The sequence below is a fragment of the Okeania sp. SIO2C9 genome (assembly GCF_010672455.1).
Taxonomy (GTDB): domain Bacteria; phylum Cyanobacteriota; class Cyanobacteriia; order Cyanobacteriales; family Microcoleaceae; genus Okeania.
Window position 1 is genome coordinate 1 of record NZ_JAAHGO010000060.1, and the last position, 54394, is coordinate 54394.

General features: G+C 36.9%; 42 protein-coding genes. 13 read left to right on the forward strand and 29 right to left on the reverse strand.

Annotated features, from left to right (window positions below; translation table 11 throughout):
* Positions 1–772: 772 nt before the first annotated feature.
* From F6K23_RS30185 to F6K23_RS30205, 5 genes are all read right to left on the reverse strand, one after another.
* The gene (locus tag F6K23_RS30185) at positions 773–2212 is read right to left on the reverse strand and encodes an MATE family efflux transporter (RefSeq protein ID WP_293162758.1); all 1440 of its coding nucleotides are present in this window, start codon (positions 2210–2212) and stop codon (positions 773–775) included.
* Between the two features lie 20 nt (positions 2213–2232).
* On the reverse strand, positions 2233–2925 hold the full coding sequence (locus tag F6K23_RS30190) for a hypothetical protein (protein ID WP_293162761.1): 693 nt from the start codon (positions 2923–2925) through the stop codon (positions 2233–2235).
* A gap of 81 nt (positions 2926–3006) precedes the next feature.
* Entirely contained in the window at positions 3007–3456 is a 450-nt protein-coding gene (locus tag F6K23_RS30195; RefSeq protein ID WP_293162764.1) for a cupin domain-containing protein, read from the reverse strand.
* A gap of 926 nt (positions 3457–4382) precedes the next feature.
* Positions 4383–4628, reverse strand: a complete 246-nt coding sequence (psaC, locus tag F6K23_RS30200; RefSeq protein WP_006616272.1) for a photosystem I iron-sulfur center protein PsaC — start codon at positions 4626–4628, stop codon at positions 4383–4385.
* Positions 4629–5071: 443 nt separating this feature from the next.
* Positions 5072–5977, reverse strand: a complete 906-nt coding sequence (locus F6K23_RS30205; RefSeq protein WP_293162767.1) for a CoB--CoM heterodisulfide reductase iron-sulfur subunit B family protein — start codon at positions 5975–5977, stop codon at positions 5072–5074.
* A 232-nt stretch (positions 5978–6209) separates the two neighbouring features.
* Between F6K23_RS30205 and acpP the strand changes: the two genes are divergently transcribed.
* Together acpP and fabF are read left to right on the forward strand one after the other, a co-directional pair.
* Positions 6210–6461 (forward strand): acyl carrier protein, encoded by a 252-nt coding sequence (gene acpP, locus F6K23_RS30210; protein WP_293162770.1) that lies wholly within the window; start codon positions 6210–6212, stop codon positions 6459–6461.
* Between the two features lie 61 nt (positions 6462–6522).
* The gene (gene fabF, locus F6K23_RS30215; RefSeq protein ID WP_293162773.1) at positions 6523–7773 is read left to right on the forward strand and encodes a beta-ketoacyl-ACP synthase II; all 1251 of its coding nucleotides are present in this window, start codon (positions 6523–6525) and stop codon (positions 7771–7773) included.
* A gap of 212 nt (positions 7774–7985) precedes the next feature.
* On the opposite strand, the gene F6K23_RS30220 is transcribed toward fabF, so the two are convergent.
* Complete coding sequence (locus tag F6K23_RS30220; protein WP_293162776.1) at positions 7986–10160, reverse strand: lipoxygenase family protein; 2175 nt, start codon at positions 10158–10160, stop codon at positions 7986–7988.
* Positions 10161–10949: 789 nt separating this feature from the next.
* Here F6K23_RS30220 and tkt point away from each other — a divergent pair.
* From tkt to F6K23_RS30235, 3 genes are all read left to right on the forward strand, one after another.
* Positions 10950–12968, forward strand: a complete 2019-nt coding sequence (gene tkt, locus F6K23_RS30225) for a transketolase (protein WP_293162860.1) — start codon at positions 10950–10952, stop codon at positions 12966–12968.
* Positions 12969–13165: 197 nt separating this feature from the next.
* Positions 13166–13459 (forward strand): hypothetical protein, encoded by a 294-nt coding sequence (locus F6K23_RS30230; protein ID WP_293162779.1) that lies wholly within the window; start codon positions 13166–13168, stop codon positions 13457–13459.
* Positions 13460–13464: 5 nt separating this feature from the next.
* Positions 13465–13881, forward strand: a complete 417-nt coding sequence (locus F6K23_RS30235) for a type II toxin-antitoxin system VapC family toxin (protein ID WP_293162782.1) — start codon at positions 13465–13467, stop codon at positions 13879–13881.
* A gap of 327 nt (positions 13882–14208) precedes the next feature.
* Here F6K23_RS30235 and F6K23_RS30240 read toward each other — a convergent pair whose 3' ends face one another.
* From F6K23_RS30240 to F6K23_RS30245, 3 genes are all read right to left on the reverse strand, one after another.
* Positions 14209–14841 carry a hypothetical protein gene (locus F6K23_RS30240; RefSeq protein ID WP_293162785.1) on the reverse strand — a complete coding sequence of 211 codons (633 nt, stop codon included), beginning with the start codon at positions 14839–14841 and terminating at the stop codon, positions 14209–14211.
* Between the two features lie 72 nt (positions 14842–14913).
* Positions 14914–15249: an NB-ARC domain-containing protein gene (locus F6K23_RS42270; RefSeq protein ID WP_367267863.1), complete on the reverse strand. Its 336-nt coding sequence runs from the start codon at positions 15247–15249 to the stop codon at positions 14914–14916.
* Between the two features lie 239 nt (positions 15250–15488).
* The gene (locus F6K23_RS30245) at positions 15489–16646 is read right to left on the reverse strand and encodes an EF-hand domain-containing protein (RefSeq protein WP_293162788.1); all 1158 of its coding nucleotides are present in this window, start codon (positions 16644–16646) and stop codon (positions 15489–15491) included.
* A 1668-nt stretch (positions 16647–18314) separates the two neighbouring features.
* Between F6K23_RS30245 and F6K23_RS30250 the strand changes: the two genes are divergently transcribed.
* Positions 18315–19502, forward strand: coding sequence for a glycosyltransferase family 4 protein (locus F6K23_RS30250; RefSeq protein ID WP_293162791.1), 1188 nt, complete (start codon positions 18315–18317; stop codon positions 19500–19502).
* An 876-nt stretch (positions 19503–20378) separates the two neighbouring features.
* Here F6K23_RS30250 and F6K23_RS30255 read toward each other — a convergent pair.
* The 12 genes from F6K23_RS30255 to F6K23_RS30310 all read right to left on the reverse strand — a co-directional run bounded on the left by F6K23_RS30255 (position 20379) and on the right by F6K23_RS30310 (position 37703).
* Positions 20379–21566, reverse strand: coding sequence for an IscS subfamily cysteine desulfurase (locus tag F6K23_RS30255; protein WP_293162794.1), 1188 nt, complete (start codon positions 21564–21566; stop codon positions 20379–20381).
* 407 nt (positions 21567–21973) lie between these two features.
* Positions 21974–22603 carry a type I restriction enzyme HsdR N-terminal domain-containing protein gene (locus F6K23_RS30260; RefSeq protein ID WP_293162797.1) on the reverse strand — a complete coding sequence of 210 codons (630 nt, stop codon included), beginning with the start codon at positions 22601–22603 and terminating at the stop codon, positions 21974–21976.
* A gap of 361 nt (positions 22604–22964) precedes the next feature.
* Complete coding sequence (locus F6K23_RS30265) at positions 22965–23330, reverse strand: CHAT domain-containing protein (RefSeq protein ID WP_293162800.1); 366 nt, start codon at positions 23328–23330, stop codon at positions 22965–22967.
* A 460-nt stretch (positions 23331–23790) separates the two neighbouring features.
* Positions 23791–24102, reverse strand: coding sequence for a hypothetical protein (locus F6K23_RS30270; RefSeq protein ID WP_293162802.1), 312 nt, complete (start codon positions 24100–24102; stop codon positions 23791–23793).
* Between the two features lie 671 nt (positions 24103–24773).
* On the reverse strand, positions 24774–25511 hold the full coding sequence (locus F6K23_RS30275; protein ID WP_293162803.1) for a TspO/MBR family protein: 738 nt from the start codon (positions 25509–25511) through the stop codon (positions 24774–24776).
* Between the two features lie 510 nt (positions 25512–26021).
* Complete coding sequence (locus F6K23_RS30280) at positions 26022–30296, reverse strand: GAF domain-containing protein (RefSeq protein WP_293162805.1); 4275 nt, start codon at positions 30294–30296, stop codon at positions 26022–26024.
* A 1404-nt stretch (positions 30297–31700) separates the two neighbouring features.
* Positions 31701–32393: a response regulator gene (locus tag F6K23_RS30285; RefSeq protein ID WP_375340803.1), complete on the reverse strand. Its 693-nt coding sequence runs from the start codon at positions 32391–32393 to the stop codon at positions 31701–31703.
* Positions 32394–32554: 161 nt separating this feature from the next.
* A complete protein-coding gene (locus F6K23_RS30290) occupies positions 32555–33976 on the reverse strand; it encodes a transposase (protein WP_293162811.1) in 1422 nt (473 codons plus the stop codon).
* A gap of 324 nt (positions 33977–34300) precedes the next feature.
* A complete protein-coding gene (map, locus tag F6K23_RS30295) occupies positions 34301–35146 on the reverse strand; it encodes a type I methionyl aminopeptidase (RefSeq protein WP_293162813.1) in 846 nt (281 codons plus the stop codon).
* Between the two features lie 659 nt (positions 35147–35805).
* Positions 35806–36120, reverse strand: a complete 315-nt coding sequence (locus F6K23_RS30300) for a PepSY domain-containing protein (protein ID WP_293162816.1) — start codon at positions 36118–36120, stop codon at positions 35806–35808.
* Positions 36121–36386: 266 nt separating this feature from the next.
* Positions 36387–36824, reverse strand: coding sequence for a VOC family protein (locus F6K23_RS30305; RefSeq protein ID WP_293162819.1), 438 nt, complete (start codon positions 36822–36824; stop codon positions 36387–36389).
* Positions 36825–37178: 354 nt separating this feature from the next.
* Positions 37179–37703, reverse strand: coding sequence for a TIGR02652 family protein (locus F6K23_RS30310; protein WP_293162822.1), 525 nt, complete (start codon positions 37701–37703; stop codon positions 37179–37181).
* Positions 37704–38019: 316 nt separating this feature from the next.
* Between F6K23_RS30310 and F6K23_RS30315 the strand changes: the two genes are divergently transcribed.
* The 3 genes from F6K23_RS30315 to F6K23_RS30325 all read left to right on the forward strand — a co-directional run bounded on the left by F6K23_RS30315 (position 38020) and on the right by F6K23_RS30325 (position 40558).
* Positions 38020–38547 carry a gamma carbonic anhydrase family protein gene (locus F6K23_RS30315; RefSeq protein ID WP_293162863.1) on the forward strand — a complete coding sequence of 176 codons (528 nt, stop codon included), beginning with the start codon at positions 38020–38022 and terminating at the stop codon, positions 38545–38547.
* 207 nt (positions 38548–38754) lie between these two features.
* A complete protein-coding gene (locus F6K23_RS30320) occupies positions 38755–38880 on the forward strand; it encodes a photosystem II protein Y (protein WP_124147437.1) in 126 nt (41 codons plus the stop codon).
* A 100-nt stretch (positions 38881–38980) separates the two neighbouring features.
* Complete coding sequence (locus F6K23_RS30325; RefSeq protein ID WP_293162827.1) at positions 38981–40558, forward strand: sodium:proton antiporter; 1578 nt, start codon at positions 38981–38983, stop codon at positions 40556–40558.
* A gap of 860 nt (positions 40559–41418) precedes the next feature.
* On the opposite strand, the gene F6K23_RS30330 is transcribed toward F6K23_RS30325, so the two are convergent.
* The 3 genes from F6K23_RS30330 to F6K23_RS30340 all read right to left on the reverse strand — a co-directional run bounded on the left by F6K23_RS30330 (position 41419) and on the right by F6K23_RS30340 (position 42732).
* Positions 41419–41865 (reverse strand): ferredoxin, encoded by a 447-nt coding sequence (locus F6K23_RS30330; protein WP_293162830.1) that lies wholly within the window; start codon positions 41863–41865, stop codon positions 41419–41421.
* A gap of 223 nt (positions 41866–42088) precedes the next feature.
* The gene (locus tag F6K23_RS30335) at positions 42089–42475 is read right to left on the reverse strand and encodes a DUF1257 domain-containing protein (protein WP_293162833.1); all 387 of its coding nucleotides are present in this window, start codon (positions 42473–42475) and stop codon (positions 42089–42091) included.
* A gap of 44 nt (positions 42476–42519) precedes the next feature.
* Positions 42520–42732 (reverse strand): DUF2997 domain-containing protein, encoded by a 213-nt coding sequence (locus F6K23_RS30340; RefSeq protein ID WP_293058200.1) that lies wholly within the window; start codon positions 42730–42732, stop codon positions 42520–42522.
* A gap of 871 nt (positions 42733–43603) precedes the next feature.
* On the opposite strand from F6K23_RS30340, the gene F6K23_RS30345 reads away from it, so the two are divergent.
* On the forward strand, positions 43604–44617 hold the full coding sequence (locus F6K23_RS30345; protein ID WP_293162836.1) for a saccharopine dehydrogenase-like oxidoreductase: 1014 nt from the start codon (positions 43604–43606) through the stop codon (positions 44615–44617).
* Between the two features lie 897 nt (positions 44618–45514).
* A complete protein-coding gene (locus tag F6K23_RS30350; RefSeq protein WP_124147447.1) occupies positions 45515–46063 on the forward strand; it encodes a flavodoxin in 549 nt (182 codons plus the stop codon).
* Positions 46064–47257: 1194 nt separating this feature from the next.
* On the opposite strand, the gene F6K23_RS30355 is transcribed toward F6K23_RS30350, so the two are convergent.
* From F6K23_RS30355 to petE, 3 genes are all read right to left on the reverse strand, one after another.
* The gene (locus F6K23_RS30355) at positions 47258–48187 is read right to left on the reverse strand and encodes a tetratricopeptide repeat protein (protein WP_293162839.1); all 930 of its coding nucleotides are present in this window, start codon (positions 48185–48187) and stop codon (positions 47258–47260) included.
* An 851-nt stretch (positions 48188–49038) separates the two neighbouring features.
* On the reverse strand, positions 49039–49380 hold the full coding sequence (petJ, locus tag F6K23_RS30360) for a cytochrome c6 PetJ (RefSeq protein WP_293162842.1): 342 nt from the start codon (positions 49378–49380) through the stop codon (positions 49039–49041).
* Positions 49381–50098: 718 nt separating this feature from the next.
* Positions 50099–50500: a plastocyanin gene (petE, locus tag F6K23_RS30365; RefSeq protein ID WP_293162845.1), complete on the reverse strand. Its 402-nt coding sequence runs from the start codon at positions 50498–50500 to the stop codon at positions 50099–50101.
* A gap of 214 nt (positions 50501–50714) precedes the next feature.
* On the opposite strand from petE, the gene F6K23_RS30370 reads away from it, so the two are divergent.
* Positions 50715–51137, forward strand: a complete 423-nt coding sequence (locus tag F6K23_RS30370) for a BlaI/MecI/CopY family transcriptional regulator (RefSeq protein WP_293162848.1) — start codon at positions 50715–50717, stop codon at positions 51135–51137.
* The gene (locus F6K23_RS30375; protein WP_293162851.1) at positions 51137–51982 is read left to right on the forward strand and encodes a M56 family metallopeptidase; all 846 of its coding nucleotides are present in this window, start codon (positions 51137–51139) and stop codon (positions 51980–51982) included. Before F6K23_RS30370 ends, F6K23_RS30375 begins: the two co-directional genes overlap by 1 nt.
* A gap of 667 nt (positions 51983–52649) precedes the next feature.
* Here the strand turns inward: F6K23_RS30375 and F6K23_RS30380 are convergent.
* Positions 52650–53201, reverse strand: a complete 552-nt coding sequence (locus F6K23_RS30380; protein WP_293162854.1) for a gamma-glutamylcyclotransferase — start codon at positions 53199–53201, stop codon at positions 52650–52652.
* A 1034-nt stretch (positions 53202–54235) separates the two neighbouring features.
* Positions 54236–54373 (reverse strand): hypothetical protein, encoded by a 138-nt coding sequence (locus tag F6K23_RS30385; RefSeq protein ID WP_293162857.1) that lies wholly within the window; start codon positions 54371–54373, stop codon positions 54236–54238.
* Positions 54374–54394 lie beyond the last annotated feature (21 nt).

Sequence of the window (54394 nt, forward strand, 5' to 3'; positions counted from 1 at the left end):
ATACGGTACTTAAATCTTCCTTTCATGGCATGATTTTTCAACTAAGAAAATAATAACATATTTATTAAAAAAATCAACTAAAAAGTCCCCCTAGAAGGGGGAGGCTTTAAACCCAATTTTTCGGTAATTAGGGTTTAGGAGTAGGGGAGCAGGGGAGCAGGGGAGCAGGGGAGTAGGGGCGATTCGCGTTTGCGGAGCATGACCTTAGGAAATCGCCCGTACAGGAGAAACGAGGAATTAATTAGAAGATAGTCGGATATATTTGTCCCTTAATTTTTCTGCTATCCCCCCTGCTTTTTACAGCGCTTTTCAGGTTGATAAACCACATCTTTATAACCAACACTCTTTCATTAATTGATAATTGATAATGGATAATTGATAATTACCTCTGGTTAAAACCGCTACGGAATTGAATATAAGGAAATATTATTTCTTCTCTTGGTTGATTGGATATGGCGAGGGGACCTTTCCCTCCGGGACGCTACGCGTTAACGTAGTTGTGCGCTAGCAAACGCCATCCCTCAACCGCTTTTTTCCCCTTAAAAGGGGAGGCTTCAAGGCGCGAATTATTTAATAATTAATAATTAATAATTAATAATTCGGTAAGGGCGAATGGCCATTCGCCCCTACTGTGGTCTACTTTATTGTTTCTTTCTTACCTCCTGACTCCTGACTCCTGACTCCTGACTCCTCTGTCATTTATTTATAACTGTTCAACCGGAGATGATATAAATCCCCTTTCTGTTCCGGAATGCTGGGCAAACGCACACATTTACTCCTGACTGCTGATTGCTGATTGCTTATTTAAGAACACCTTAATTCCTAATATTATGGCTCTTGTAGCTATAAACAATAAGAAAGCTAACCACAAAAGAGCAGAAGAATTTAATTGCCAAGCGATAAATGCTACAAGCAAAAATCCAACTAAAGAACCAGCTCTACTTCTGAGAACAACCAAGCTTTTGTTTAAACCATTGAAATATCCATCTAAAACATGAGCGAGAGACATACAAACAAGTAGTGGAAGTAACCAAAAAACCTGATTAATAACAACAGCAATTACTTCAGCATTATTTGTGAAGACCCCAAAGAGTTGCTCTGGAAATAAGACAAACATTGAACCAATAGGTAGTACTAAACTGAACCCAATTAGAAAAGAAAATTTCAGAATAGGGAGTAATTTTTGATTAACTCCAGCACCATAATAACTTCCCACTAAAACTTGCGTTGTTGAAGCTAACCCCCCAAGTATATTAGTTGACATACTAACTATTTGAAACATTAAGCTATTGCTCAGTAAGATCAAAGTGCCAAAACTTGCGCTCAGGTTGATGAAAATTACATAGGTCAAGATAGATATGACTGTGGCAATAAAAAAGTTTCCCTTTAGCTGAAAACTACTTTTCAGTTCCTGTAGTTGAAATATCTTTTGATATATTTTTGGAATTAACCCCCGAAAGTTTTCCCAAGGCAAGAATATTATTCCTACAACCAAAGTCAGATACTGACTAGCTGCTGTTGCTATCCCAGCACCGAAACTCCCCCATCCCCAATTCACTATCAATAAGTAATCAAGAAATATATTTGTTCCACCTACAACCAATGACATTGCTAAAATTTTATTCCCTTGTTGTTGTGCGACAAACCAACCCATCAGTACCATGTTAATCAGAGTAGGAGGAGCATCCCAAATTCTGCCTTGAAAATATTTTTGACCCAGGGTTTTAACTTCTGGAGTGCCAGCAAGCAAGTGAAATCCTATATTCTTTAGCGGGTTTTGCAACAGCAGTATCAGCACTCCTAAAAGTAAAGCTATGAGACAGTTGCGTAGTAAAACCAGCAAAACTTGATGGCGATCGCCACGTCCTGATGCTTGAGCTGTTAGTCCAGTTGTTCCCACATATAGAAAAAGACAACTCCAGTAAAGATAGTTGAAAATTACACTAGCAAGAGAAACTCCTGCTAAGTGATGAATATTCGGCAAATGTCCTAAAAATGTTGTATCTACTAAACCTGCTAGAGGAACTATGATGTCTGAAAGAATATTGACAGTAGTGAACCGCAGGAAACGAGGGCGAAAATTTTCTGGTGAATTTTGCTGGTTGAAATTCTTGTTTCCCATACTTTGGGAGCCTAAATTTGCTCTCTCAAATTCTATTTCCTCAGTGGGTAACTGATTTTTTTCTTTGATTCTTTTGCTTGCCTTTTTCAAAATTGTTTCCCTCAGTTAAATTAAACTGTTATCAACAAATTTTGATAGGTTTGCATGAGATTGTTCAATACATAGGGATCTGAATTAGCATGGTCGAAGGTAATGCTTAACGGAACAGTCTGTCGTTGGTACAAATTGTGGCGTTGTCCAAAATAAAACATAGGCCGACCAGTTTTCATAACTCCACGGTGCATTTGAAATGACGTAAAGTTTAGGTAAGGTAGGTTTCCAATAAAATGAGAAATTTCCCATACTAATCGCGCAAAAGAACCAGGATCGGTGTTGCAGTTGTCAATAGAATCTCGATATACTCTACAAAACTTTGTCCAATCCATGAAGATGACATCGTTAATAATTACATCTTTAAATCTATCCTCCCCACCAATAGAAACTGGAAAATAAACTGGAAGATTTTTAAAGAGATACCACTCCTCGTCAATTTTGCGGGTATTAAAAGTCCATTCTAGAGATAAAGCCTTAACTAAATTCCATACAAGATAACTTTGAAAAGATGCTTCTTGGGCATTTTGAAAAGACCTTTCATAAACCTCACGAGGTTTTACCAAGTCTAACTGTATAGTTACTGAAAGGTTTGAGTTCAAGACAAAATCTTCGTTATGGAAAAAAGAGAAAGCCCACTGTTGATATTTGCTTAATTCATTGAGGTTGAGTTTAGTACCTTGATATCTTTCTAAAGCCTCTTGTAAGTCCATTTAACTACTTTTTTTTACCTGAATATTTCAAGTATTATCTTAATATTAGGTAATTTTTTACCACAAAGTAGAACTCTCTTTTCAATCTGCATATCTAAAGTCTACAGAACCATCACTTCTGATAATCCCAGGCGTTTGAGTAGATAGGAAAAGCGTAGGTTCATCTCCTACTTCAAAGCCATGACTTATACTTTTTGGGAAATCAAGCACATCACCTGGTTGGTAAAGTATAGGCTTTCCGTTAATTACTACAACACCAGTTCCAGTAATTATTTTGATAATTGCATCTGATTCATCATGGATATGAGCTCTATGACGAGAATTAGGCAGATACATTACAAGTTCTTCAACAATTGGCGCTTGTCCTGCTCGGGAAAATACCCCCAACCTTGCAACTGCAAAAGGTGGAGAGTCTTCAATCACCTTAATTGGCATAAATTGACCCACAAGTTCTCTCATTGCTGAAGCAATCTTGTTGTACTTGGTAGGATGATCTACAAAATTAATTACTTCATTTGAATTGGGTGTCATTTCAGTTATCAGTACTTTGTGCAATAGTGGAGGCTTGAAATACTAAAGTTTATTCTTTTCATCCCCTTAAAAGGCTATGTTTTATCAACATATTTCTTAAGATAAAACTTGACAAAAGAGATAAGTTATAAAGTTGCCAGAGAATCAATATTTCGGAATATTAAACCTATTTAAGAATAGGCTTTTCCATAATTTTACCGAAAAATTGTGAGTATGCGCCTCCCTTTTTAAGGGTATAAAAAAGCGGTCGAGAGATGGCGTTAGCGGAGCGACTCTGATCAGAGCGGGTCTCCTCGCCATATCTAATCGACCAAGAGAAGAGAATATTCGCCAAGGTCAAGCCTCCTTATTCCAGAGGTACTGATAACTGATAACTGATAACTGATAACTGATAACTGAAATTACCCTCCCAAACTCCTTTCATTAATTGATAATTGATAATGGATAATTGATAATTACCTCAGGTTTTAACAGCTACAGAATTGAATATAAGGAAATATCCTAGTGCAGGATGGCGGAAATAACTGACCAGTTACAAAATCCCAAAACAATTACAAATCAAAAATGATTGACTTTTGAATGTTGACTTTTAACTTCCGCGTAGCGGCACTAGCACTTTTTTCCCCTTAAAAGGGTTGGCTTCAAGGCGCGAATTATTTAATTATTAATTATTAATTATTCGGTAATAATTATAGAAACTAAATAAAAAATAGAGGGAAAATTATTAATTCCCTCTACAAAATTTTTATTTATTATACCTTATAACAATTGCAGGAAAGGTTAGGACAGATCAAAAGCTTAAAACTCAGAAAATGTAAGATTTTTCCTTCTTCCTTCTTTCTTCTTCCTTCTTTCTTCTGCTATATCTAAAATTTTCCCACCCTCTATTAAATCTAAAACCAAAAACCAATAGAGGGAAAAGAGTATTAGTAAGCCAGACCCATACTGCGAGTAGTTTCAGCACCCAGATAAACCCGGACACTCAAAAAGTCAGTAGGGCAAGCAGTCTCACAACGCTTACAACCAATGCAATCTTCAGTACGAGGAGATGAAGCAATTTGGCCTGCCTTACAACCATCCCAAGGTACCATTTCTAGAACGTCTAATGGACAAGCACGAACACACTGGGTGCAACCGATGCAAGTATCATAAATTTTTACTGAATGAGACATGAATTAAATTCTCCCAACAAATTGATTTTGCTGTACCTGCATAAAGGCAGATGAGACAGCAAGTTTTAGAAGTGAATGCTTCGACTTAGTTTACCGCACCACTTCTCATCCTTGATAAACATTGTTGAAAAACTTAAAATTTCTCAACGTTCGGGTAAATTAGTGATGAATGACCAAACTTTTTCAGAATAGAGAAGCACACCTCCGAATTTATTTGTGGGAAAAAGTAAATATTAGCAACTAGGGGACTTGCTTGAAAAATTTCAGGCCAGGAGCAAGTTGCTCAGACCAAAGCAAAAAAAAATTCTGATTATACGGGCGAACATAGTTTGCTTCGCATAACTATCGTGAACGCCCCTACTCCTGACTTCTGACTCCTTAAATTGCAATAAAATTCATTCTGTCTCCTGTCTCCTGTCTCCTGACTCCTTCTTAAAAATAATTCAAAGTCCTAACTTTTCTAATACTGGACGAGTTGAGACTACATGACGATCCAAACCCAATTCTGTTGGAGAAATGCCTAAAGCTAAAGCTATCAGTTGAGGTAAGTGCAACACTGGTAAACCTAATTTACGTCCAATCACTTTTTCTACCTCTGGTTGACGAGAATCTAAGTTTAAGTGACACAAAGGACAAGGCGTTACCATACAATCAGCACCTTTGTCAATAGCTTCGCTCACATGATTTCCGGCCATTTGAAAAGCTTGATTGGTGGCATAACTAGAAAGAGGCCAACCACAACATTGAGTCCGGCCTCGGTAATAAATTGGAGTCGCCCCAATAGCCCGAAATACATTTTCCATAGATTCTGGTTGATAGGGGTCATCTAACGGCAAATTAGTTTGACCTCTAAGTAGATAGCAACCATAGAACGCAGCACATTTGAGGCCAGATAGTTTACGGGTAACAAGATTTTGAATTTCTTCTAGACCATAATCTGCAACCAGGGCATGAAGTAAATGTTTGACCTCTGTGCTGCCTTGATAGGGAGAACAAGTCTGTTTTTGTAAGAGGCCATTAATTTGATCTACGTAGTCAGGATTGACTTGTTGAGATTCCTTGAGACGTTCATCGACATGACCAATTACCCCTTGACAAGTACTACAGTGCGTTAGTAAGGCTAAATTTAGCTCTTCGGCCAAAGCTATATTACGGGCATTAACAGTATCTTCTAGTAGTTGAGAATCCTCTTTAAAAGTGCCAGAGCCACAACAGGCAGCTTTTTTCAATTCTATTAGCTCTATTCCCAGAGCTTGAGTAAGAGCTTGGGTAGATTGATAAAGCTCCCGGCAAGCTCCTTGAGCAACACAGCCAGGGAAGTAAGCATATTTCAGTGTTTGAGATGGCATAACATTAACTAATTATATAAGGAAGGCAAGTATTATAGACATAACTTATTAGTATATATAATTTCTTTGTTACTTATTTATAATTATAAGATTGTATTCTAATACAAAATTTAACCGCAAAATCAAAAAAGGCATTTACAAAACTCATTTGCCTGTATGCCGTAATAGAGCGATCTCAGTTTTCAGATAAGATTATAGACGCAATATCTAAAACCAAAAAGGAGAAAATTTTATGGGCCAAGATGAAATTTTGGACAAAGTACAAACAGTTGTGGCCAGCCAGCTAGAAAAAGAAAAAGAAGAAGTCAAACCAGAATCTAACTTTGCCAATGATTTAGGAGCTGATTCTCTAGATACCGTAGAGTTAGTTATGGCATTGGAAGAAGAATTTGAAATCGAGATTCCAGATGAAGAAGCAGAAAAAATTTCTACTGTTCAAGCTGTTGTGGACTATATTAACGAACAACTAACAACCAAAGCATAACATCATTCCCAAAACCCAAAGTTTCTGCCTTCTGGGTGTGGAATTTCTGGAAACGAAAATTATGACAAATTTTGAGTTGAAACGGGTAGTTGTCACTGGAATGGGTGCTTTAACACCTATTGGCAACACCCTATCTGATTATTGGGATGCCTTGTTAAGTGGCAAAAATGGTATAGACCTAATAACCCGATTCGATGCTTCTAAACACAAATGTCGTATTGCTGGAGAGGTAAAAGGATTTGACCCTCACGACTATATTGGTCCTAAAGATGCGAAACGAATGGACCAGTTTTCCCAGTTTGCAGTTGCAGCGAGCAAACAGGCTGTAGCTGATGCCAAATTTGAAATCAATGACCTCAACGCAGAACAGGTGGGGGTAATAATTGGCACTGGGGTGGGTGGCCTAAAAGTATTAGAAGATCAACAAGAGATATATCTGACTCGTGGTCCTTCTAGATGTAGCCCCTTTATGATTCCAATGATGATTGGTAATATGGCCGCAGGTCTAACGGCAATTCATACTGGAGCTAAAGGACCTAACTCTTGTTGTGTGACTGCTTGTGCTTCTGGGTCAAATGCTGTAGGGGATGCTTTCCGTCTGATCCAAAGGGGATTTGCTCAAGCAATGATTTGTGGTGGGGCGGAATCTGCAATTACCCCTTTAGGATTGGCAGGATTTGCTTCTGCTAAGGCCTTATCTAGGCGTAATGATGACCCAGCTCATGCAAGTCGTCCTTTTGACCGCGACCGCGATGGCTTTGTCATGGGTGAAGGAGGAGGTATTCTGATTTTAGAAGAATTAGAATGTGCCCTCAGTCGAGGGGCGAGAATATATGCAGAAATTGTTGGCTATGGCATGACCTGTGATGCCTATCACATGACTTCCCCAGTACCTGGTGGAGAAGGGGCAACTAGAGCTATGGAGTTAGCGATCAAAGATGCTGGCTTAACTCCGGCAGATATTAGTTATATAAATGCCCACGGGACCAGTACATCAGCAAACGACCGAACAGAGACAAAAGCTATTAAAAAGGCACTAGGTGAAAATGCTTATAAGGTAGCAATTAGTTCAACTAAGTCAATGACTGGTCATTTATTAGGTGGGTCTGGAGGTATTGAAGCTATAGCAACAATAATGGCGATCGCCCATGACCAAATTCCACCGACCATTAACTTAGATAATCCCGATCCAGAATGTGACCTAGATTATGTCCCCCATATAAGTCGTGCTCACAAAGTAGAAGCAGCCTTATCAAACTCATTTGGATTTGGAGGCCATAATGTAACCCTAGTATTTAAGAAATATGTCTAGAGGTTAGGACTAGAAATTATTCAGGGGGCGCAAGCCCCCTTTTTAATACTTCAGGTAAATCTTTTCCTTTTGATTCAGCAGACCCTAAGTATTCAACCGAACATGATATTAGAAATTAATACTTTGAGGAATGCGACCTCAAAATATTAAGACGGATGTAGTAGATGAATAGTCTGATGGAAAGCGATCGCATTTTCCCACTTTGCTATCTGCTAAATATTGATGCTTTGAGGAATTTGGGAAGGTAGTAAAAACTCGTAAGGCATTAAACGGTCAGCATTGCGATTTCGCTCCTTAATTGTGGTCTCAGCCGCTTGTAAATTATCCTGGAATTTATTCAACGCCTCTTGCAATCTATCATTATCTGGAAATGCTGATGGGGAATATTTACCTAGCTGAGTGTAATAGACAGAGCCAAGTAAATAAAGCGTATCAATCTGCTTTTGAGCTTGACTGAGTGAAGGCAAACCCTTGATAAAACTCTCAGGATCTTGGGGATTTATTGGGGCTGGAAGATAGCGAGCCAAAGGAAATGCTGGCGTGTACATCATTTCTTGTTGAGAAAAGTTCACCGCTGCGTGTTGAGCGCTCGCCGTAAAAATCACTGTCGAGATTGTTTTGACTAAACAATTTATGGTGTTAAATTTGCCTTGTCCATCATCACCAAAGTTTTGCAACCGTCCCCCTTCCAAAGAGACTAATGTTGATCCCCAAGTTTGTAAATCGCTATCATTCTCAACTGCTGAGTCGTTGCTGTAGTAGATGCTGAAATAATCTCTTACCCAAATTTCAATAGCATTCCAAATTAGTAACCCGTCATCTCGGTAGGGATAGGTTGGTAACTTGTTAATATCAGTTACACGCCGATTGGCTAAAGTTTGGGGAAATGAAATTTCATTAAAGTTAAACAAATAACTCTGTGTAGCTTTAGCAGCCATAGCTTGATCAGCACCGACGCTGCTGGCTAATAGAGAGTCTACCTTACCACCGGGCGCAACTAATATTGCATGAGCGCCGTAATTGATCAGCACAGTCCCCTCGAAATGAGGTACCAAAAGTTTTCTTAAACAATGATCTTCGGGTAGGTGATTAGTGGGAACAATAAAAGGCTCCACAACTAAATGAGTGCGTCCCAAATGGCTGATGAGTTCATGATAGTTAGAATCAGTCATTTGGACAATGTTTTTAGCAGTCATCCAAGATTCCCCATCTAGGGGCGTAAACAAAATCCATTCAGTGCTAATGGCTGTTCGTTGATAACTAATGGCAACCGGAAATAAAGGTCTAGACCAACTGTCAGTAGGTGGAACGGCAAATAGTGCTACTGGAGTGGCAATATACTTTTGTTGTTCTAATTCTTGGCTAACAAAAGAACCGTTAACCAAGCTATTCAAAAGCGCATAGTCGGCCACGTAAAGCCGACCGTCTGCCATTGCTGCCTCCAGTGAATCAGCAATACCAAATTTTGCTGCAATTTGGGAATATTGTTCTGCGGTAACTGGTAAACGAGAATCACTGCATTGGAATTGCTCAATTACCAGGGGGTTTGGTCCAGCAACTTGTAAATAAGCAAATATCAGGTCTTGTTGGAAGTTATAGGCGATCGCCGGTTTGCGGATAATTGTGAATTGCTTGTCGTAATCATCAAGAGTAGGAGACTGTGGAGAAAATTCTACACTTGAATCTGAAGTTGAAGACTTATTAGCATCAGCTATTTCTGCTAGTTTGGCACTGTATTTGACTATTTTCTGAAGATTGTCTAATAAAGTTTTTTCACCAGTAGATGCTAACTCATCGATCTTTTCTTGGGGGATTTGAGATAATTTATTTTCAATTTCTTTAAAATCATTATCAACTATTTGCACAAGGTTTTCCTCGGCAGATTTTTGTTGAGAAAGTTCTTGCCATTGGCGGTCAATTTCCGGGTCTTTGTCAATTTTTTCTAAGTTTAAATTTAGTTGCTCAATTACATCTTTTAAACTTCCCTCTGGAATGTCGCCAAAATCATTACTAATTGGAAATAATTTAGTCCATTCAAAAGAGTTTGCTTTTGATAAGCCAGAATTTTTGGAAAGGGATTCATTTATGAATATCTTGATCAAGGATAATACTACCTTGATCAGCCATTGCAGAGTTGGAAATGTGCCTTTAGGTAGGTGTATTAAAGGAAAACCCACAATTTTATCTATAATTTTGTTTCTTGGTACATTTGTCATCGCTAGAGGATTGAGATAGTTGTAATTATATTCATATTTAGCTGGGTGGTCACGCTCTGTGATGTAAATGATGTACAACCCTACTAAAAAAGCCGCCACTTTGACTAGAGTCGTGGCAGTGTTTTTTTCGCTATTTTTAGATGAAGAATTTGCTAGCTGGACTTCAGACATCTTTTGCTCTTTCCATTAGAAAATATTGAATCTATTTTAGTATAATTTGTACCTTGATTTTAAGGATAAGGGAACTTCAACAACATCTTCTAATACCATTTTTAAAAAAGAATGTTACGAATAGTAATAGTACCAAAAAGACTTTTCAGAAGATGCTTCTTTGACAAAAAAGATGATTTATGACCTAAATAAAACATGGTATTAAAGCCATTTATTCTGACTCCTGACTCCTGACTCCTGACTCCTAAGAAGTACCCTAACTATTTGTAGCAAGCATTTATAAAATTGGTATAATGGGTGGGAATTTGACAAAACAGAGTCAGAAAATATGCTCAAATATAGATAGGTATGGGCTTTTACCTCCAAAAGGCATAAATCCTTAACAGCAAGAGGGTTTTCCGGAGGAATGCTCGGCAAACAAGCATTTTTTTCCATACCATAAAATGTCTAAGTAACACTAAAAACTTTTTAACACCTGATAAAATTTAACCTGAGTTCCTCGATTGGGTTATCAGTGACTCCCCATAAGTTGGACTATTTGTGATTTTGAAGCACTTAATCAACCCTTAACCTAACAATAAGAACTAAAGTCCACACTATAAGCTTAACTTCACATGGCCTTAAAATTTTTAACTTGATGACTTCTCTTGCCTAGAGTTCCCCACAGATGAGATGATTTGTAATGTATATGGCCTGAGAAAAATTCCAGACAAATATTACTGTAGAAAAATATCTGGTCGATCGACTCCGGCATTCACACATTCAATTAAGTATATAGAAACAATAACTATGGCTGTTGCAACTCAATCACTCGAAGAACTTTGTATTAACTCAATCCGCTTCTTAGCAATTGATGCAGTTCAAAAAGCTAATTCTGGCCACCCTGGACTACCCATGGGTGCTGCACCAATGGCCTTTGTCCTCTGGGATAAGTTCATGCGCTTTAACCCCAAAAATCCTAAATGGTTAAATCGCGATCGCTTCGTTCTCTCTGCGGGCCATGGCTGTATGTTACTGTACGCTCTCATGCACCTCACGGGTTTTGACAGTGTACCTATGGAGGAAATTAAACAATTCCGTCAGTGGGATTCTAAAACTCCTGGCCACCCAGAAAATCACATCACTGAAGGTATCGAGGTTACTACAGGTCCACTAGGACAAGGTATTGCTAATGCTGTAGGATTAGCTGCTGCTGAAGCTCATTTAGCTGCTACATTCAATAAGCCAGACTGTAACCTAATTGACCATTACACTTATGTGATTATGGGTGATGGTTGTAACATGGAAGGAATTTCTGGTGAAGCTGCTTCCTTAGCTGGACATTGGGGTTTAGGTAAGTTAATTGCTTTCTATGATGATAACCACATTTCCATTGATGGTCATACAGACATATCCTTTACTGAAGATGTAAGTAAGCGTTTTGAAGCTTACGGTTGGCACGTTCAGCACGTTGTGGATGGTAATACTGGTTTAGATGCGATCGCCGAAGCAATTGAAAAAGCAAAAGCGGTTACTGACAAACCTTCCATGATCAAAGTTACCACTCTTATTGGTTATGGTTCTCCTAATAAAGCTGATACTCACGATGTTCACGGTGCAGCACTGGGACCAGATGAGGTAGCAGCTACTCGCAAAAATCTTGGTTGGGAATATCCAGAATTTGAAGTTCCTGCGGATGCTCTGAGTCATTTCCGCCAAGCAGTTGACCGAGGAGCAAAATATCAGGAAGAATGGGATAAGCTTTTCTCCGACTATAAGTCTAAGTATCCTGAAGATGCAGCTACTTTGGAAAGAATGGTAAGTGGTAAATTACCTGATGGTTGGGCGGATGCACTACCTAAATATACTCCTGAAAGCAAGAAGGATGCTACTCGTAACCAGTCTGGTGCAACATTGAATGCTATAGCTGGAGTTTTACCAGAATTAATTGGTGGTTCTGCTGACTTAGCACCTTCTAACAAGACTTTAATGAAAGGTTTAGGAGATTTCCAAAAAGGTCAATACCAAAACCGGAATATGCGTTTTGGTGTGCGGGAACATGGAATGGGAGCTATTTGTAACGGTATTGCTCTCCATGGTTCTGGTTTAATTCCTTATGGTGCAACTTTCTTGGTATTCACCGACTATATGCGGAACTCTATCCGTCTATCTGCTTTAGCTGAAGCTGGTGTTATTTGGGTAATGACTCACGACTCTATTGCTTTAGGTGAAGACGGACCTACTCACCAACCTGTTGAGCATATTGCATCCTTGCGTTTAATTCCACAATTACTTGTGATGCGTCCTGCTGATGGTAACGAAACTTCTGGTGCATACAAAGTAGCAGTGGAAAAAGCTAAAGGAAGTCATCCTCAACCTACTTTGTTAGCATTATCTCGTCAAGGTTTGCCTAATTTAGCAGGTAGTTCTATTGATGGGGTTGCTAAAGGTGCTTATATTGTTAGTGACAGCGAAGGTACTCCAGATATTATCTTAATTGGTACTGGTGGGGAAACTTACCAATGTGTTGACGCTGGTGAAAAACTCCGTGCTGAAGGTAAGAAAGTGCGAGTGGTTTCTATGCCATGTTGGGAATTATTTGAAGAGCAGGATGCAGCTTACAAGGAGTCTGTGTTCCCTGCATCTGTGAAGAAGCGTTTGGCAGTTGAAGCAGGTGTTAGTTTTGGTTGGCATCGTTATGTAACTGATGAAGGTGCGACTTTGAGTGTTGATACTTTTGGTGCTTCTGCTCCTGGTGGTGTTGTGCTTGAGAAGTTTGGGTTTACTGTTGATAACATTGTTGCTAAAGCTAAGGAAGTTTTGGGTTAGTTTTGATGGTGAATAAGCGTTGAGCATTTAGCATTCAGCAGTCAGCTACAAAATAATAGCGTTAAAGTTTTATAGTTGTCTTAACTTGAGTGCGTAGTGCTATATCTGCCTATTAGCTGTATCAAAATATCAACTATAATTAAGGAGGTTCTCTAGAAATAGGGAACCTTTTTAATTTTTTTATATAATTGGAGGAAATGATGACTCAAGCTTCTGTGGAAAAAAATACAGCAATTAAAAGAATTTCAGAAATGATTGATAAAATAATGGAAAAGGAGAACATTTATCAAAAATTAGACCGAAATGAACTAATTGAGACTTTCTCGAAATTATTAGACAAAATTTCTCCTCAAGAGATAAACTCTCTGGATAATCTGGAATTAACAAAAAGAATAGAAGGAGTAATTATAGTAGACGCAATGTCTCATTTATTAGATGATTTTACGCCAGAACAAATAGAAATTTTTGAAGCAGGAGTAGCAGGTAAATAACAATAATGAGTTACTTATTAGATACAAATATAGTGACGGCTATTATCAAAAAAAGTCAAGGATTAATAAATAAATTAAAATTAGTTAATTTCCAAGGTAAGTCATTATTTATTAGTTGCATTACTTACTATGAAATTAAAAGAGGATTATTATATATTAATGCTACAAGACAGCTATCTGACTTTAATGATTTGTGTAGCAGAAGGTGGAGTATTTTATTCTTAGACAATTTAGAAATTATTGAGAAAGCATCAGAAATTTACATAGATTTGAGAAAGAAAGGCAGACTAATACAAGATGCTGATATACTCATTGCATCAACGGCAATTATTCACAATTTAACTCTAGTTTCTAATGATTCTGATATGTCTAGGGTGCAGGGAATAAATTTAGAGAATTGGTTAGATGTGGAAAAGAATTAAAGAGATTTTTGCCCAAGTTATTAATATAATTAGAAATAACTAAACGCCAGTAGGGTGTGTTAGCGATAGCGTAACACACCACAACCCTATATCTATAAAAAAGGTTGGACTGGAGGTATTCAACAATTAATAATGAATAATGAATAATGAATAATTACCTCTCCTTGAAAAGAAGAGGATTGACTAATAATGAAAATTTTTATTTATTATCCCCTTAAAAGGGGAGGCTTTAAACCACAATTTTTCGGTAAAAGTAGTGGCAACTCATCCCCAATGCAGATTAGCTTTGTGTAAAGTTATTTCAGAAAGCGGGAAATTGCTCTAAGTTTAATTTTGACAATTTCTCACATATTCCTGAAAAATTGGAGACAATTTAAAATGAACTTTTCCATTGTAAATTTTCTTGACTAAATACCTTTGTTGTAAAGATTGCCAGCTATTAATTAAATTCATTGATGACCAATCTAAAGTTGTAATTAAATCTTTTCTGGTTACAGGTTGGTCAAATTTACTCAATTCTAAAACAAGTTGTTTTTCTAATGGTGATGATTTGTTAAATAATTGTTTGAGAATACCTTGTATATCTTTAGTAATTAATAAATCATTTTCAGCTAAAAAAACAGCTACATGACCGTCAAAAATATTTTTGATTAAACCAGCAATGCTTTTTAAGTAAACTGGATTACCTTGATATAAATTGATTAACTTTAACCAACTCCCTTCATCTTTGAATCCTACACCTTTGAGAATCGCCACTTCATCTAAACCTGATAATTCTAAGTATTTAATAGGATATAAATCCTGGTCTAAACATTCCATTTCTGCACATTGCTCTTGACTAATTAAAATTAGACTGCTTTGATGTTCAATTTCTGTCATCATTTGCCAAAAGCTTTGATAATCTTGATATTCTTTTTGATATTGTCCGGCAAATTCACCACTGATAAATATATTTTGCACATCATCTAGAATAATTAAACATTTTTTCTCAGTCAGTAGAGCAAATAATTGTTTTAACTGCTCATCAATGGTTTATTTTACTTCTTCTTGGCAAACTTGTAATAAATCATTCAGAAGTAAAGGCAAAGATTTGGGATATTTCAAACTTTTCCAGATGATCAATTCAAATTTTTGTAAGTTAGAATCGACAAACTTTTTAACTAGAGTTGTTTTACCAATTCCACTTGTTCCTAAGACTGATATTAAACGAGTATTTTGATTGAATATCCAGTTCTCAATGTTTTTTAGTTCGGAATATCTACTATAAAAATTAATGATTTTAGGTGCCAGGTTTAAATCTTGAATAGCTGATTGAAATTGAGAATTTATATCAGTTTCTTGGAATTTTTTTTTTGGGAGTGACTTGATTTAATGTTTGGGGATTAGACAAATGATTATTAGCACAATTGATATGGTAAATATTGAAATTTTCAGATGATTCAATATAGATTCTTTCTAATGTAGAACGAAAATTATTTTTTTTATGTTTTCCCCTAATACTTCTGATAAAAGCTTCCATAAATCCGCATCGTAAAAGGGGTTGACTTATAAATATCGTTACATTTACAAGGCTACCCTTACTTTTACACCAGATGCTTCGTCAGAAATCAAACTTTTCGAGCAATAACATTTGCCCATAAGGAACGACGCCAGGTAATGTCAATATCCACAAAGCCAATTTCTCTCAGCCAATCTACGACTGTCATAATAGGGATATGCTGGTCATAGCGTCGATCATGATCCCAAAAATGATTCCATTCCTCATCTGTTGCCCCTACCTCATAAGCTGCTCTTTTCCATTCTTCATTATAGCGTTCATGGACCCGATCATTAATCCCACGAAAGATATCGGAGTAAGAGAATAACCCATCAGACTTTAACCACCGATGTACATTGTGGAACAATTGTTTTTTATTGGTATCATTTAGATGATGCAGACTGATGTATGAGAGAACGTAATCAAAGGTGGCTTCTTTGAAATCCAGCGTCATAAAGTTCTGCTCATAAAGGTGGATGTGCTCATTCTTCGCAAAGCGCTGTTGACAAAAATCGATCATCTTACTGGAACTATCTACAACATGAACATTCGCTTGTGAGTAGCGTTCTAGCACAGCAGCGGAAAGATTACCAGTGCCACCACCGAGTTCAAGGACATTCGGCGCAGTGGACTCATTTTGTAAGTTATCCAGCGTTACCCCAAGATTCTCTTCGTACCAGGGAACCCACAAACGGATGAGTTGATTATATTCTCGTGCGAGTGAGTCGAATTCTGCTTGTATGTAAAAGGAACGTACTACACCAACTGTTAATTTAATACGAGTCCACAAACCCGCACTTTTGACAAATTCATCGAACTCAATGAGACCATTACCATCGACATCAGCTTGTTGCATCAACGTTTCGATGCCACGATCGCTAACGTTAATATTCAAACCATCAAGCAATTCTCGTAGTTCATCAGTTGAGATAGTACCGTCGTTATCCAAATCAATTAGGCGAAAAATCTCTAATAAATCGTTTTTAGAAGTTATATCGACTTTATCTACAATCCATTGAGAAAATTCGTCAAACTCAATCGTATTGCTTACATCTTTATCAGTACTAATGAAGATGGACTTTATATCTTCAGTGTTTGGGTTCATTCCCAGAGAACGCAGAACATTCATTACCTCTTCAGGTGATAATGAGCCATTACTATCAGTATCAAATGAATCAAAGACTTGTTTCAATTCATTAAGAGATAATTGTGTAGTTTGTTTAGACATTACTTAAATATTTTTTCAAATTATACCGTTATTCTTTGATTAGGTCAATCCTATATTCAAAGTTCGGATTAGTGCAATTCAATAATACTTTAGTTTGGACTAATTTGCATTCAAAAGCAATAAAGAGGATGGATGGCAGGAGAAATTTATCCATTTGAAATAGTCTATAATTCAAGAGTTTTTCTAGTAATCAAGAACCCTTTTAATTGATCTGAATGATAAGCAGAATAAATATTATGACTCAAGCTTCTGTGGAAAAAAATACCGCCATTAAAATAATTTCAGAAACAATTGACCAAGTAATGGAAAGCAAAAATATTTACCAATAATTAGATCAAAATCAACTCATTCATACTTTCTCTAATAATTTAGAGAAAGTGTCACCTCAGACGGTAATATATCTAGATGATGAACTACTGACAAAAAAAGTTAGAGGAGTAATGTCAATAGAACTATTATCAACAATATTTGATTATTAGCCCAGAGCAAATAGAAATGTTTAATGCAGTAGTAGAAGGGAGATATTAGGGTAACTTATATACTAAATATTAGTATAGTTTCAGCAGTTGTCAACCAGAATTAAAAAATTATAGGAGGAGATTATGATATCATGTCCGTTTGCAGCAACGGGAATTATTCATAATTTAATTCTAGTTTATAATGATTCTGATATGTTAAGAACTGAAGGAATAAAATTAGAGAATTGCTTAGAGATATAATAGAGTAATATCGCTGTTTAATTAAAGTCAATTTACAGGAGGATATGATGATTCAAGTTACCGTGTTTAATGAGTTTTGTTAAGAAGTTACAATTTTATTGTTAGACAATTTATCAATTATCGAAACAGCATCAGAAATTAACATAGACTTGAGACGAAAAGGAAGAACAATATAAAATGCCGATCTATTGATCGCAGCAACGGCAATAATTTATAATTTAACTCTGGCCTCTAATAGACATCTCCAATAATAAAAAATAAAATCAATTATCGCACTCTTATTTATCAATTATTTCCCTCTACTCCCTACTCCCTACTCCCTACTCCCTCTTTTCCGGAGAGGTTTAATTATTTTGATATATTGAAAGTTGAGGGGATAAATGCAGAGAATCACTTACAGGCTAAATAGAGCGATCGCAGTTACTTAATATTTTTTTATAATTCCTCATACTTGTATAATTATACTTATTTTTATTGATTGCTTAAGATTTTGAGTTAGGGGAAATTAATGATATATTTAAAGATAATGGAATAATAGTTATTAGTATTAAGTGAAATTATCATGTATATACTAACTCCATAAAAGTATCAAGTTCGTATTTCAGTCATTGAATAATCTTGACAAAATTTATAAAATAGTCTAGTGCCGGATGGCAGAAATAACTGACCAGTTACAAAATCCTAAAACAATTACAAATCAATACTTTTGACTTTTGACTTTTAACTTCCGCGTAGCGGCACTAGGGAGAAAAATCTCACTAGGATAAATATCATTATTAAATATATATATTTTTTGGTATAGTAATTAACCGGAATTAACTCACATCGCCAAGAATAGTTGAATTAAAGCATCCGTGTAATTTCTTGAGAAAATGTTAAATATTAAAAATCATCTTTGAAGTAAAATTACTAAAGATTAAGAATTGTAAAAAATGGGAGTTATGCAGTAATGAAAATTCTTGTATTAAGCTGGGAGTTTCCACCAAGAATTATTGGAGGCATAGCACGTCATGTTGCAGAATTATACCCAGAAATGGTGAAATTAGGACATGAAGTGCATTTAATCACAGTCAAGTCTGGCGAAGCGCCAATGTATGAAATTGTAGAAGGAATAGAAGTACATAGAGTGCCAGTCGGACCCAGTCAAAACTTCTTTCATTGGATAGCAAATATGAATGAAGCTATGGGTCGTCATGGAGGCAAACTAATAAAAGAAGAGAAAAATTTTGATATAATTCATGCCCATGATTGGTTAGTCACCGATGCAGCGATCGCTCTTAAACATATCTTTAAACTACCATTAATAGCTACAATTCATGCCACAGAAAATGGTCGTCACAATGGTATTCATAATCATAGTCAACAGTACATAAATGAAAAGGAAAAAGAGCTAGTTTATAATGCTTGGCGAGTTATTGTTTGCTCTAGATATATGAAGGTAGAAGTTGCAATAACTTTAGGCAGTCCTTGGGATAAAATAGATATAATTTATAATGGTATTTGTGGGGCAAAAAAACCAAGCAGAGATGAGTTTGATGCAGTAAACTTTCGCAGGCATTTTGCAGAAGATCGAGAAAAAATTGTCTACTATTTAGGTAGGATGACCCCAGAAAAAGGTCTTTCTGTGTTAATTCATGCAGCGCCGAGAGTAATTGCAGAAATGGGAGACAGGGTAAAATTTATTATGATCGGTGGCGGAAAAACAGACCTTTGGAAAAGAGAAGTCTGGCATTTAGGAATTTCTGAAAGATTTCATTTTACTGGGTTTATGTCTGAGGAAAATTTAGATAAGTTTCAAGCGATCGCTGACTGTGCAGTATTTCCGAGTTTGTACGAACCTTTTGGTATTGTTGCCTTGGAAAGTTTTGCTGCGCGGGTACCTGTGGTGGTTTCGGATACGGGTGGTTTACCAGAAGTGGTAGAACATGGTAGAACAGGTATTGTTACGAAAGTTGGTAATTCTGCTTCTTTAGCACAAGGCATTTTGGAGGCGTTGAGAGACTCTGGTTATATGCAAAAATTGGTTAGTAATGCTTATCAGGAATTAGAGTATAAATTTTGTTGGGGTAGGATAGCGAAACAAACAGACATGGTTTATCAGAGAGTTGCAGCAGAAAGGTTACAAGTGGTTTGGTAATACATTAAAGAGGGAAGTTCCATAGACTTCCCTCTTTAATGTATCGTAATATTAATAGGACTTACGCACCTGCAACGTATTTTAGTCCGAAGCGACCGACAGGGTTTGCGGAGCATTCCGGGACGGAAAGCAATCTCATATAAAATCCGGTTGAATACTTATCTTATATTTGGGGGTGGGAAGTGTGGGGAGGGTGGGGAGTGTGGGGAGAAGGGGAGGTCGAGAGATTGAAGGCTCCGAAAGTGTGGATAGAATTATAAACATATACTGTATAACCGGATTCTATATCAAATCCTAGTTTTTCGTACCTCATGCGTAAGTCATATTTCTGAAGATTTCATATATAGCACTGCGCGCAGGCAACAGGCAATAGGGGGAATAATACCAGTTTGAAAAAAGAATGTTATAGAAAGTGCATCTCGAACGGATCTGCTTAAAAATAGCTTCTCCAGTTCGTTTTAGATGGTTATATCTATCGTTTTCCCTTTTTTTTTAATATTTCTTCCTTCTTCCTTCTTGCTTCTTCCTTCTTCCTTCTTTCGTACGGACGTTGCATGCAACGTCTCTACTATTTGCAACAAACGTTGATCAAATTGGTATAAAAAAGCTGATAATATAGAACCCATTTGATAGCTATATAATTATGGTAGTCAAGTCTTTTCGCGCATCAATTTTGACCGAAAATCAGTTATCAGTTCAGGACTTACGCAAATTCACCTTTGAACTCAACATTCTTTGTTAATCAGGACTTACGCAGGGACTGGCGAGGGCGTTAGCGGAGCTTGGCGTTAGCCAATGCCATTTGCCCCTACAGATGGTGCTTTAAAGGTCAATTTGCCTAAGTCCTATTAATTTTAAAACTGACAAAGAAAAAACTCAATTATTTTTGACTTTTGACTTTTGACTTTGAGTAGCTTGACGTAAAGATGTAATAGTAGCGATCGCGTGTTCGGCCACCAAGTCTATTTCTTCAGCAGTATTAAACCGCCCGATGCCAAAACGCACGGAAGCATAAGCTAATTTTTCTGAACGTCCCAAAGCTGCCAAAACATGGGAAGGCGCTATTTTTGCAGAAGTACAAGCAGAACCGGAAGACACTGCCACCACAGGTTGTAACCCCAATAACAATGCTTGCCCATCCACACCCTCAACACTAATATTCAAATTTCCTGGCAAACGCTGAGTCGGATGTCCGTTGAGAAAAATATTTTCCACTGTTTGCAGCTTTTCCCACAACTGTTGTCGCAAAGTAGTTAACTGTTTTGCCTCTGACTCCATTTCTGTTACTGCCAATTCCACAGCTTTAGCAAAACCGACTATTTGGGGAGTATACAAAGTGCCAGAACGCATACCTCTTTCGTGACCGCCCCCATGTATTTGAGGTGCTAATTTTACTCTGGGATGACGACGACGTACATAGAGAGCGCCAACACCTTTTGGTCCGTAAACTTTATGGGCAGTTAATGATAGTAAATCAATATTCATTGTCTGCACATCTAGAGGAATTTTGCCAATAGCTTGTGCAGCATCAGTATGGAAAATAATGGAATTTTCTTTACATATTTCTCCTATTTTTACCAAAGGTTGTAAGACACCAATTTCATTATTTGCTGCCATAACAGAGACTAATATTGTATCAGGACGTATGGCAGTTTTTAGGGAAGTTAAATCAATAATTCCATCTGTATTTACTGGTAAATAAGTAACTTCAAATCCCAAGTTTTGTAAATATACACAGGGGTCGAGAACGGCGTTATGTTCGGTAGCAATAGTAATAATATGTTTACCTTTATTGAAGTAAGCTTCAGCAACTCCTTTTATTGCTAAATTATTTGCTTCTGTCGCTCCACTGGTAAAGACAATTTCTTCAGGGGTGGCGTTAATAGCTGAAGCTAAAATTTCTCTAGCTTTTTTAACTGCTGCCTCTGCTTCCCAACCATATTGATGAGTGACACTGGCAGGGTTGCCAAAATATTCGGTGAAATAGGGCAACATTGTTTTTAATACTCGTTCATCAAGAGGAGTAGTCGCGTTGCAGTCGAGATATATAGGACGTTTTAACATAATAATTAGGGTTTGTGTATGGAAAGTCTTTTAGTAGGGGTAGGAGACAGGAGACAGGAGACAGGAGACAGGAGAAATGGGAATGAACGAGGAGATAGGAGTAAGAATTGTCCCAAGATTGTTCTGTGTAGGGGGAAATAATTTATACAGCGCTTCCCGTTGCCCGTGAGGTACACCCCGAAGATGGCTAGATTGCCTCACTACAATATTTTCATCATTTACCCTGTATCTCATTTGCCCAAAATATGCTTTCAACAATTAATAATGAATAATGAATAATTACCTCTCCTTGAAAGAAGAGGATTGACTAATAAAGAAAAATTTTCATTATTATCCCCTTAAAAGGGTAGGCTTTAAACCACAATTTTTCGGTAATTATTGATTTGATTTTTTATTATTGTAAATGTTTAATTGATAACTTGACCTAATTTTTTTAAGATACTGAGTACATGATAAAGTTCATTATTTTGGGGATTAGAAATTGTGAATTTTTTAGATAAAGCATATTGAGGTGAATTTTGTTTAACTAATTTGATAAATTGAAAATCATCTCCGTTAGTTACTAATCCAAAAATTGGTTGTTCTGGATGAGGATTAGCCATCATATAAGTAAGGCCTTGAGGGATACCATTAATTATAGATAATCCAGCATTTTTTGACTCAATTACTAATAACCATAGATGATGTTTAAAAACTATTATATCAATCCGACCTTTGATTATTTCATTCTGTGTTTCCACAGAAATATCAATAGAATTTTCATCTACAATATCAAAAGGAAGCTGATAAAAATTTGCCCAAGCAAGTAGGGGAGCAATTACTGTCATTTTTACCAAATTTTCTGAAATTTCCCGATGTTTAATAGCATTCAAATAATTTGCTTTTGCTCGGTCTAACACTTGTTTTTCTATATCGGTTATCTCTGGTAAACCATCAAACCATTCTCTAAAGAATTGAATATCATCTGTTTGGTTGAGACTAAATTTATGCTCAACATCAATCATATTTAGTTTATTTGCTTGAATAATTGCAGTCATATTTTTCCTTAGTCAGTCCAGTAGTGGCGTGACACGCCTAAAATGGTGCAATAGTAGGGGCGGGTTTAGCGTTAAATTAATGGTGTTACAGATTATCTTATGAACCCGCCCCCAACCCAAGGATATAATGCACAGTAGCGTAACTGAGCAACACCCTATATTTATTGTCACTGGGTAAATCCTGTTCGTATTATATCATGTTCCGTTAAATACTTATCAAATCTTTCTTGATATCCCCACACTTCCCACACTTCTCATAATAGCGCGATCGCTACTTTTTAGCCTACCATATTATCTTCTTTCCTTCAGAATAGCTCCTGTTTCCCCCTGACTCCTGACAACTGATAACTGATAACTGAATTCATCCTTCTCCTTGACAAACAAAACCTGCCCAATAAAAAGGATGATTAAAAGGCTTTTTGTCCTCTCTCAATTTTTGAGCTTTAGCTACTAAATTCTGAACTTCCTGACAGTTATCAGCTATTTTCTCCTGTTCCTCATACTCTCTGCTCCCTTCTGCCAATTCATCTAATTTTGCCTCTGCTTCTTTCGTACTCTCATCCGCTTTTGCCAATGTTAATTCTTTCAACTCCATCTGTGCTTCCCATAACACATCTGCACTCGTAATACCTGCCGCCCGGTTGCGGTGGTAAAAATATGATAATATGGTTGTCGCTAAATCGTTCACTGATGACAAACTACTAACGGGACTTACACAAAAAAGCATTCAACAATTAATAATGAATAATGAATAATTACCTCTCCTTGAAAGAAGAGGATTGACAAAGAGATGAAAATTTTTCTTTATTATCCCCTTAAAAGGGGAGGCTTTAAACCACAATTTTTCGGTAAAAAATAGGCTCAAATATAGACAGGAAGAGCTTTTTACGCCTAAAAGGTATAAATCCTTTATTACCAAGGGTTTTAGCTATTTTTAAGGAGTTGACGTAATTCCCTTGTCTAGACTGGTTTTCAACCAATTTTTCTGCCAAAAAATATCTAAGTACCATTAGGAGACTTATTTCTGTCCTGTTGTGAAACCGCATTAGGCAACTCAGAATTAACGGACGATATTTTTACCGTTCTTAGAAACCTACGACTATTTGTAAAAATCTATGATTTTCTATATAGTTTGTTCTATTCTTGTCTCAACCTGGCAACGTCGGCGTTATCCAGTCCACAAGCTGTCACGGTCGAACTGAGGTAGAATTTTGGAATTGATTTATTGTGGAAGAATCGTGCTTACTTTTCTTCTGAAACTTTGGATTTTTATCTAACTCTTGAAAAAAACTCTTAAATGCTCCACCCAAGTTTATGAAAGCATATTGGTAAACTTCAGACGACAAGTCTTTTATCCAGAGTTCAACAGGTTTTATATGGTTGGTAAAAACTTCTCTAAGCTTACGAGCATTCGGCTTATAAACATTAAAATAAGCTTGCTCCCACAAACTTAAACCCCGGTCATAACACCATTTGAGTTTAGTGATAATGAATTTCATAGAAATGAAAATTAAGATAAAGGTATATTTTATGATTTATAATATCGTTATTAGTTGATTAGGTCAATTCTCTATTAATTTGATAAATAAGCTAGTCGCATATTTTAGTTGGGGATCGTCAAGAACTTCTGTCGCTTTAACTGCTACAGTCGTTATACCTCTAAATGCTGCAATAACTACGCCAGAATCTATATAAGTTTTGGGCTTTGTAGCATGAAAGTATATAGCTGCCGCACTTGCTCCGCATATCTACAACAATAACGTGCTGAAGCTGCTGTAACTATTGGGCAATAGATCAATAGAACATCAATCTTGGAAATAAAAAGGCTGAAACTTTTACAGGTAAAGGTTTTGAAATTTGAACGGTCAGCCATAACTATTGGACAATAGTAAATAGAACATCAATAATCACGAAACAGAGCGATCGCTCTTATTGCAGAGCAATAACTATTGGACAATAGTAAATAGAACATCAATAACCGCCAAACAGAGCAATTAAGCTACGCAATGGATGTTAAGAACGCTACTTTCATGCAACAAAGCCTAAGTTTTGGTAAAAGTTACTCTCTTTAATCTTGGAAATAAAAAGGCTGAAACTTTTACCTGTCAAAGTTTTGAGATTTGAACGGTCAGCCCTAACTATTGGACAATAGTAAATAGAACATCAATATTTATTTCAGTGGATATAGTGGTTCTTTTCCATTCAATTGCCAAATCCTAAATACTAATATAGCCGCCACAGTTAACCATACACAAGAAGGGGCTAAAATCATTCCTGCTGTAGGATTAATTTGCCAGTAAAATATAGTAACTATGAAAGCAGATAACCAAGGACCTAAAATGACGACGGGAACAGCAGCACCTAACCTACGTTCTACAGTGAATATTGTATTCCAAGTATCTCCTAAAGCAAGATGCACTACAAAAGTTATTAAAGGAAGCACTAAAAATTGTTGGTTCATCTCCTGCCAAACTAATAACGAAGAGATAACTCGTAAGACTGCAATTGTCATCCACACTATGGGAAAAGCTAAAGGTGGAGGTGCCCATTTTGGTCTGACTATACTATCATAAGTCTGACGAGAACGAGTATTATCTAATGGGGAAAAAATTCGCGAACGAATACTTAATAAGGTAAAAAACATTCCTGCAAGTACGGTACTTAACCAATTAGGAAAAGAAGAATAACTATCAACTAAAGTTACCAATTTTTCCATTCCCCAGAAAGCAAGAAGAATGATTCCTATTTGTACAATAGTTCCTAATTTATACATTAAAAGTGCTTTGATATCTAGCTCTTTTGTAGAAACTATTTGTTTGGGGATGGATTGATTTTTCGACTCAGTTTTTACCCCCATTACTGTATTAACAAGCTGTTCGACTGTTCCACCATCATTTGATTGAGTCATAATCAGAATATTCAGAAAACTATTAACTTTATTTTCATAGGACTTACGCAAAAGACGAAATTATACACCATTTGTAGGGGTTGGCCATGTACGGGTTAACGGCCGTTAACCCCTACTTTATGTGGTGGTTATGCGTAATTCCTGTCTCATCTAAAATCTGATTATACAGTAATATCATGTCCGGTTGAGTAATTAGATTTTGCTGGAAGGAAGGCAGCTATGCTGTTTGCGTAGCATTCGGTAGGAAAGGTTTTTTTCTCATTGCCACCTTATTTTATACACGCTCCGATGCTACTAGAAATGATATAATTGCTAAGTTATACCAAATTGAAATGAAACTGCTATAGAATAATATTTCAAGTATAATTGACCGCCGGTAAGCGTAGATAAATATAGATCAATTTAATGAATTTCATCATTGTATGCAACCTCATATAAAACTGGTATTAGTTCATTTGAATATAGATACTTTATTGAATACGAATTTAAAAATTCATGCTATTCAAATCCTTATATTTCTCCTGACTCCTGACTTCTGACTCCTGACTCCTGATTAATTGGAATTTGAATAATAAATTCAGTTCCTTGACCTAGTTGAGAATTACAGAATATTTGACCTCTATGTTTTTGTACTATAATTTCATAACTAATAGAAAGCCCTAAACCAGTTCCTTTTCCTACCTCTTTAGTAGTAAAAAACAGGTCAAATATTTTACCTTTTGCCTCTTGAGTAATTCCCAAGCCATTATCAGAAATTTTAATTAAAACTGTGTCTGGATTATCTTGATTAATTTCTGTAGTAATCGTAATAGTAGGAATAAAAAGTTGATCTGTTTCCAGTTTTTCTTCTAATGCATCGATGGCATTACTAAGCAGGTTCATAAATACCTGATTAATTGGAGCTGCATAACACGGAACTAAAGGTAATTCCCCATAATTTTTAACCATTGTAATCTGAGGAAGTTCTGATTTAAGTTTCAATCTATGTTGCAAAATTAACAGGGTACTATCAATTCCTGCATGGATATCTATTTCTTTTTTTTTAGACTCATCAAGGCGGGAAAATGTTCTTAATGATAATACTAATTGACGAATTCTTTCAGCTCCCATTTTCATAGAATTTATCATCTTAGGCAAATCTTTAATAATAAATTCCAAGTCAATATCTTCTGAAAAATCTTTAATTTCTGGAACTGGGTCAAGATAATGTTGATGATATAATTTCATCAAAGTGAGCAAGCTTTGTGCATACTCATCGACATGAGTCAGATTACCAAAAATAAAATTTACAGGATTATTAATTTCATGGGCAATTCCTGCTACTAACTGCCCTAAACTAGCCATTTTTTCACCCTGAATCATCTGCAGTTGAGTTTGTTTTAACTCCCGCAGAGTTTTTGTTAGTTCTTCAGTTTGGGTACGGGTTTTTTCCAGTAATTCAGCTTGTTGTAAAGCAATACCTAACTGCACTCCCACCTGTGCCAACAAATTAATTTCTTCATCTTGCCAATAACGAGGGCTAGAATTTTGATAAGCAACCAGTAACCCCCAAAGTTTATCTCCCTGCAAAATAGGTACAAAAGTTTCATTTCTGGGAAGTTTAGCAGCATGAGTCAGTTTACTGATTACAGGATTAATTGCTAGAGGAGTATGAACCATGGGAGTCCATTCATCAATCATTGAATCTGCGACAAACTCCCCACTCCAGTCTGGATAAAAACGATAAATAGCGACTCTCTCAACTTCTAGTAACTGTCGTACCTCTTGAGTAGTCGTCTGAAAAATCGTATTAATATCCAGAGACTGACGAATTCTATCAATAGTAGTTGAAAGCGCTTTTTGTCGTTCCGTTGCTTTTTCCAATTCTGCCGCTTGAGCTTGAACTTGTTTGAAATACTGAGCTTGTTGTAGTGCAACTCCCAACTGACCGCCAATTTGAGCCAACAATTCTACCTCTGCTACTTCCCACTCACGGGGAGCCGAATTTTGATAAGCTGCCAGCAAACCCCAAAGTTTTTCTCCCTGATAAATAGCTACGATAGCATAAGCTCTTGCTTGATAAGACTCTAATACTTCAATGTAACAGTGACTAAAACCTCCTTTGTAGATATCGTTGCAGGTGCAATAAACTTTTTGGGCAAAATTTTCGCCTTTGTTTTCCTGCAAATAAGTATCATCCACATAATTTGGCAAATCTCTAACGGAACATAGATTAACATTTGCAGGAATTTTAGGATTTTCCTTTTGCTCCTGTATTAACTTCACCCAACCCTCAGCTACTGACTCAGCTACAAACTCCCCACTCCAATCAGGATGGAAGCGGAAGATAGCAACTCTGTCTGCATTCAATAATTGTTGTACTTCTTGGGTAGTTGTTTGGAAAATTGTCTCAATATCAAGAGACTGACGAATTTTATCAACAATCGCAGCGAGAGTTTTTTGGCGTTCTGCTGATTTTTCCATTGCTACTGCTCTGATGGCAAGTTGTGTTGACTGCTCTTGAACCTTCTGAACATACTCAGCTTGTTGTAGAGCTACCCCTAACTGAGTACTTATTTGAGTTAGCAACTCCACTTCATCCTTTTGCCAACAACGGGGACCAGAATTTTGATAAGCTGCCAGCAAACCCCAAAGTTTTTCTCCCAGATAAATGGCAATAATCCCATAAGACCTGGCTTGATAAGACTCTAATACCTCAATGTAACAGTCACTAAAACCTGCATTATAAATATCGTTGCAGATATGATAAACTAATCCTTTATTAAAAGGCCTGCCATCAGTTTCCTGCAAATAGGTATCAGTATGGGGATTTGCCAAATCTTGGACGGAACATCTACTAACATTTTTGTTGATTTCGGAATTTTCCTTTTGCTCCTGTATTAAAGAATTCCAACCTTTAGCTACTGACTCAGCAACAAACTCCCCACTCCAATCAGGATTAAAGCGGTAGATAGTAACTCTGTCTGCATCCAGTAATTTTTGTACTTGTTGAGTGGTTGTTTGGAAAATTGTCTTAATATCCAGAGACCGACGAATTTTATCAACAATTGCTACTAGAGTTTTTTGCCTTTGTGCTGATTTTTCCTGCTCTGCTGCTTTTGCTAGTTGTACCGACTGTTCCTGAACTTTCTGAAAATACTCAGCTTGTTGGAGAGCAACTCCCAACTGAGCAGCTATTTGAGCTAGCAAGTCTACTTCATCTTTTTGCCAATGACGAGGAGCAGAATTTTGATAAGCTGCCAGCAAACCCCAAAGTTTTTCTCCAGGTAAAATTGGCACAAGTGCATAAGCTCTGGCTTCAAATTGTTCTAAAAGTTGAACATAACACTCATCATGACCTACCTCATAAATATCGTTAACAGCAAAAGTTTCATTGTTTGCATACCGCCCCCCCTGAGTTTCTTGTAAAAAAGTATCTTCAATAATGGGCTGAACTCCGACTAGGGAAGTCCATCCTTCTGCAAAAGATTCGGCAATAAATTCCCCACTCCAGTTAGGCAAAAACTGATATATTGCCACTCGTTCTACTTGCAGCAGTTCTCTTACTGCTTGGGTTGCAGTGTCAAAAATTGTCTCAATTTTTAGAGATAAACGAATTTTGTCAAATAATTCACCTACAATTTTCTGGCGTTCGGCTAACTTTTCCTTTTGTCTACTTATAGCTAGTTCTGCTGCCTGTTGTTCAAGTTGTATCAGAGCATCTTCTTGTTGTAGCGCTACACCAAAATGATCGGCTATTTGTTGGACAAATTCTATTTCGTAGTCTTGCCAATGACGAGGTCTACTGCATTGATGAATGCATAGCAAACCCCACAGTTCGGGTAATGCTTCTGTACCTGCACCTTTGAGTAGAGGCACAACTAGATTGGCGCGTACTTGAAATTGCCCCAATATTTCTGCATGGCAATTACTTAATCCTGCTTGATAAATGTCTGCTACTGCTTGTATTCTACCTTCTTGATAATGAACAGCGAATTGTTCCCCAAAACAGTGGTCGTATACTTTAACTGCTAATGCTGAATTCCATTCTACTCCTACATCTTCGGAAACTAATTCTCCTTCCCAGTCTCTTTCAGGATAAAAACGAAACACTCCCACGCGGTCAGCTTTGAGTAGTTGACGTACTTCTGTGGCAGTAATCTTAAAAATTTCTTCTAAATCTAGTGGGGTACGAATTCTCTTGATTACTCTAGCTAAGGCTTTTTGTTGTTGTACTTGGTAATGTGCTGCTTCTAGAAGGTCTGTATTTTTGATTACTACTCCTAGATTTTCAGCCATTTTATGAGCAAGTTCAATCTCCACATCTTGCCATTCCCGAGGTCTGCTACATTGATGTATACAAAGTAATCCCCACAGTTTGGGTTGAGTTAATGTTGTAGCATCTTTGGTGTTATCTACTTTGGGTATAGGAACTACCAAATGAGCTTGTACCTGAAACTCTTGGCAAATTTTGCCCTCAGATTCACTTAATGTTCCTTGCTCAATATCCGTTACAGTCTCAATGTATCCTTCTTTATTGTATGCAGCTAATTCTTTCCCAAAAAGCCAATCTTCTACCTTCATCCCTAAAACAGAATTCCAATCATCTGTTACATCTTCGCAAATAAATTCTCCTTGCCAATTTAACTGAGGATAGAAGCGAAGCAAGGCCACTCGGTCTGCATTGATTAACTGTCGTACCTCTGTCACAGTAATTTTGAAAGTAGTTTCTTGGTCTAGAGATGCTGGAATACGAGCGATCGCTGTTGCTAATTTTTTTTTATATTCTTGATTTTCTACAGACATAATTTATTGATTTTTATTAAAAATTTTATAGATAATGTTTCAGAGCGAGTATCGTTAATATTTGTACCTCATATACGACTGAATCTTTTGTATCTCTAACTCCCGAGCAAATATCTATGAATTATAGACAGAAACTATCTGAATGATTTAGTTATGATGAATCTACATTTTTTGTAGACAATAATTTTAATTTTATTTAACAATTTTTTATACAGTATTATATGATATAATTTAATCATTGTCAATAGTGTCAGCATCTTGCTGGCACTACTGACAGTTACAGCACTTTTGAGGGTAGTGAGGTACAGCTTAATACTAATCTCTATTACCGAATAATTAAGGTTTAAAACCTCTCCTTGGCTGCGCCGCGAGCTGTCGCTCTACAAGGACAAACAGCGGTCGATCTTCAAAGCGAACCGTAGGGTGGGATGGTGAGGAAACCTGCGCCATATCCAATCGGTCGCTAAAAATACAGCATATTTCGGGTAAATGATGTACAAGATGAATAGTGAAAATATTGTAGTGCGGGCATCTTGCCCGCGATTGGTATACCTCATAGAGTCACAAAGTGCTGTAGACAATAGACTTGTCGCTTTATAACTCAAAAAATCCCCAAAAATTTTGTTCTGTAAGGATTGTAGCTATTGGCAAGCAAAAAATCTTGGAATTATTGCTCTGTCTAGCTTGAAGCGATTTTTCCCTCTATTTAGCGACAACTCTAATCAAAAATAAGCGATCGCCTATTTTTGACTGTCTATTTTTAGCGATCGCTTGTCAGTCCAATAGTCACTTTTGGCTGACCATTCTAATGCACCATTTTAGATGAAACAGTCCAGTAGTGGACTGACACAGCTAATTTAGTGCAATAGATTTTTATTCAAATACATGAGCAGTAAAGATTAGAGCATTTTTCTAATGCACCATTTTAGCTGTGTCAGTCTAGTAGTGGCGTGACACGCCTAAAACTGTGTAATAGATTTTTGTTTCTAGGTGTCTTGATCTCCCCACACTCCCCACACTCCCCACACCCCCCACACTCCCCACACCCCCCATCTAATCCACCATTTAAGGTGTGTCACGCCAGTAGTGGACTGACACAGCTAATTTAGTGCAATAGATTTTTATTCAAATACATGAGCAGTAAAGATTAGAGCATTTTTCTAATGCACCATTTAAGGTGTGTCAGTCTAGTAGGGTGTGTTAGCAGTAGCGTAATGCACAAAACCCTATATCTATTGTCAGTGCGTAAGTCCTGATATTATTATGTTTACTTCTCCCCCACTCCCCCACTCCCCTACTCAATAAAATGTGGAGTGGGAGCATCTTGCTCCCTTGCTTGTATCTTGCTCCCATGAAGCGTCGTTGTTCATCCTCATCTACCATTACGCGAGCAGAACTATCATATTATTTAGTTAACCCATGCTCTAAAGCATAACGAACTAATTCTGTTCGACTGTTTGTGCCGGTTTTTGTAAATAGTCTACTGACATACTTTTCTACATTGCGAACACTGGTGTTTAGGTCTCTAGCTATTTCTTTATTCATTAGTCCTCTGGCTACTAAATCTAAAACACTTTGTTCTCTTGGGGTTAAATCTATTTTAATTGGTGATGGGGTTTGAGCGATTGTATTTTTCCCCATTAACATTGCTTTAATTTCGGCAATTTGACTTGCTAAAACAGCGATATCTGAAGTATTTTCACCTTCATTCGTGGTTTTCGCTACCATTCTACGTTCTAACAAATTTTCGACTATAGCTACTAACTCTTCAGGATCGAAGGGTTTAGAAAGGTAAGCATCACAACCTGCTTGATAACCTTGAATCCGGTCTGTAGTCATTCCTTTGGCTGTCAAAAATACTACTGGCAAAACTTTAAACCTTGGATCTTCTCGTAATTTTTGTAGAAATTGATAGCCATCTATTTGAGGCATCATAATATCTGTAATTACTAAGTCTGGTAAATATGATTGTAGAATATCCCATCCTTCATTGGCATTACTAGCAACGTTTACATTAAATCCACTATCTTCTAAATAAGCTTGTACGGCTTCCCGTAATCCTGGTTCATCATCCACTAATAATATTTTTCCTGACATTTTTAATTTTTCCTCTAACACATTTTTAGCTTGAATTGTTTGAGATATCATAATTTATTTTAGTTTTACTACTTTTTTATAATTTAGCTAATTTTCATTATTATCGGGGTTAAAATAATATAAGGTTAACAATACTTGATTGACATACTCCCGACGCTCCCCTACGGAAGAGCGCGGGATTCTTCAGCCAGATAAGCCCTGACCGCAGTTTTAACAGAAGTGATGTCCTCCTCCTGTGTTGACAACAATCCTATCTTTTGTATTAGAAGAGCTGAGTTATAGTCCCTATCTAACTCTTGACCACATTTAGGGCATGAATGCCAGCGTTCTGATAAGCTTTTAGATACTTTATTCAAACATTCCCAACAATACTGAGACGTACCTTTTGGATCTACTTTGATAATTCTCTTGCCTAACTTCCAGGCAACATACTCTAGAATCTGAACAAACTGACCAAAAGCTGCATCTTGCAAAGACTTATTTAGTCCTGACTTAGATGATTGACCATTGGGTAAGAATTGACCATTATCACCTAATTTAGCTTTGCAACGTCGGACTAAAGAAGCTATTTGTAGGTCTTCTAAAAATATCACCTGACAATCACTGAACAAATGATAAGCCAGTTTGAATTGCCAGTCTAAACGTTGTCTAGCTATCAACTGATGCAGTTTCGCTATTTTACGTTTAAGAATATTCCAAGGCTTTGAATGTTTTTGTCTGTTAGCTAATCTTGCTTGAAGTTGAGACAGCCGATGTTCAGAGTGCCTAAAAAACTTAGGCACTTCTATAAACTCACCATCAGATGTAACAGCATAGTGCAATAATCCCAAATCAATACCTTTTGAGTTTTCTTCAGTGGGTTGAATTTCTACAACCTCGCGAGGTACAGCCTTATCTTCTATCGTGAAGCTAATGTAGCACCCGTCAACTTCACGAATTACTGTACCTGTCTTAACCTTGAAACCTTCTGGTATTGGGCGATTATAGACAAAGGGGACTAAGCCAATCTTTGGTAGATTGACACAAAAGCGACCGTTAGCATTTTTGACAATATGGGTATTTGACAACTGAGGATAACTGAAAGAATTATAATAATGCCGACCTTTAAATTTAGGTCTACCACTGGTTTTACCGTTTTGATCGGGTAAGGTATAGTTATCCATTGTTGTTTGTACACGCTGAATCACATCTTGCAATACCTGAGAGTGCATGGACTTGTATTCACCGAAGAGTTTTTTAGTTTGTGCTAAGTTGGCTAACTGTACTGTTTCCCAGGCTACATAACCATTTATTATGTTGGGATGTTTGTCACCTTTTCTAGTTATCGAATTACCATTACTGTCCTTTTTTCTACCGTCGCGGGTTTGTATCCTAAATTCTGGAATGTTTTGGTAAATTCGTTCTACTGGTACTACTGAAACATTAAGAGGACAAGCGTTTACTGGCGTGCGCGTTGCTTCAAACCAGTTTAGCCTTTGAGCTAAACGGTAATTATATTGCTGCCTCGCCATGGACAACCAATTAGATATAATCACCCCTTGGGTTTTGTGTGGTTTGAGCTTGTACTTATATTTCAGTAGCATTGCAGAATCTACCAGGATTTCTCAAAAAGCTATCATAATGGCTGTGTATATAATTGTCAATAGCTATAGCAAAAAGACCTTATGAAAACCACACACTCTAGCCCGGCTCTCATCCCGACGCTCCCCTAATAGCTGCCGCACTTGCTCCGCCAACGGGAGAGCGCGGGACTTCCCGCCGGGGGAGTTAAAGTTTGTTTTTGTGGTATTCAATTATATTTAAAAGTTGGTTTGGTTGAGGAAGAAAACCCATGACTTATAAAAGTCCTTGGGTTTCACTCTTTCTAACTCAACCTACCTGCGAATTAGCTGAAAACTGTTTTATGCCTAACAGCTAACTTGGGAGCGATCTGTTAAAATTTCATAACCAGTATTTGTTACTAATACTGTATGCTCAAACTGAGCTGAAAGAGAATTATCAACAGTAACAGCAGTCCATTTATCGGATAAAATTCGTGTAAATCTAGAACCAGCATTCAGAATTGGTTCAATAGCTAAAGTCATACCTGCTCTTAGTTTCACATTTGGCAAACTGTTAGTTCTAGAGTTAAAAACTGAAGGTTCTTCGTGTAAATTTCTTCCCACACCATGACCTGTAAATTCTTCGACTATACGAAAACCATTTGCTTCTACATGATCTTGAATAGCTCCTGCAAGATCGAGTAGATAAGCACCAGCTTTGACTTGTTCGATACCTTTATACATTGCTTCTTCTGCTACACGAATTAGTTTGGCTGCTTCTGGAGCAACTTCAACTACGCCAATAGTAATACAAGAGTCTCCATGAAATTCTTGATAGTAAGCTCCTGTATCTACTTTTAAAACATCACCAACTCGAATAATTTTTTTCTTACTGGGAATACCATGGACAACTTCGTTATTTATGCAAGCACAAATAGATCCAGGAAAACCATGATAACCTTTAAAACTTGGTGTTGCCCCCATTTCCCGAATGCGTTTTTCTGCATAGACATCTAGATCAGCAGTTGTCATTCCTGGTTTAACAATCTGAGAAATTTCTTTGAGTACTGTTGCGACTATTTTACAGGATTGTCGCATAATTTCTATTTCTCGTTGAGATTTGATTTCTATTCCTCGACGTTGTTTTTTCTTAACAGTAGGACGTGGTTTAGGTTTTGCTGGAGCTGCAAGTATATTACTAAAAATGTTCATGTTTTCTGACAAGTTGTTAAATATTATCTATGATATCTTAAAGTTTAGGTATAACTAAAGTCAAATGTTAAATATATACCTGAACTGATACAAGATAAATTGAGAATATTTTAACCCAACTGGGAATTGATAGATTGAGTTTTTTTTTGACTACAATATTATGAAATTATTGGTTGACTTGCTTTTTTTTGATCATATTCAAATGAGATGTAAATCTAGATAGAGTTTTTTCTAAGAAAAAAAGCTAGCCGACTGATTACCGAATAATTAAGGTTTAAAGCCTCTCCTTTGAAAGGAGAAAAAAGCGGTCTAGGGATGGCGAGGTCTCGGAGCCATATCCAATCGACCAAGAGAATAAAAAATTTTCCCTACCACGTTAATCCTATCTTTGAAAATAAGAGGTAACTATTAATTATTAATTGTTGAATTTATATCCTTATATTTGCTACTATTTAATGCTGTTTGATATCCTCTAGTCTTCCCTATTTCCTGTTTAATCGTACTTGGTTTCCACATCTTAAAAGCGTTTCTCAGTAAGCGTGAGGTACAGTCTTGTCTTTACTTCACTATTGCCAGAGGAGCTGTTGCCTAAAGCCTGGAGTTTTGTACCTCACTCTTTTTGGGAATTGCTATATATCTACTATTAATTTTTAATAATTCTATGATTCTACTATAGTTGTATTTGATTCTGTATTTTGCTTGGGTTTCTTTTTATTAAATAAGCCACTCATAATAATACCTGTTACTAACATCCAGATTAATCCGATACCATTTAGGAGTACATAAAAAGGTTTAATGTCTTCTCCAAGATATTCGGCTTCGTGAATTACCATTAAAATATGTGCCTGGTCTCTGGATAAACCAAACCAATTTCTACCAAGTCGGTAAGCTATTCCTGTAATGACAGTGACAAATAATGGTAGAAAAACTATTGGGGCGACTATTCTATGTAATTTACGGAATGTTTGTTTCATAATTTCCTTTAAAGTTTAAAGTTACCAGCAATGAAGTAAACTAGAATATTTAACGCTTTGCTTTATTGTATTTTTTTCTAGAAGCAAGGCTATCACATACTACAATAATTGAATGCTGCATTTTTACAGCACTTTTTAGGGAGCGTGAGGTACAGTTTTAAGATTAATCTTTTTTTCCCTACTCCCTACTCCCTAAAGTCCTAAAATTTTGTACCTTATCAACTCCAAAACTGCTGTAAAACCTTAAGAGCATTGTGCAATTTACTCTAAGGATTTAATTTTCTAATAAATTCTAGAGGTAAACCATCACAGTCAGCAATAAAAGCAACTTCATAAACATTATTTCCAATCATTTGTTGAGTAGGTTCTAAAAGAATTTTCAATGGTTGAAATATTTCTGGTTGTGCTACTTTAGCAGCATGAAATTGCTGTTTTAAATCATTTAACCAACCAGGTAAATCTGTAGTATTTTGAGTCAAATCAAATGATAAATGATAATATCCAACATAATGCTCATCCCCAAAAGCATCAGGTGCAGATTTTGGTTGAGGAATTTCAATCAGTTCAATTCTACCATTTAATCCCTCCATCCAACAAGCTAAAGTATAGCCTGTACTAAAGCGTTCGCATACCGTAAAACCTAGTTTTTCATAGAAAGCGATCGCCCGATGAATATTGGCTGTCCGAATCGAGGCATGGTGCATTCTAGTTTAATATTTTTAACCTGATTTTCAGTATTAATTTTACAGTAAATAGAACTCAGCTAAGACTAATTTATTTTAGCAATAAATAAGGATAACTTTTCAAGAGAAAAGGGAAAGACTTTTCAGCTATCAACCCTATTCAATCAATCAATATTTATAAATCATTTATAAATGCTAGACCTCCTGCAAAAGTTTTAATTAAATCAATTCAAGATATTAAATCAACAATTTCACCTCCCTATTCCCTATTCACTATTCTCTCTCTTGGTGCGCTACCAGGTGCGTCTGTCGCCGACGCGGGGTCGCACCGCTATTCCTTATTCCCTGACTTCCGCAAGAAGTCTGCTGAATAGCTTATTCAAACAATCGAAAATAGGGATATCGAACGGGTACTCCTGCTTCTTTGTCCAACTGAAAATTGATTACTTCCCAGCAAGGCTCATCCTTGGGGTCGGGACTAAATTCTACAGGTAAACCATAAAGTTTGGGCTTACAGGAAGAGTCAAAATTAGAACGCCAAGGGGTACTACGTTCCAAATAGGTACTAACCAACTCCTGATATCTTTGAGCAATAATCACACGAGTGGCTCTATATCCTTCAGTATAAAGTCGATCCAGCGCTTCATGGATTTCAAACCTAATACCATCGGGATGAGTATGTTGCCGATACCACTCATCGTTCCATAGACGCCAGTGACGGCCAGACTGAAGATGACACAATTTACCAGTATTTGGGTCAACCTCAAAAGCTCCGTGACGAGGACATAAATAGGTATCTGTCAAGGTGAGAGCTGGTATGGTCTGGCGACAGTGAGGACACTGAATTTCAGGGCCAAACATTGGGTATTGGAGGGCAGAATTGATAGAGGATTGGGTCATAGTTTCTAGAGAGCTGTGGTGACTTAATTATAGTTAGCTTGGTTAAAGAATCTGAGCCAAATAGCTACAGGATAGTTACTAAAGTACTACATCAAACTCTTAACCTACATTATGGGGTAGAGAATTTGTGATGTTTCAACCAGGAGTCAGGAGTTAAATATTTTTTAGCCTATGGCAAGGAACGGGTTGATTAGGATATGGACTAATGATGAATCTTAGATTAGGTAATGTTTTTCCCACTGTTGCCTGTTGCCTGTTGCCTGTTGCCTGCTATAAAATTCCGATTAAGCAAACATCACTAATATTAACGAAGATCATGTCAAATCAGCCCTCTTTTTGGCCTCCTCCAGATTTATCCCAAGCTGCTTTTGTGGCAGATAACGCTGTAGTTATGGGTGTTGTGGAAGTAGGAGTGGGAGCTAGTATTTGGTATGGGACTGTTGTCCGAGGGGATGTAGAACGGATCGTGATTGGAAACCATAGTAATGTCCAAGATGGGGCAGTGCTTCATGGAGACCCTGGTTTAGTAACTGTTTTGGAAGATCATGTGACTATTGGACATCGAGCTGTGATTCACTCGGCTCATGTAGAAAGAGGTTGTTTAATTGGTATTGGAGCTGTAATTTTGGATGGCGTACGGGTAGGGGCAGGTAGTATTGTGGGAGCTGGGTCTATTGTTACTAAGGATATACCCCCATTGTCTCTGGTGGTAGGAGTACCGGCGAAAAAAGTTAGGGATATTTCAGAGTCAGAGGCTGCTAATTTGATTGAACACGCTCAACGTTATGAAAAGTTAGCTTTAGTCCATGCTGGCAAGGGAACTGATGTTGGATTTACCAACTGAAGTCAAAAGTCTAAACTCAAAAGTCAAAAGTTAATTGAAGATAATATTATTGAAGAAAGATAACCAACCTTTTTCCTCTTTCCTTGTTAGTTCTTCCTTTCTTGGTAAATGCTGCGCAAACCATTAAAAATTTTCTTCAAAAAACTTAATTTTAGATTAAGATTATAAGAAATGATAAATCTTTAAAAATCTTTAGGAGGGGAGTAAATGGAATTTGACTTTCGTTTGTTAATTGTTCTATTACCTATAATTGCTGCTGGTGGTTGGGCAGTTTACAATATTGGGGCTGTAGCCATTCAACAAATCCAAAAGTTCTTGAACAAAGAAGCTTAGATTTAACCTCAGCTCTTTGCTAAAAAACCGACTGTTTCTTACACTCAGACAACAGTCGGTATTTTATTGATTAATTATATAAAAAATTTAGGGGTAATATATGGCTTTAGAAACTGCTGTAACTGAAACAGTTATTGAGCAAAATATAGAACAGTTTTTATTAGTTCTTTCTGTTTCTCTGAGTGTGGCTACTCTCTCACGAGTTTTTAGTTGGTTCCGTAGAATTCCCTTTACATTATTATTAGTAATTTTCGGATTAGTTCTGGCATTTATTGATGTGAGATTAGTCAATTTATCTCCTGAATTAATACTCGAAATTTTCTTGCCTCCTTTATTATTTGAGGCTGCTTGGAATTTGAATTGGCGAGACTTAAAACGAGATTTAGTTCCAGTGGGATTTTTTGCAATTATTGGTGTAATTATTTCTGTAGTTGGTATTGCTTATGGATTGAATTTTTTCACCGGAATTCCCTTGGCGATCGCTTTTCTCGTCGGAGCTAGTTTATCCGCAACAGACCCTATTTCTGTAGTGGCTTTATTAAAAGAATTAGGAGCAAGTAAACGCCTACGCACTTTAATGGAAGGAGAAAGTTTATTTAATGATGGGGTGGCGGTTGTTGCCTTTACTTTGCTAGTAGGAATTCCATTAGGAACAGTAGATAAATTTTCTATTTCAAACTCTCTATCCACTTTTCTCAGTTTTGTTGGCATCGGTGTCGGTATAGGTTGCTTAATTGGTTTTGGCATTTCTTACCTCACCCAACGTTTTGATTTACCTTTGGTGGAACAGTCACTAACTTTAGTTTCTGCTTATGGCACTTATATAATAGTAGAAAAATTAGGGGGTTCGGGAGTTATTGGGGTTGTCACCGTTGGTTTGATTTTAGGTAATTTCGGTTCTCGCATTGGGATGAACCCCCGCACTCGGTTAATAGTTAGTGAGTTTTGGGAGTTTGTGGCATTTTTTGTCAATTCTATAGTGTTTCTGTTAATAGGCGATCAAATTCGATATTCAAATCTGGCAGATAATATATTATTGATAGCAGTAGCTATTGGAGCAGTTCTTGTCACGCGAGCAATTTCGGTTTATAGTTTGAGTGCTTTGAGTAATTTGGTAGTAAAGTCAAATATTGGTTTAAAAGAACAAACGTTACTTTGGTGGGGAGGTTTACGGGGTTCGGTTTCTATTGCTCTGGTGTTGAGTGTACCTGTAGTTTTGCCTGGGCGAGATGAAATTACGGCAGTTGTATTTGGGGTGGTATTGTTTACATTGTTGGTGCAAGGTTTAACAACTCAGTCAATGTTGAAAGTATTGGGTTTAATAGGTGACCAACCGTTGCGTCAGGAATATATGGAAACGACTGCTCGCCGTGTAGCTTTAAAGCGGGTGCTTAATTATGTGTCTGAGTTGGTCAGGTTGCAAGAAATTGATCCAGAATATTATCGCTATCAGGCAGAATTTTTGCAAAAGGAATTGAAGCAGTTGCAGGAGAAAATTGATAAAATGCAAGCAGAACACTCTCAGTTAGTGGCGCTGGATATGAAGTTATTGCGGGAAGAGTTGGTGGATATCGAAGCGGAAACTTATGCTGAGTTTATTCGAGCAGGTAAGTTGAATAGTAATATTTCTCCTCTTTTGGCAGAAGTATTTGAGGAGAAAGAAGAGCAAGAATCATAAATAGGAATGGAGTAGAAGCAATTCATGTTTGTGCAGCATTCCACAGGAAATTTTCCCTATGGTTTCTTGATTTTTAAATGCTAAAGGTATAAAGAGCGATCGCTCTTGTTGTAATTACAGCACTTCCTGCTGCCCGTGAGGTACATATTTTGCAGGTCATATCATGTCCGTTTGAATACTTATACTTTGGTGCAAGAAAGGCAGAGGGCAGCTATGCTGCTATGCTGTTTGCGTAGCATTCCGTAGGAAAGAGTTTCTTTCAATTAGACATCTGGTAAAAATCAAAAATAAAATCAATTCTTATATCAAATCCGTTGGCTTCGGAGTAATATAATTCTGTTGATAGTCATACAATCGGTAAGGGCGCAATTCGGCAGCTTTGCGGAACGCAAATGGCCATTCGCCCCTACAGTATAGACTCTTATCTTTAAAGACTGAATAACACCGATGCTACCGGATTTGATATTATCCATAAATTATCAATTATTTCTCCCTGTTGCCTGTTGCCTCTTTTCTGGAGATGTCTATTGAAACTTAGTTCTATAGAACCCATTTGAGGTCTATATAATTATGGTAGTCAAGTCTTTTCGCGCATCAATTTTGACCGAAAATCATCTGAAGGAGTGTTGAATTTTTTGTATGATCACGAACCCACATCTTTCCTCTTCCCTCTTACCTCCTGTCTCCTGTCTTCCCCTCCTGGGAGGGGTTAGGGGTGGGTTGTCTCCTGACTCCTAGCTAAAAAAACTTGATATTTATGAAGATACGATCGGGGGTTCTATACACGCTCCGATGCTACCGGACATGATATAAGTCCCCACACAGCAAGAGTTTGACTATTCATGCCTTGTACATCATTACTATTTATTCGCATTCTGCTTATTTCTATGACTAGCAATACGAGCTGCTCCACTATCCACAGGACCACCAGCAATAGGAATCACCTGATATTTGCGCTCTTGTTCTAAATTTTTTAGTTTAGTATAATCAACCCAGTGAATACAATTTACAGGACAAGTGTCGATCGCCTCTTGGATTAATTCTTCAGGGTCGCCATCTTGCTGAAAAACCCGCGCTCGCCCATGATCTGATTCTATATAAAAAGTATTATGGGCAACATGAGCGCAGTGTTTACAACCGATACAGGTAATTTCATCAACGTAAACTCCCTTTTGTCGCAACATTCCACCAAGTTCGGGTTCAAAACCTGAACGTTCGGGAGCATCCCGTAATATTCCACCAAGTTCGGGTTCAAAACCGGAGCGTTCTGTCTCACCTTCTAGGGAGGATGAAGAAAAATCTAACATTTTGTAAAAGTAATAATATTATCTTATGTGTATAAACTTTAGTAAGTTGGCCTTCGTTGATATACCCAAAATACGCTATTAATGTTGTATTAGAGTTATTGGGTTTTGCTAATGCTTTTTCTTACGAAATGCTCCGCTTGCACAGCAAAACCCAACCTAAATTTGAAATCACTTTTCCACAATTTGGAAAGCTGAGTGCTGATCGCTAACTGCTGACTGCTATTTAAGCACTCCAACGTTGAACAACTAGACGTACAGATCCATCCTGGTTTTTTTGCTGTTCGGTAACCTGAAATCCTTGTTTAGCAGTTTCATTAACTACTGTATGGAAAGCATAGCGCTGAGTCACCATATTAAGAAACCGATCTACAGACCATGCTTGTTGCCAAAATTGTAGATCGGCGACTAGCTCATATTCATTACCATTCCAGGTAAACCCTAAGTCATACCCATTATTTTGTTCTACAACTACTTCAGCAGTGCTAGTTTGTCCGCGATAACCCCGGACTTCTGTTGGACCTGATTTCCAGTCAATACCTAAATCTGTGAGAGCAGACTGCAAAGACTTCAGATTACGAATTTGAGTTTTGATTTGACTAAAGTGTGACATAGTAATTCTAAGAGAAATAAACTGAACTCAACAAGAAAAAAATTTTAGTAACTGCTAAAAGAAGAAACTTGCGTCCTAGCAGTATCAGACTGATGCTGCTGTTGAGCAAAGTATTCAGAAGTTGACTCTTGAGTTAAGACAATACCTAACTCAGATTCAATTGCAGCAGTTACTTCTGTACAGGATGCACCAACAATGCCAGTAACTTTTTCCTGTACGCGACCATCCGGATGAATGATGAACTCTAAAGTTTCCATGTTCATAGATGAATGATGAACAGTTGTAGGACTATGTACAGATACCAATTTTTTGAAACTGAATATCTGCTGAAATTGCTTCTTGATTATTTCAATGACTTGCTTTTAATCTAAATCAATTTTTACTAATTGATAGATAAAGAATCATTTCTTAACAAAAGTTATTATAATCTGAAGCATTGCATCAGTTATTTGTTAAGTTTGGCGTATATTTTGGAAACCGTCAAGACAATGGACTCAGGCACGAGGAAATATGGGATCAAGAAAATAGGCAGGTGAGTAATGCAATAAAACTTCAAGCTAAAAGTGCTTGACAAATATTACTCATACTGTTAAAGAAAATATTTTTCTTTAATATTTCTTGTCCAATAAGTATTTTGGAATTTGTCGGTCAGGTATCTCTTGAAAATACAAATGATTTTCTAGGTTAAGCTGATATATATCAGTTGCGATAACCGTTAGAACTGATCGAATAGCTGTTTGTGTAGCAGAACCTAGGAGAACTAACATAAGATTAATGACTAATCTTATCTCCTAGATAACTAAAGCCTTCTTTGTTCTTCTCTCTCCCTTTAGAATAAAGGCTCATTATATAATCTGAAATAATTTTTATGTTTTCTTAGTGAAAATTAGGTTTTGAATTATTTAATTTTCGTTCATTTCTAATAATTGCAAAGAGATTTTTTAGATAATTAATTAAGTCGCTAACGAACCAGGAACTTTAGGTTAAATTCCTTCGTCTTTACTTACCTTTTTAACTTTTGATACCAATTGTTTAAACTTTTGACTTTTAACTTCCGTCAAATGGTATGACTTCCGCAGTGATGCACCTTAGCAGATAATAAAAGTCTGTCCACTTAAATTAAGTGCTATGAGTGCTATGCAAATCACAACTTCCAATAATCCAATTCATATAGGTGTTTTAGGTTTCGGTGGCCTGGGTCAAGCTGCAGCTAGGGTACTCGCTCCCAAACAAGAAATGCTCTGGGTTGCTGCTGCTGACCAAAAAGGTTATGCCTACAATACTCAAGGATTAAATCCCGATCAATGTATGACCATGTACAATACTCAGGGGTCTTTAGGCTATTTAGAATCTGGTGGCGTTTTAAGTAATCAAAGTATTGAAGAACTAATCAAAGTTGCTGATACTGTAGATGGTTATTTTCTGGCCTTACCAAACTTGCCTAATACTTTTATGGCAGATGTGGCAAAACAATTTATTGCTGCTGGTTGGAGGGGTGTATTGGTGGATGCCATTAAGCGTACCAGTGCTGTAGAGCAATTATTGGCCTTGAAAGATGACCTACAAGCTGCGGGTATTACTTATATGACTGGTTGTGGGGCAACTCCTGGTTTATTAACTGCAGCAGCGGCCATTGCAGCTCAGAGTTATGCTGAAATTCACAGTGTAAAGATTACTTTTGGAGTGGGAATTGCGAATTGGGAGGCTTACCGTGCGACAATTCGTGAGGATATTGGCCATTTGCCTGGATATGATGTGGAACGGGCAAAGGCGATGACTGATGCTGAAGTTGAGGCTTTGTTGGAAGAGACTAATGGTCTGTTGAAACTGGAGAATATGGAACACGCTGACGATATTATGTTGGAGTTGGCGGGAATTTGCGATCGCGACCGGGTGAGTGTGGGAGGTATTGTTGATACTCGCAACCCGAAAAAGCCTTTGAGTACTAATGTTCAGGTGACTGGTCGTACTTTTGAGGGCAAAATTTCTACACATACTTTTACATTGGGAGATGACACTAGTATGGCGGCTAATGTTTGTGGCCCTGCTTTTGGCTATTTGAAAGCTGGAGTTGCTTTATATCAAAGAGGTCTTTATGGTTTGTTTACTGCTGCGGAAGTTATGCCACAGTTTGTGCGGTAGTTTAAAATAATTAGGACTTGCGCAGTACAACGTATTTTCCTCATTGCGACTGACAGGGTTTGCGGAGCAGTCCGGAACGGAAAGCAATGTCAAACCCTAGTTTTTCCTACCTCATGCGTAAGTCCTGATAATTCAAAAATCAAATTATCAAAATAATTGGGTCGCGCAACCCCGCCTTTTCAGGCGATCGGGTTTTTGGAGGCTTGCTCAAATTCCCTACTTCCCCTCCTGGGAGGGGGAGGGGCGAGGGGTGGGTTAACTTCAGTAGGGGCGAATGGCCATTCGCCCCTACTGACTTTTGACTTTTGACTTCGTTAAGGGGGCTGAGGAAAAATTCCCCAAAAAAATGTAGGGACGTTCCATGGAATGTTCCTACAAGGGCTTTAAAAAAGGTGTATTTGAGGCTTAATGAGATGTTTTATTAATTGTGACTCTGACAAAAAGAAGCCTATGGGCAAAGTTAAGCCTAAGCCCAAATCAATTAATAATTTTTCGATCAATTATAAACTTACTCAAAAGAATTCTCAACTATAATTGATACAGATTTCAATTAATTTACCCGATATATTCAGAACATAGATAGGGTTGATAGAAAAATTCCTGTCTATTCCGGGGTTATTTGATAGAGTAGTCTCTAATTGGCCTTTGTTATTTGACTTAATAGGACAAATACCATTTGCCCCTACAGTTAAAGAAATAATTTCTAATTTTATTGAAATTACTTCTTATTTAGCAAAAAAAAGAGACTAATCTATTAAGAAGAATTTGAAGCAAGAAGATTCTGCAAATAACTTGTATAAATTACTGAAAACCCTCAAAAATCTGCGTTGAGCTTTGGCAATTGTCTAACTCACCAGATTTAATGAATTTTATCAAAACTGATCGGGAGTGTTGATTATGGCAAAAATTGGTATCTTTTATGGTAGCACATCTGGCGTAACTGAAGAAATCGCTGAAGCATTGCGCGACAAATTCGGCGAAGAAATTTGCGATCTTTATAGTATGGAAGAAGATTACGACGAATATAGTCAACTTCTTGATTATGATTATTTGTTATTGGGTTGTTCGACCTGGGGTGCTGGGGAAGTACAGAATGACTGGCGCGAACCACTTTTTGATATGGATATCGAAAAGCCTGATTTTACAGGAAAAACTATTGCTTTGTTTGGTGCAGCAGATCAAGTCGGTCATGGAAAGCACTTTGCTGGGGCACTGCAGCTTATGTGTGACCACTTCGAGAAACTTGGTGCAACTATAGTGGGAGAGTTTCCTCTTGAAGGTTACAGTTTTGAACACTCTTCAGCAGTGCGTAATGGTAAATTCGTGGGTTTGCCAATTGATGAAGTTAACCAAAGCGAGTTAACTGAGGAAAGAATTACTCAGTGGGTTGAAGCATTACGCCCCATTTTTGTAGGCACGGAAAGTGCTGTTTTGATACCTGCTTAGATATTGAAATTTGAAGGTTGATATTAAATCTGGCTAACCATCTACGCTAAAGTTGTTACGAGTTGTTTAGAATAAATTCCTAAATTTGAGTATTTTTCGACTTCAGTAATAGCAACTTTTTAGCCGGAAATAGTAACATCTATCGCATCGTATGAAAATTTGTTTTGTTTGCATCTAAGTTCATCTCCTTTTGGAGTTGGGGAACATTCCCCAATTTTTTTTTGTGAATATTCATGTCTGCATCAAAGTGGATAATTTTCTCTTTAATGATGCTCAGGAGAAAGTATGGTTTTTTGCGTTGAATAAAAAGTCATGCGTAGGGGCGAACGACTCCTAATATATAAATTATCTCACAACTTTTTGGAAGATGCAAGGCAAAAAAAACTTTGCGCCTATTGAGCTTCACAAAATGATGATTTGGAGGCTGAAACGATTATTTTCTGTATTTCTGGGGTGAGCTAGCATTTTATAGGAACCCTGTTCGTCTTTTTGTCAAACTGGATAATTTTCTATTGTTGATAGTCTGGAGAAAGTCCGGTTTTTGCGTTGAATAAAAAGTCATGCGTAGGGGCGAACGACTCCCAATATATAAATTATCTCACAACTTTTTGGAAGATGCAAGGCAAAAAAACTTTGCGCCACTTCTTGAGCTTAACAAAATGACAGATTGGAGCCTACAGCAATAATTTTCTCTGTTTCTGGAGTAAATTTTCTCCGTTTCATCTTTTTGTCAAACTGGATAATTTTCTATTGTTGATAGTCAGGGGAAAGTATGTTTTTTTGCGTTGAATAAAAAGTCATGCGTAGGGGCGAACAACTCCCAATATATAAATTATCTCACAATTTTTTGGGGAATGCAAGACAAAAAAACTTGCGCCACTTCTTGAGCTTCACAAAATGACAACTTGAAGCCTACAGCAATAATTTTCTCTTGTTGATGGTCAGGGGAAAGTATGTTTTTTTGCGTTGAATAAAAAGTCATGCGTAGGGGCGAACAACTCCCAATATATAAATTATCTCACAATTTTTTGGAAGATGCAAGACAAAAAAAACTTGCGCCGCCGATTTCAGAGCTTCGCAAAATGATAGGTGGAGGCTGAGGTGATTATTTTCTGTATTTCTGGGATGAATTTTGTGAGGTTTTTATAGAGGTTAAATAATTAAGGTTAGACCATGAAAAATTAAGTAGTTATATCAAGCAATGGCAGTTTGATTAGATGATAGGAGCCATGTTTGTAGTTGATTAATCAGAGCTTGAGTTTGATGATAAGCTACCATATCTCCTCCATCGCAGAAACATTTTGCTGCAGCTTGCCAATCTTGAATTGCTGCTTGATAAAGTCCCTGGTGGTGGTGTAAAAGTCCTCGGTTTAAATAAGCTTGAGCTTCATGGGGATTAAGTTGTAGGGTTTTGCTAAAATCTTCCATTGCTCCTTCTATATTTCCCATCTTGCTACAGACACAACCTCGATTTAAATAAGCTCTGGAGTTATTAGCATCAATATTAATAGCATAAGAAAAATCTGCCATTGCCTTGTGCATTTTTTTTGACATTAAATATGCTAAACCTCGCTCATTATAGATATCTGCTCGATCAAAATTATTGTCTTGCTTAGTATTTGCTAAAGCTAGGTTATAGTCTCCTACAGCTTTCTGATAATTTTTCAGTTCAAAATTAGCTAAACCTCGATTATATAAAGCACGAAAATCATTATGATTTTGATTAAGGACTTTGGTATATTCTGCAATAGCTTGTTGGTAATTACTAATGTTGTAGTAGGCTAAACCTAGATTAAGATTTGCTTCTAGATTTTCTGGGTTGAGTTTAATAGCTTGAGTACAGTCAGCGATCGCTTGCTGGTACTTTTCCAACTGAAGATAGACTAAACATCTATTACTATAAGCACTGGCAAAGTTAGAATTAAGTTCTATTGCTTTGGTGAAATTATTAACTGCTTGTTCATAGTTTTTATCTTGAGTATTAGCTATACCTTCGGTGAAAAATTTTTGATAAATTCCGCTTTCTGAGCTAGCAGTTGCAGTTTTCATTGGTGGGGAGAATGAAGAAAAGATTACTGCAAAAACTATGCCAATACTTAGTAGAAATCGATAAAAGTTGTTCATAATATCTGTGAAGATTGATAATAGTTATTAGCGATAATAAGCTATGGCTTTAACATTACAAAAGTTTTCTGGTTGATGAGGTACAAAGTTTTATTGCTCTAGGCAACAGGCAACAGGCAACAGGCAACAGGCAATAGGGATAATAGTCTTATAGCTGTACCTCACTATCCTAAAAAGTGCTGTAAATGCTAATTAGCCTCCAATAGTTTTTATTACAACTGATTATCCGAGTTCTATCTAAATTTATTATATTTATTTCAATATTAATGTAAGCATTTCCTAGGTCATGCTGCGCAAACAGCCGTCAGCTATTAGCTATCCTTCTAGGTCGGAACTGCGGACTTCAGCTATTAATTTTAGGGAGGGTAAAAGCAACCTTTGAAATTTAAAAATAATAAAAAGTTACTACCAAAGTCTCAGGACAAAACCTGAGAAGTAATTATTAATTAGGGTTTGCTGTTTGCGTAGCATTCCCTAGGAATAGCTGACTGCTGATCGCTGTTTGCTTACATATTAATATTGGGGTGAACATCTAGAGCAAACTCAGCAGTTTGTTTCGCTCTAAATTTTCACCCCAACTAACTATTAAAGAAAAATTTATTAGGAGGAGAAAATTTTCAATGTGAAGTAGAAAATTATTCTCGCTAATATTGTAATGACTTAACACACACAGAAAGTGGGTGCACCTGTGTAGACTTTTGATACTTTTTGAAGACAGTCAGAACTTTCTGAGAAACAGAAGCAATTTTTGATTAAACAATAACTACTTTGTTTTTTATGACTGTTGATAGTCACCGAACAAGTCCACTCGAACTTATTTCAAGATGAAGTTAAATTTTTTATCTAATTTATTACCATTTGTCAGCTTGATCTAAAACATAAGCGACAACATCTTCAATATCATTAGGTTTTAGACGACCTTTGAAAGCTGGCATTGCTCCCTTACCATTTGTGACTTGATAGGTTACTGCTGCTACACTATCTTCTTTAAAACCTTTGAGATATTTTGTTAGGGCATCGGTTTTTAGAGTTTTCGGTGCCATGATTGTATTGCGACCTCCCAAATGGCAAGCGTTACAATTACCTTGGAATATCGCCTTCCCATGAGCTAAGTCTGCAGCTAAAGCGGGGGGTTGTACAGCAACAACAAAAAAAGTTATGGCCAATACCACAATTGATAGTAATTTTTTCAATTTTGTTCTCCTCTCTCAACACAAATACAGAAAATTATTAAATCTGCGTTTTTTATTCTAAATTGCACCTTTATATTAAGTCAAACGACAGCCTGTCAAACATAAAAATCAAATTAATCACGAGCAAATAGTTTTGAATGCTACATTTTTAATTTGTGCTGATACTTTAATGTGCTTTATAGTAAAAGGAACTAAGGAAGAAGAAAGAAAGAAGAAGGAAAATTCTTAATGTTATCTGAGTTTTAAATTTTTGAACTGCCCTATCCTTTTTTTCGACTGCTATATTAAAAAGCGTTTCGGTCTGGAATTCTCCGCAAACAGATACCTAATTATGTGTGCAAATTTTTGGGCTGATAGATGTTTGCGTAGCATCCCGTAGGGAAGCGCTAATAGCTGATAGCTAATTAATAATAAAAATAATTATTCTCCCCCTAAAAGTATCTAAATCACAAGAATTAATTGTGGAAGTTATTAACACTTGTGGTAGATAAATTTTTAGAGGGAGAAATGTTTAAGAGTTATAACTGATAACTCTAAATTTTGATTAGTATTATGGTAAGCATTCCGCAGGAAATGCTTACGTATTATGAGACCTAAACTATTTAGTAACTTGCACAAGAACAAGTATTCTTGTCATTACTTTAATAAACTACAGTAGAGCAAATTTCAAGTAGAGTAGAGCAAATTTCAAGTAGTTTCTCACACTTAAGTTCTGCTATTATTCTACAACCAGATGGCCAACCATTCCTGCACCACGGTGAGGAGTGCAGAAAAATTCATAATCACCAGTCTCAGCATCTGCTGGGATATTTACATCAAAGCTCTCTCCAGCTTTAAAAGCCAAATCTTTGTGAGAAAGTGATTTGGACAGTTCTGAATCTGGTGATTTAGCTGGATTGAACATTACATTATGAGGTGCAAGCATACCATTTTTAAATGTAACTGTATCACCTGGTTTAACAGCTATTTTCTTAGGACTAAATTGTAGTCCACCAGCACCCATTGTTACTTCATAGTTCGCTGCTTCTGCTGGATGAGAAAATACTAGACTACCAATAACTAGCATTACTACCGAAGCTAGTACTGCTACAGACTTGGAAAGTGAAGAAATAAAGCGCATTTTTACTCCTGTTCTTTTAAAATTATTATGTATTCAGAGATAATTTTACAATAGATATCTCCAAAAAAACCTGAAATCCTGATTCTGTTTAGATAAAAATCTAATTTCTGGAGATTTATAATTGTAAAACGACAGACTGTCATACTTAAATAATTTAGCAGAAAAAGGGAGAAATTTAAACTACGGTGTTGTCAAAATCTAAAAATAAAAAATAATGAGTACTTTACCAGATCACCGTCCACAACAAATGTCTTTAGGCCCTCTGGAAACAGAGATTTTGAATATTGTTTGGAAATTAGGTTGTGTCACAGTCAAACAGGTACATGAATATATTCTGGCTGACCCTGACCGAGAACTAGCTTATACTTCAGTAACTACAGTGCTACGTCGCCTGACTCAAAAGGGTTGGTTAGTTTGTGATGAAAGTGGGCGTGCCTTTATGTGGCGACCTTTAATTTCTCGTCGAGAAGCTGAAATGTTGAGAGCGCATCAACAATTAAATAAATTTCTGGAAGTAGGAAACCCAGATTTGGTGGCCTCTTTTGCCGATAGTTTAGATTCTGCTAGTATCGAGCAAATAGAAGCGATCGCCGAAAAGCTAAAAGCTATACGCAAAGTTAGGGAGGAGAAAGAATAATGCACCTGATCATCATTTTGGGAGCTATTGGCCTATCTTATGTCCTCAGAAAAGCTTACTTTTTTGCTCCATGTAATTGGGGCCAACGTTGGGAGCGATCGCTGCTGTTATTTATTTCTCCTCCCATCATATTAATTACGACAGCCATTGCAGTTATTTGTATGGGTCATCAAGGAGAGATGCTTGGACTATCTACTGGATGGTTTAGTTATTTATTGGCCTGGGGTTTTTGTGGATGGACAGCTATTTTAGGTTTGGTATTAGGTTATCAAGGTTGGCGGTCTGCACAAAAGGTGAATGATTATCCTCAGATAATGATTCAGGGTAAATCATTACGTTTACTGGATAATCCTATTTTATTTAGTGCCCAAATAGGCTTTTGGAATTCTCAGTTAGTAGTTAGTAAAGGACTTGTAGAAAGATTAAATTCCGAGCAACTTTATGCGGTGTTAAATCACGAACAAGCACATTATTATTATCGAGATAATTTTTGTTTTTTTTGGTTAGGTTGGTTAGGAAAAATTGCGCCTTTTTTACCAAATACTGAAATGTTGTGGCATGAACTTTTGACTCTTCGAGAAGTGCGTGCCGATCAGTGGGCAAAAAAACAAGTTGATGGGTTATTATTGGCGGAGACTTTGTTGTTAATGGTGAGTGATCGTTTAACTCAGCCAGCTAATTTTGCTGCGGCATTTAGTTGTACAACTCCCCCTAACCGTTTGACGGAAAGAATTGATGCGTTATTAGCGGAACCAGATTTTTCTATACAACAAAATAATTATTGGTCTTGGAGTTGGATATTGTTAAATTTTTTCCCTTTAATAACTATGTTGTTTCATCAGTAAAAGAAGGGGTCATTTCAGTTATCAGTTATCAGTTATCAGTTATCAGGATGAGGAAGGAGGAATAGATGAATAATTATTATAGAAGGGAATAGGGAACAGTGGGAAAAATATTTCCCTGTCTTAAGGTTTATTATCATTCTATGTTCTAACCAACCCATTCTTTGCTATAGAGTAATTAGATTTATATCAGAGAAGAAAAAAAGAATCTCAATCTCAATCAAGACATAAAGTGCCAGAGTTTAGAGGGTCATTTCAGTTATCAGTTATCAGTTATCAGTACCTCTAGTTAAAATCAAAGGCTGGAAATATTGAATTTTATTTTTTTTCATCCCCTTGAAATGGGAGGCTTCAGACCTGATTTTTTGCTCATTAAAAACACCCTGAATTTCTTGATAAATTTTCATCTTTTACCTTTTTTAACCCAGAGATATAGCAATATGCACTGGTATGTTTACAAATTGCAGGAACTACTCAATAGACATCTCCAGAAAAGAGGGAGTAGGGGGAAAGAATTGAGAATTTATGTGGGATGATTGATTGGATTTTTTATTTATTATTGGAGATGTCTAATAACTAAAAGTCTGATTATCAGCTTTTTATTCCCCCTATTGCCTATTGCCTGTTGCCTGTTGCCTGTTGCCTGTTGCCTGCGCAAAGCGCTATATATCTAAGCTGCTGACAAGAAATATTTTTGTCTTTTCTGATGCTGTAAATTATGCATATGTTCAAACAATTTCCAACAATATTCTTCAGAAAGTCCACAAGTTATAGCTCCTCTAAGTACAACATTCAAATACCAATCGTTAGGAGCTAATTCCTGAGGCAATTTATCTATAACAGTATAGGTACAAACCTCACTATATAATTTCCCCTGGCTATAAACTTCAACTATTTCTGGTCGATAACCACCGCAGTGAATTTGCTTAATAAAATCGAACTTTACAGTTTCTCTTTCATCTAGACGAGGGCGCAACCTAAAAGGTAAATTATAAAGCACTCCTTCTACATTAGAATTCTGGTCTTTGACTACATCTAATGCTCCACAATTACGCTTTTCTGAATAACGATAAAATCCAATTCTATATCCTTTAAGTGTAGCCGGACCGATGACGTAAGGATGGGTATTTTCTCCCATGGTTCTTTTTAAGTCTACAGGACACATACAAGAACCATAGGCAAAGTAGTAAAACTTTTTCTCTGTAGAAGTCTGCTTGTTCATCTTAGTTATTGATTTGAAACTATGAGTTAGTATATGTCTAGAATGACAAATTTGATTGGAGTATATACATTAAATTGTGCAGAATGTTTGATACTTTTTTCTGTTAGATTTTGCACAATATAGCGTTTTTATATGGGATATGGAGTGTGGGGAGTAGGGGAGTAGGGGAGTAGGGGAGATGGGGAGTAGGGGAGATGGGGAGTAGGGGAGATGGGGAGTAGGGGAGATGGGGAGATGGGGAGTGTGGTACATTTAATCCTGTAAAAAATAGTGAGATAGGTTTCTAGCTGAGGAATTTTTATATTAGTCGAAGCAAAGATTAAAACACATCAAAAGCTGAAAACTCAGACAAGGAAATCTTCTACCTTCTGCCTTATATTTTGAGGGTGAAAAATAGAATATTAAGCTTTTCATATACATTTTCCTTAAACAAATAATCCTGTAATATCATGTCCGGCAGCATCGGTCTTGTATAGCAAAGGTAAGGAAGAAGGAAGAGGGAAGAAGGAAGAGGGAAGAGAGAAGAGGAAGAAAGGCTACCCTCGCAAGAAAAAAACCATTATTTCCTGTAGATATTCACCCTTGGGTTTACACAAACGATATAAACGGACATGATATAAAAAATAGTGAGATAGCTTCCTAGCTGAGGAATTTTTATATTAGTCGAAGCAAAGCTTGAAACACATCAAAAGCTGAAAACTCAGACAAGGCAATATTCTAAATTCTGCCTTATATTTTGATGGTTAAAAATAGAAAATCAAGCTTTTCAGATACATTTTCCTTAAACAAATTAACCTGTTAAAAATAGTGAGATAGGTTCCTAGCTGAGGAATTTTTATATTAGTCGAAGCAAAGCTTGAAACACATCAAAAGCTGAAAACTTAGATAAGGAAATCTTCTACCTTCTGCCTTATATTTTGAGGATTAAAAATAGAAAATCAAGCTTTTCATATACATTTTCCTTAAACAAATAATCCTGTAAAAAATAGTGATATCAAATCCGTTTAATTCGGCACGTAAAAAATGTTCCATCTTCAACCATTACCAAATATTTCTCTCACTCCCCATCTCCCCATCTCCCACACTCCCACACTCCCACACTCCCCATCTCCCCATCTCCCCATCTCCCCATCTCCCACACTCCCACACTCCCACACTCCCACACTCCCCATCTCCCCATCTCCCCATCTCCA

What these genes read in the sequence shown, in the direction of transcription:
- F6K23_RS30330 (WP_293162830.1), bottom strand. Translation starts at nt 41,865, where the DNA reads ATGTTAGATTTTTCTTCATCCTCCCTAGAAGGTGAGACAGAACGCTCC.
- F6K23_RS30315 (WP_293162863.1), top strand. Translation starts at nt 38,020, where the DNA reads ATGTCAAATCAGCCCTCTTTTTGGCCTCCTCCAGATTTATCCCAAGCT.
- F6K23_RS30220 (WP_293162776.1), bottom strand. Translation starts at nt 10,160, where the DNA reads ATGTCTGAAGTCCAGCTAGCAAATTCTTCATCTAAAAATAGCGAAAAA.
- F6K23_RS30325 (WP_293162827.1), top strand. Translation starts at nt 38,981, where the DNA reads ATGGCTTTAGAAACTGCTGTAACTGAAACAGTTATTGAGCAAAATATA.
- F6K23_RS30280 (WP_293162805.1), bottom strand. Translation starts at nt 30,296, where the DNA reads ATGTCTGTAGAAAATCAAGAATATAAAAAAAAATTAGCAACAGCGATC.
- F6K23_RS30255 (WP_293162794.1), bottom strand. Translation starts at nt 21,566, where the DNA reads ATGTTAAAACGTCCTATATATCTCGACTGCAACGCGACTACTCCTCTT.
- F6K23_RS30375 (WP_293162851.1), top strand. Translation starts at nt 51,137, where the DNA reads ATGCACCTGATCATCATTTTGGGAGCTATTGGCCTATCTTATGTCCTC.
- tkt (WP_293162860.1), top strand. Translation starts at nt 10,950, where the DNA reads ATGGCTGTTGCAACTCAATCACTCGAAGAACTTTGTATTAACTCAATC.
- psaC (WP_006616272.1), bottom strand. Translation starts at nt 4,628, where the DNA reads ATGTCTCATTCAGTAAAAATTTATGATACTTGCATCGGTTGCACCCAG.
- F6K23_RS30300 (WP_293162816.1), bottom strand. Translation starts at nt 36,120, where the DNA reads ATGAAACAAACATTCCGTAAATTACATAGAATAGTCGCCCCAATAGTT.
- F6K23_RS30380 (WP_293162854.1), bottom strand. Translation starts at nt 53,201, where the DNA reads ATGAACAAGCAGACTTCTACAGAGAAAAAGTTTTACTACTTTGCCTAT.
- F6K23_RS30310 (WP_293162822.1), bottom strand. Translation starts at nt 37,703, where the DNA reads ATGACCCAATCCTCTATCAATTCTGCCCTCCAATACCCAATGTTTGGC.
- F6K23_RS30250 (WP_293162791.1), top strand. Translation starts at nt 18,315, where the DNA reads ATGAAAATTCTTGTATTAAGCTGGGAGTTTCCACCAAGAATTATTGGA.
- F6K23_RS30385 (WP_293162857.1), bottom strand. Translation starts at nt 54,373, where the DNA reads ATGGGGAGTGTGGGAGTGTGGGAGTGTGGGAGTGTGGGAGATGGGGAG.
- F6K23_RS30345 (WP_293162836.1), top strand. Translation starts at nt 43,604, where the DNA reads ATGAGTGCTATGCAAATCACAACTTCCAATAATCCAATTCATATAGGT.
- F6K23_RS30305 (WP_293162819.1), bottom strand. Translation starts at nt 36,824, where the DNA reads ATGCACCATGCCTCGATTCGGACAGCCAATATTCATCGGGCGATCGCT.
- map (WP_293162813.1), bottom strand. Translation starts at nt 35,146, where the DNA reads ATGAACATTTTTAGTAATATACTTGCAGCTCCAGCAAAACCTAAACCA.
- F6K23_RS30270 (WP_293162802.1), bottom strand. Translation starts at nt 24,102, where the DNA reads ATGAAATTCATTATCACTAAACTCAAATGGTGTTATGACCGGGGTTTA.
- petE (WP_293162845.1), bottom strand. Translation starts at nt 50,500, where the DNA reads ATGCGCTTTATTTCTTCACTTTCCAAGTCTGTAGCAGTACTAGCTTCG.
- F6K23_RS30260 (WP_293162797.1), bottom strand. Translation starts at nt 22,603, where the DNA reads ATGACTGCAATTATTCAAGCAAATAAACTAAATATGATTGATGTTGAG.
- F6K23_RS30275 (WP_293162803.1), bottom strand. Translation starts at nt 25,511, where the DNA reads ATGACTCAATCAAATGATGGTGGAACAGTCGAACAGCTTGTTAATACA.
- F6K23_RS30245 (WP_293162788.1), bottom strand. Translation starts at nt 16,646, where the DNA reads ATGTCTAAACAAACTACACAATTATCTCTTAATGAATTGAAACAAGTC.
- F6K23_RS30350 (WP_124147447.1), top strand. Translation starts at nt 45,515, where the DNA reads ATGGCAAAAATTGGTATCTTTTATGGTAGCACATCTGGCGTAACTGAA.
- acpP (WP_293162770.1), top strand. Translation starts at nt 6,210, where the DNA reads ATGGGCCAAGATGAAATTTTGGACAAAGTACAAACAGTTGTGGCCAGC.
- F6K23_RS30320 (WP_124147437.1), top strand. Translation starts at nt 38,755, where the DNA reads ATGGAATTTGACTTTCGTTTGTTAATTGTTCTATTACCTATAATTGCT.
- F6K23_RS30285 (WP_375340803.1), bottom strand. Translation starts at nt 32,393, where the DNA reads ATGTCAGGAAAAATATTATTAGTGGATGATGAACCAGGATTACGGGAA.
- F6K23_RS30340 (WP_293058200.1), bottom strand. Translation starts at nt 42,732, where the DNA reads ATGGAAACTTTAGAGTTCATCATTCATCCGGATGGTCGCGTACAGGAA.
- F6K23_RS30370 (WP_293162848.1), top strand. Translation starts at nt 50,715, where the DNA reads ATGAGTACTTTACCAGATCACCGTCCACAACAAATGTCTTTAGGCCCT.
- F6K23_RS30355 (WP_293162839.1), bottom strand. Translation starts at nt 48,187, where the DNA reads ATGAACAACTTTTATCGATTTCTACTAAGTATTGGCATAGTTTTTGCA.
- F6K23_RS30265 (WP_293162800.1), bottom strand. Translation starts at nt 23,330, where the DNA reads ATGCTTTTTTGTGTAAGTCCCGTTAGTAGTTTGTCATCAGTGAACGAT.
- F6K23_RS30190 (WP_293162761.1), bottom strand. Translation starts at nt 2,925, where the DNA reads ATGGACTTACAAGAGGCTTTAGAAAGATATCAAGGTACTAAACTCAAC.
- F6K23_RS30230 (WP_293162779.1), top strand. Translation starts at nt 13,166, where the DNA reads ATGATGACTCAAGCTTCTGTGGAAAAAAATACAGCAATTAAAAGAATT.
- F6K23_RS30290 (WP_293162811.1), bottom strand. Translation starts at nt 33,976, where the DNA reads ATGCTACTGAAATATAAGTACAAGCTCAAACCACACAAAACCCAAGGG.
- fabF (WP_293162773.1), top strand. Translation starts at nt 6,523, where the DNA reads ATGACAAATTTTGAGTTGAAACGGGTAGTTGTCACTGGAATGGGTGCT.
- F6K23_RS30205 (WP_293162767.1), bottom strand. Translation starts at nt 5,977, where the DNA reads ATGCCATCTCAAACACTGAAATATGCTTACTTCCCTGGCTGTGTTGCT.
- F6K23_RS30335 (WP_293162833.1), bottom strand. Translation starts at nt 42,475, where the DNA reads ATGTCACACTTTAGTCAAATCAAAACTCAAATTCGTAATCTGAAGTCT.
- F6K23_RS30235 (WP_293162782.1), top strand. Translation starts at nt 13,465, where the DNA reads ATGAGTTACTTATTAGATACAAATATAGTGACGGCTATTATCAAAAAA.
- F6K23_RS30195 (WP_293162764.1), bottom strand. Translation starts at nt 3,456, where the DNA reads ATGACACCCAATTCAAATGAAGTAATTAATTTTGTAGATCATCCTACC.